We start from the raw sequence: 57304 nt of genomic DNA on the forward strand, positions 1-57304 counted from the left end.
ATAGCGTGAGGGAAACGCCCGGTTACATTCCGAACCCGGAAGCTAAGCCTCACAGCGCCGATGGTACTGCAGGGGGGACCCTGTGGGAGAGTAGGACGCCGCCGAACTATTTTTGAGAAAACCCCCGTGTCATTGACACGGGGGTTTTCTGTTTTCTGGTGTTTTTCTGCCGTCGTAGGGTCGTCGTATGCGCTACGAACTCGTCATCTTCGACAACGACGGTGTGCTCGTCGACAGTGAGCCGATCTCCAACACGCTGCTGGCCGGCTATCTCACCGAGCTGGGGCATCCGACCTCGTACGAGGACTCCCTGCGGGACTACATGGGCGCCGCCATGCACCGCGTACACGATCTCGTTCTGGAGAGGACCGGGGAGAAGCTTCCCGAGGACTTCGACGAGGTCTTTCACCAGCGGGTCTTCGCCGCGTTCGAGCGGGAGCTGCAGCCCGTGGACGGGGTCGCCGAAGTGCTGGAGAAGCTGACTGCCGAGGGGGTGCCGTACTGCGTGGCCTCGTCGGGGAGTCATCAGCGGATTCGGGTCGGGCACCGCACGACCGGCCTCGACCGGTGGTTCGGGGAGGGGCGGGTCTTCAGCTCGCAGGACGTCGGGCGGGGGAAGCCTGCGCCGGACCTGTTTCTGTATGCGGCGGAGCAGATGGGCGTGGCTCCCGGAAAATGTGTGGTGGTCGAGGACAGTCCGCTCGGGGTGCAGGCGGCGGTCGCGGCCGGAATGGACGTGTACGGGTTCACGGCCATGACACCGGCGGAGCGGCTCGCGGGGGCCGACGGTTTCTTCACCGACATGCGGGAGCTGCCCGCCCTGCTCATGGGGTGATGAATTCGTGGCCGTACTGCGCGAATTGGGAGCTTGATCCATCTACCCAGCGGTAAGCAGGGGGCATACGCTGTGCCGCCATGACCGATGGGAACGCAGGCATAACAGGTGCGATGCGGTGGGGGCGGAGAGCGCTGGGGTTCAGCTTCTTCGCCCAGGGGGCGGCCTTCGCGCTGCTGGTGACCCGGATTCCCGCCATTCAGGATCAGTACGGGATATCGGACGGGTTGCTGCCTGTCTTCCTGGCCGCTGTGCCGATCCTGGCCGGTGTCGGCAGCGTGGGCACCGAGCAGCTGGTCAAGCGCGTACGGCCGAGCCGGGTGCTGCGGTGGGCGCAGCCGGTGGTGCTGCTCGCGCTGCTGGGCGTCGGGGCCGGGGACACGATGGCGGAGGTCGGTGTCTGCCTCGGGGTGTTCGGTCTGGCCGTGGGGGCGCTCGACGCGTCGATGAACATGCTCGGGGTCAGCCTGCAGCGGGCGTACGGGCGCAGCATCATGCTCGGGTTCCATGCCGCGTACAGCCTCGGCGGGATCGTCGGGGCGTCGCTCGCGTGGGTGGGGGCGCACTGGCATCTGTCGCTGTTCGTGCTGTACCTGCCGGTCGTCCTGGTGCTGCTGCCCGGCTGTCTGGTGGGCAGCCGGTGGTACGTGGACGGGGGCGCCGCGGACCTGGCCGAGGAGGCCGCCGCCGCGGGGAAGAGCGGGGGCGTCGTCTTCAAGATGCTGCTGCCGCTGTGCCTGGTGATGTCCTTCGCGTACATCGGGGACTCGACCGTCTCCAACTGGAGTGCCAAGTACCTCCAGGACGTGCTGGGGAGTTCCGAGCAGCTGTCGACCGTTCCGTACAACGTCTACATGGTCATGACGCTCGTCGGGCGGGCCGTGGGGGACGTGGGGGTGCGGCGGTTCGGGGCGGTGGCCGTGGTGCGGGTCGGGACCGTGATCGCCGCCGGCGGGTTCGGTGTGGTGGCCGTGGCGCCCGGGGCGTGGGTCGGGATGCTCGGGTTCACGCTGTTGGGCCTCGGGCTGTGTGTGATCGTGCCGCAGACGTTCGCGGCGGCGGGGCGGATGTTCCCGAACGCGTCCGATGCCGCCGTCGCACGGCTGAACATCTTCAACTACGTTGGGTTTCTGGTGGGTTCGCCGCTGGTGGGCGCTTTGGGGGATGCGTGGAGTTATCGCGGGGCGATGCTCGTGCCGATGGCTCTGGTGCTGGTGACACTCGTGTACGCCCCTTCGTTCGGGACCAAGGACGACCGATACGGTGGCGGGCATGAGCGGCCGCGTGCAGTTGATGTGGGACCCAGCGGTAGCGGGGTATGACTTCGGGCCCGGACATCCGATGGATCCGGTCCGGCTCGAACTGACCCGGAGCCTGGTGGCGGCCTTCGGGCTCGACCGGGCGGAGGGCGTGGAGGTCGTGGCCGCGCCGAGAGCGGGGGATTCGACCCTGCGGCTCGTGCACCGCGAGGACTACGTGGAGGCGGTCAAGGCCGCGTCGGCGGACCCGGACGGCGCCGACCAGGCGTACGGGCTCGGGACGGTCGACGATCCGGCCTTCGCCGGGATGCACGACGTGTCCGCGCTGATCGCCGGGCAGTCCGTGGGCGCCGCGGAGGCCGTGTGGCGGGGGGAGGCCCTGCACGGGGTGAACTTCGCCGGCGGGCTGCACCATGCGATGCCGGGGGCCGCATCCGGGTTCTGTGTGTACAACGACGCCGCGCTCGCGATTGCGCGGCTGCTCGAACTGGGCGTGGAGCGGGTCGCGTACGTGGATGTGGACGTGCATCACGGGGACGGGGTGCAGGCCGCGTTCTGGGAGGATCCGCGGGTACTGACCGTCTCGCTGCACGAGCATCCGAGGACGCTGTTCCCGCAGACCGGGTGGCCCGAGGAGACCGGGCCCGACGGGGCCGCGGAGGGGACCGCCGTGAACGTGGCGCTGCCGGCCGGGACGGGGGACGCCGGGTGGTTGCGGGCCTTCCACGCCGTGGTGCCGGAGCTGCTCGCGGAGTTCCGGCCGCAGGTGCTGGTCACCCAGCACGGGGCCGATACGCACTTCGAGGATCCGTTGGCGCATCTCGCGGTGTCGTTGGACGCGCAGCGGGCCGTGCAGGTCGCCTGTCATGAGCTGGCGCACGAGTACGCGGACGGGAAGTGGGTCGCGCTCGGGGGCGGTGGGTACGCCGTCGTGGATGTGGTGCCGCGGTCGTGGACGCATCTGGTCGCTGTCGCTGCCGGGCGGGAGATCGCGCCCGAGACCGTGATTCCGGAGTCGTGGCGACAGGAAGTCTTTGCTCGTACGCGGCAGTTGGCGCCTGCCCGGATGACTGATGGGCGGTGGCCTGTGATGTTCCGGGAGTGGGAGGCCGGGTACGACCCTGCCGATCGGCTGGATCAGGCGATTCTGGCTACGCGGAAGGCGGCGTTTCCCTTGCGGGGGTTGCTGGCTTAGGGGGTTGGGGCTCGGAGGCCGGGGTTCCGGGGTCCCGGGGTTCCAGGGTTCCGGGCGGGGCCGTGGGCGGGGGCCTGCGGAGGCGCCTGCCCGGCGCTGGGGTGCCGCCTTGCCCACCCTGCCGCCCTTGGCGGCAGATTGCCCAAGGCGACGTGGCGGGGCGGCAGATTGCCCGAGGCGGGCTGTGGCGGGGCGGCGGGTTGCCCGAGGCGGGCTGTGGCGGGGCGGCGGGTTGCCGAAGGCGGGCCGTGGCGGGACGGCGGATTGCCCAAGGCGCCGGCGCGGGCGGCGGATTGCCGAAAGCGGCTGTGGCGGGGCGGTAGTTGCTGAAGGTGGTGGTGGCTGGGGTTACTCCGACTGTGGGGTGTTTGGGGGTTTTCGGGGCGGGCGGGTGCGTGATGCATCAGCATCGCAAGCGTGTTGAGCACCGGCGCCCTCCGCGCACATCTGTTGGCGGCTCGGCTTGCCGGGCCCGTGGCGACCTCCCGTGAGGAGAGTCTGCGCAGTTACCGGCTCTTCGAGGCCAGGGACCCGCGCGTGCTGCTCGGGCTGGATCCCGAATGGGTCTGGGGGCGGCGGGACTTGCTCGCGCTCATGGCCGACAAGTGCGGGGTCTCGCCGGACCCGGACCACATCTCGGGGCACGACGTCATCGATCCGGAACGGACGCTGGCCGCCCTCGACGCGTTCGGCGACCGCATCGGAAGGGCCGCCGCCACCCGGGCCCCGGTGCTCTTCGGAACCGGGCATCCGCACCGATTGCTCGGTTTCTACGCTTCGTTGGCGGACGCCCTCTCGGCGGTGGGATGTCCCGTTCTCACTCCGGCGCAGGGTCTCAGTGTCGACATAACGACCCGGTTCGGCCTACGCACGTACAACCTTGACTACGTACGAGGAGTCGCGCTGGTGCGGGAACCCGGCGCGTGGCCGCCCGGAAGTGAGACCGGCGCGCACACCCATTCCCCCCTCCCGGTTCGTACCGCTCTGAGTGCTCTGGCGGAGGCCGGCGGACCGCTTCCCGAGCTGGTCGTCGGGGACCACGGATGGGCCTGCGGTGCAGGTCAGTTGGGGTTCGATGCCATCGGCCTCGCCGATACGGATGATCCCGCCCTGTTCGTCGGTGAGGCCGAGGGGCAGGTGTCCGTCGTCGTTCCGCTTGATGACGCTGTGCGGTCTGATTACTACCGACCGCTTACTCGCTATGTACTCAATCGAGCGTGTCTGTCACAGTAGGCGGCCGATCGCAGCTCCTCTTCCCCACTCGCATCATGCGCCCCTACATTGGGGAGTGAGCACGCAACGACGTTGAGTCACCGGAAGGGGAAGCCGGTGGCCGTCGAGTGCGGAAGGTTCAGGTGTGACATGGCTGCTGGTGAGAGTAGGCCTCTGAACGAGGTGCAGTTCCTGACCGTGGCGGAAGTCGCTTCGGTCATGCGAGTGTCCAAGATGACCGTGTACCGGCTGGTGCACAGCGGTCATCTGCCCGCGATCCGGGTCGGGCGGAGTTTCCGCGTCCCGGAGCAAGCGGTCCACGAGTACCTCCGCGAGTCCTATGTGGGGGTGGATGCGGGCTGATCCGTAGTCCGGGACCGCCCTCGATTTCTGGCTCGGCGCTCGGGCGGGGTAGGCTAGCCCCTCGTAGGTCGTGTGGGCCCCAATGCAGCCCCGCACCGAGTGATTGTCCCCGCGCTGCGGGGGTTGTCCGAGAAGTGAGCGAGGGTAGTCGTGGGCTCTGTTATCAAGAAGCGGCGTAAGCGGATGGCTAAGAAGAAGCACCGCAAGCTGCTGAAGCGCACCCGCGTGCAGCGTCGCAACAAGAAGTAAGCGACCGCTGCGTCAAGCGCGCTCTGTGTGGCCCTTTCACCGTTCGGTGGGAGGGCCACACTGCGTTGAGCAGGCAGAAGTTCAAGCGGCAATCGTCTGTACGTACAGCTGTGGCTGTCGTCACTTCATGCATCGTCCGGTCATCACAGCGCAACATCGAACCGCTAACGTGAGCCGCAAGCAGTGATTGCGGAGCGCGGCGGGGCTGGGACGGAAGGTAGGCGCTGATCTTGGGCAAGGTCGTGCTCGTGACCGGGGTGGCCCGGCAGCTGGGAGGCCGGTTCGTACGACGCATCCAGCGGGACCCGGACGTGGACCGGGTCATCGGGGTGGATGCGGTGCCGCCCGCGCACCATCTGGGCGGGGCGGACTTCCTGCAGGCCGACATCCGGCAGCCGACGATCGCGCGGGTGCTCGCCGAGCACTCCGTGGACACCGTCGTGCACATGGACGTCACCGGGACCCCGCTGGCCAGCGGCAGCCGTGGCTCCCTGAAGGAGACCAACGTCATCGGGACGATGCAGCTGCTCGGCGCCTGCCAGAAGGCGCCCAGCGTGAAGCGGCTCGTCGTGAAGTCCAGTACGAACGTGTACGGGTCCGCGCCGCGTGACCCGGCCGTCTTCACGGAGACGACGCCGCCGAAGTCGCTGCCGAGCGGTGGCTTCGCCAAGGACACCGTCGAGGTCGAGGGGTACGTACGCGGGTTCGCCCGGCGCCGCCCGGACGTCGCCGTGTGCGTGCTGCGGTTCGCCAACATCCTCGGGCCGACCGCCGATTCACCGCTCGCCCAGTACTTCGCGCTGCCCGTGCTTCCGACCGTGCTCGGCTACGATCCGCGGCTGCAGTTCGTGCACGAGGACGATGTGATCGAGGTGCTGCGGCTCGCTTCGCACGAGCCGGACCGCGGGACGCTGAACAGCGGGACGTTCAACATCGCCGGGGACGGCGTGCTGTTGCTGTCGCAGTGCTCGCGCCGGCTGGGGCGGCCGACCGTTCCGGTGCTGCTGCCGGCGGTGACCTGGGTGGGCGGCGCCCTGCGTACGCTGGGTGCCACGGATTTCTCGCCCGAGCAGATTCGGCTGCTCACGCACGGGCGGGTGGTGTCCACGGCCCAGATGCGCGACACACTGGGGTTCCGGCCGAAGTACACGACCGCGGAGGCCTTCGCGGACTTCGTGCAGGGCCGGGGCCCCGGACTGCTGCCGCCCCAGGCCCTGGCGTCAGCCGTGGACAGGGTCGCCGCCCTGCCCTTCCTGGGCGGTGCCCGCACACCCAGCCACCCCCCGACGCAGAGCGCCAACTGAGGAGCGCATCAACGATGGCGGATGCCAAGGTCATTCCGTTCGACGACGACAGGTCGCGGGGGACGACCGGCAAGGGCGCGGCGCGCCGCAGGGGCACGGGCGGCCGGCGCAGGGGCGAGCCCGCGGCCGTGCGCGAGGTGAAACCCATCCCCGTACAGCAGCAGGCGCAGCCCGAGCCGGAGCCCGCACCCGCTCCCGAGCCGGTGGCCGCCGAGGCGGAGAAGCGGGGCGGCTGGGACCGCAAGATCGCGGGCGGGCTCGCCTTCCTGCGGCGGCGGATCACCGGGGACTACGACGTCGACGAGTTCGGCTACGACAAGGAGCTCACCGACCAGGTCCTGATGTCGCTGCTGCGGCCGGTCGCGGAGAAGTACTTCCGGATCGAGGTGAAGGGCGTCGAGAACATCCCGTCGGAGGGCGGGGCGCTGATCGTCTCCAACCATTCGGGGACGCTGCCGCTGGACGGCCTGATGATGCAGGTCGCGGTGCACGACAACCACCCCGAGGGCCGTCATCTGCGGCTCCTGGCGGCCGACTTGGTGTTCATGCTGCCGGTGGTGAACGAGCTGGCCCGCAAGGCCGGGCACACGCTGGCCTGCGCGGAGGACGCGCAGCGGCTCCTGGAGAGCGGCGAACTCGTCGGTGTCATGCCGGAGGGCTTCAAGGGCATCGGCAAGCCGTTCAGCGAGCGGTACAAGCTGCAGCGGTTCGGGCGGGGCGGCTTTGTCTCGACGGCGCTGCGGGCGGGGACGCCGATCGTGCCGTGCTCGATCGTCGGGGCCGAGGAGATCTACCCGATGATCGGCAACGCGAAGACGCTGGCGCGGGTGCTCGGGTTCCCGTACTTCCCGATCACGCCCACGTTCCCGTGGCTGGGGCCGCTGGGTGCGGTGCCGCTGCCGACGAAGTGGACGATCCAGTTCGGGGAGCCGATTCCGACGGACGGGTATCCGCCGGAGGCCGCCGAGGACCCGATGCTGATGTTCAACCTGACCGATCAGGTACGGGAGCAGATCCAGCACACGCTGTACAAGCTGCTGGTGCAGCGGCGGTCGGTGTTCTTCTGACGGGGCAGTGGGCGGGGGCCCCGGGCCGCGGCCCACTGCCCCGGGCACGGCGAAAGGCCGCCGCCCTGGACGGGGCGGCGGCCGATACGACCTAACCTAGCTGGCGTCCTCGCCGTCGATGCCCAGGCCGGGCAGCAGGCCCGGCAGGAGCGGCGGCAGGGTCACCTCCGGCTTGGGCGTACTGGTGCTGCTGTCGCCGGACTTTCCGTCGGACGGGGTCGGTGTCGACGCGTCGTTCGGAGGGTCGAGCAGGCCGCCCGTGGTCTCTCCGAGCAGGCCGCTGTCGTCCTTGCCGCTGTTGGAGCTGGACGGCTTGGGCTTGGCCGAGGACGAGCCGTGACCGCTGCCCGTGGACCCGGACGGGGCCGAGCTGCCGGTCCTCGACGCTCCCGGCGACGTACCGCCGCCGCGGTGGGTGCCGGAGGAACCGCCCTGACCGGGCGGTTGCGGCAGCAATGAGCGCAGCGGGTCGACCTCTTGGTCTATGGCGTCGAAGACCGAGCTCACCTGGTCCCGTACGTCGCCGAGCTGGACCGGGAGCTTGTCGCTGAGCGCCGTCCAGCTCCGGCGGTGCGACTCGGAGAAGGCGGAGAGGGCCTGGATCGGGCCGAGCGAGCCGTCCCGCTTGTAGGCCTCGCTGAGCAGCCGGTGGCCCTCCGACGCGTCGTACTGCATGCCGGACAGAGCCCGCCGGACCTCGCCGACCGACTCGTGGTCGAGGTGGCCGCCGCGGCCGCGGTCCATGAGCCGACGGGCCTCGTTCAGCCGCGTCGACGCCTGGTCCAGGTAGATCTGGCCGCGGTCGGAGTCACTGTCGGCCATGCCGAGCTTGAGGTCCTCCATGCCGCGCTTGAGGCCGTAGAGGGAGTCACCCGGCAGTGCGCTCGAACTCGCGGCCGCTACGCCGCTGAACGCGCCCGCGGCCACGCCGACCGTGAGCCCGCCCGCGGCGATGCCCTTGGTCAGCCGTGACCGGGGCCGCAGCTTGCTCAGTGGACTCGCCCGGTGGGCGCCCTTGGCCCTGCCCGACCGCTGCTCCGGCACGGCCGGTCCCGCGGCGCCCTCCGCGAACATGGCCTCCATGGCGGCCACGAGCTGGGCCCGCTGCACCACCTTGACCTCGGGGTCCAGCTCCGGTTTGGGCAGCTCGCCGAGGCCTTCGGCCAGGGTCAGAAGCCTGCCCTGCTCGGCCTGGTCGGATTGCTCGGCCTTGTCGCTCTGTCGAGCGGCCGGATTCTCCGGCTGCTGCGCCGCCGCGTCCTGGTCGGACTGATCCTCCAGGGCCTGGGCGAAGGCGTTCGCCCGCCGGTGTGCCGAGACATTCGCGATCACTGGCGGCACCTCCTCTCGTCATGACGGTCGACTCCCCAGGGGGTCCTGGGGTTGCACACCCGGACAGCTTGCACTCGATCGAGTGAGTGAAACCGGTCCGGACGTGACCACAGGGAGCCTGCATCCCGCACAACGAGCAACGCGGCACTTGGGTTACGGACGACGGATGATCCGACCGCGATCGCATTTCGCCCTCACAGAAGGTGAGTTGAGCCGTGCGAACGGTGACGGGACCGGTCGGGATGCGACAGTGCGTGCCCGCCGCCGCGTCAGCGGGCGTCGTCCGGTAGCAGCCGGGCGAGGGTGCGGACGGCCCGGTACTGGAGGGTCTTGATCGCGCCCTCGTTCTTGCCCATCACGCGCGCGGTCTCGGCGACGGACAGACCCTGGAGGAAGCGCAGGGTGACGCACTCCTGCTGCTGCGGGTTGAGCCGGCGCACCGCCTCCAGGAGGGCGGCGTTGGAGAGCGACTCCAGGACCGAGTCCTCGGGGCTGCGCTCCACCTCGTTCGCGTCCAGCATTTCGCCCGTGGTCACTTCGAGGCGGAAGCGGCTCGACTTGAAGTGGTCGGCGACCAGGTTGCGCGCGATCGTGACCAGCCAGGCGCCGAAGTCGCGCCCCTGCCAGGTGAAGGTGCCGATGCGGCGCAGGGCGCGCAGGAAGGTCTCGCTGGTGAGGTCCTCCGCCGTCGCCTTCCCGCCCACGCGGTAGTAGATGTACCGGTACACGGTGTCGCTGTACTGGTCGTAGAGGCGGCCGAAGGCGTCGGCCTCTCCGGACTGGGCGCGCTCGACCAGGTCCATCATGCGCGCGCTGTCACTGTCCGCGGCCGGGCGGCGGGCCGTGGACGTGCTGCTGGTGCCGGAGGCTCCGGCGGCGCCGGAGCGCGCTCGTCTGCCCGCCCACCCGTCGCCCGACCGCCGCCCCTCAATGACGACGCTACGCGCCGGCCCCTTTTGTCCCGCGCCGGAGTCGGCCATGGCGAAGCATGGACCGGCGGGCGCAGGGACGGCGAGGGCGGGGACGGCGTACGCGGTGGGGACGAAGCCGCGCAAGCGGTCTACGACCGTTGCGCGCAGCGTAGCCAGGCCCGAGGCGTCAACCCCGACGTGTTGAAACACGGGACTCCCAGAGGCAGAGCTTCCATCACGTGCAGTGCGGGACCGTTCACCCGTCGTGCTGACGCGTGGGTACCGGAATGCGTCTGAGGAGAATAACGCTTCGTGCAGGGAGCGCTACACCCAGTTGCTCAAATCATCGATTACGTCACTTCTGTAGCTGATCGGCGATGGTTCAAGTACCGGAGAGTGACCGCTTGTTGATCGGATTAGGTCATGTTCCGGCAGCGGCCGTGACGCGTTGTGGCCGAGTGCTATCCGCGTGACTGGCGGGGGCCGGTGCCGGGTAAGACGTTCGGAATGCCGTGCGCGACGGGGTCAGCGGCGGCGGCGCTGGAGTGCGATCACGGCCGCCGTGCCGCCCGCCACCGCGCCGACGCCGGCCGCCGCGGGGATGCCGACCCGCGCCGCCTTGCGGCCCGTGCGGTAGTCGCGCAGCCGCCAGTCGCGCTCCTTCGCGTACTTGCGGAGCTTCGCGTCCGGGTTGATCGCGTACGGGTGCCCGACGAGGGAGAGCATCGGGACGTCGTTGTGGGAGTCGCTGTACGCGGCGCAGCGGCCGAGCTCCAGGCCCTCGGCGGAGGCGAGCGCGCGGACCGCCTCGGCCTTCGCGGGGCCGTGCAGCGGCTCACCCACGAGCCGGCCCGTGTAGACGCCGCCGATGGACTCGGCGACCGTGCCGAGCGCGCCGGTCAGGCCGAGGCGGCGGGCGATCACCGTGGCGATCTCCACCGGCGCGGCCGTGACGAGCCAGACCTTCTGGCCCGCGTCGAGGTGCGCCTGGGCGAGGGCGCGGGTGCCGGGCCAGATGCGCTCGGCCATGTACTCGTCGTAGATCTCCTCGCCGATGGACATCAGCTCGGCGACGCGGTGGCCCTTGACGATGGACAGAGCGCTGTTCTGTGCGTCCTGCATGTGCTCGGGGTCCTCGACCCCGGCGATCCGGAACCAGGCCTGCTGCCAGGCGAACCGGGTCAGCTCGCGGCGCTGGAAGAACTTCCGCTTGTACAGGCCACGACCGAAGTGGAAGATCGCGGCGCCCTGCATGACGGTGTTGTCCAGGTCGAAGAAGGCGGCGGCCTTGTCGTCGCCGACGACCGGGAACTCCGGTTCCTCGTCGGTGGGCGGCGGCGCCTGCTCCTCCAGTTCCAGGGAGGACTTGCGGGCGGCCTCCGCCGAGGCCTCGCCTGCCAGCACGCTCCGCGCGGTGGCGGAGCGCCTACGGGGTGTGAGCCATCCAAGAGCGGCCATGTCGCGAGCATAGCCAGTTTGTTCGGTGGTTCCGGAGTCGAGCGGATTTCGGGGAGCTGTCGTTCTGTGAAATCCGGGCGTCGCGAAGGGTGCCGTTCGGGGGCACGGGTGGGGCCAGAATGGCCGGTATGAGTCCCATCTTTCGCCGGAGCGAGAAGAAGAATCCGCAGGAGCGCGTCGTCACGCTCATCGGGAAGCCCGGATGCCACCTGTGCGACGACGCACAGGTGGTGATCGAGAAGGTCTGTGCCGAGGTCGGCGCCTCCTGGGAGAAGAAGGACATCACCGAGGACGAGGAGCTGTACCGCAAGTACTGGGAGCAGATCCCGGTCGTTCTCGTCGACGGCGCGCAGCACGACTTCTGGCGCGTACAGGAGGAACGGCTGCGGCGGGCGCTCACTCAGTAGTCCTCCCGAGCAGCAGTCCTCCCAAGCCCCTGGGCCGCCGCGCAGCCGTCGCACAAGTCACTGACCGAGGAGTCCAAACGGCCCCAAAAGTCGCTTAGGATCGGGGGCGGTTTTGGTCTCGGGGGCTTAGATCGTAAGGAGTGTGTGCGGCTTTGCCCCCCACAGGTGAGCAACGAAGCTGCCTGCGCGCCGGTTCCACGAAAGCGCGCGGGGGGCGCGTGACCCCGGTCACGTTGGCCGGGCAAATCGGACACCATCTTTGTGCACGCGTTCACAAAGACATAGCCTGCATTCGACGGGGCGGTCTTGAAACGAACGGCCGCCCACAGCCCCGCTCTACCCGCAGGAGCACCGTGGCAACTGGCCGAACTCACCGACCGGCGACCCGCAGCCGAGGGATTCCCGAGGCCACCGTCGCCAGGCTTCCGCTGTACCTCCGAGCCCTGACCGCTCTCTCCGAGCGCTCGGTGCCCACGGTCTCCTCCGAGGAGCTCGCGGCCGCGGCGGGGGTCAACTCCGCGAAGCTGCGCAAGGACTTCTCGTACCTCGGGTCCTACGGGACGCGTGGTGTGGGGTACGACGTCGAGTACCTCGTGTACCAGATCTCGCGCGAGCTGGGCCTCACGCAGGACTGGCCGGTCGTGATCGTCGGTATCGGTAACCTCGGTGCGGCGCTGGCCAATTACGGCGGTTTCGCCTCCCGCGGGTTCCGGGTCGCCGCGCTGATAGACGCCGACCCCGCGATGGCCGGAAAGCCGGTCGCGGGAATGCCCGTGCAGCACACGGACGACCTCGAGAAGATCATCGACGACAACGGCGTCTCCATCGGCGTCATCGCGACCCCGGCCGGTGCCGCGCAGCAGGTCTGCGACCGGCTCGTCGCCGCCGGTGTCACCTCCATCCTGAACTTCGCGCCGACCGTCCTGTCCGTGCCGGACGGCGTCGACGTGCGCAAGGTCGATCTCTCCATCGAGCTCCAGATCCTCGCCTTCCACGAGCAGCGCAAGGCCGGCGAGGGCGCCGTGGACGGGGAGAGCCCCGCCGAGGGCGCCGTCGGCGTCGAGGGCCCGGCCGCCAAGGTCACCAGGACTCCTGCCCAGGACCGGGCCGCTGAGAAGACCGGCCGCAAGGGACCCGACGGGGACGTGCCCGCCGTGATGCCGGCATGAGTCTCCTCGTCGTCGGCCTCAGCCACCGCAGCGCTCCGGTGAGTGTCCTGGAGCGTGCCGCGCTGAACGCGGACACCCAGGCCAAGCTCCTCCAGGACACCCTCGCCGCCGAGCCGGCCGCCGAGGCCGCGGTGCTCGCCACCTGCAACCGCATCGAGCTGTACGCGGACGTGGACAAGTTCCACGCCGGTGTCGCGGAGCTGTCGACGCTGCTCGCGCAGCACAGCGGTGTGGGGCTCGACGAGCTCACCCCTTATCTGTACGTGCACTACGAGGACCGGGCGGTGCACCACCTGTTCTCGGTGGCGTGCGGTCTGGACTCGATGGTCGTGGGCGAGGGGCAGATCCTCGGCCAGATCAAGGACACCCTGGCGCGGGCGCAGGAACTGCACTCCGCGGGCAAGCTCCTCAACGATCTCTTCCAGCAGGCCCTGCGGGTCGGCAAGCGCGCCCACTCCGAGACCGGGATCGACCGGGCCGGGCAGTCGCTGGTCACCTTCGGTCTCGAACAACTCGCCGTGGGCCAGGACGTGGACGGCTGGGCGGCCGGCAGGCGCGCCCTCGTCATCGGTGCCGGTTCGATGTCCTCGCTCGCCGCCGCCACGCTCGCCCGGGCCGGAGTGGCCGAGGTCGTCGTCGCCAACCGGACGCTGGAGCGGGCGGAACGACTCGTAGAGATCTTGAACGAGGGCGGGGCCGCGGCCCGCGCCGTCACGATGGACGCCGTGGCGGACGAACTGACACGTGCCGACGTCGCCATCTCCTGCACCGGTGCCACCGGCCTCGTGCTGACCGCCGACGCGGTGCGCGCCGCTGTCGCCGGGCGCACGCCGACCGCCGGCAGTGACGTGCCTGCACCCTCGACTCCCGCACCGGGCAAGGCCGTTGCCGACGCCTGTCCGGTCGAGGTGGTGCGTGGCGGGTTCTCCGTCGAGGGCGAGGCCGCCGTCGCCGGGTTCGACGCGGCGGCCCTGGAACAGCACGGCGCCTGGGTGGACAACGCGCCCGGGCGGCGGGTCCAGCCGTCGGAGGCCGACGCCATCGCGGCGCTGGCCGCCGCGGGCCGGGTCCCGGAGATGCGCCGCGAGCGGGCCCCCGAGCCCGTACGGGAAGTGGCCCTGGCCCTGCTCGACCTGGCGATGCCGCGGGACATCGACGCGGCCGCGCACCGCATCGACGGGGTGCGCCTCGTCGACATCGAGTCCCTCGCCGACGCCTCCGCGGACGCCCCGATGGCCGCCGACGTGGACCAGGTGCGGGCGATCGTGGCCGACGAGGTCGCCGCGTTCGGCGCCGCGCAGCGGGCCGCGACCATCACGCCGACCGTCGTCGCGCTGCGCACGATGGCCGCCGACGTGGTGAGCAGCGAGATCGCGCGGCTCGACGGCCGGCTCCCCGGCCTCGACGACAAACAGCGCGCGGAGATCACCCAGACCGTGCGGCGCGTGGTGGACAAGCTGCTGCACGCGCCGACGGTGCGGGTCAAGCAGCTGGCGGCCGAGCCCGGCGGTGCCGGATACGCGGACGCGCTGCGCACCCTTTTCGACCTGGACCGGGAGACGGTGGAGTCCGTCTCCCGGGCAACCCCTCAAGACCGTGAATCCGCTACCGGCACGGCAGGCAAGAATCGAGGCCCGGCATGAGTGCCGAGAGAGCGCTGAGGCTGGGCACCCGGCGCAGCAAGCTGGCCATGACCCAGTCCGGGCATGTCGCCGAAGCCGTCCGCCAGGTGACCGGCCGCGAGGTCGAGCTCGTGGAGATCACCTCGTACGGTGATGTGAACCGCGCGCACATCTCGCAGATCGGCGGCACCGGCATCTTCGTCACGGCGCTGCGCGACGCGCTGCTGGCCGGTGAGATCGACTTCGCGGTGCACTCCCTCAAGGACCTGCCGACCGCGCAGCCCGAGGATCTGACGCTGGCCGCGATTCCGGTGCGCGAGGACCCGCGGGACGTCCTGATCGCCCGTGACGGCCTGAAGTTCACCGAGCTGCCCGCGGGCGCCAAGGTGGGCACGGGTTCGCTGCGGCGCATGGCGCAGCTGAACGCGTACGCGCGCAGTCACGGTCTCGCCGTCGAGGCCGTACCGATCCGCGGGAACATCGACACCCGTATCGGGTTCGTCGAGAAGGGTGAGCTGGACGCCGTCGTGCTGGCGGCGGCCGGGATCAGCCGCATCGGTCGGAGCGCGGAGGTCACCGACTTCCTCTCCACCGACATCGTCCTGCCCGCCCCCGGCCAGGGGGCCCTGGCAGTCGAGTGCACCACCGCGAACGGTGCGCTCGCCGCCGCGCTCGGAGAACTGGACGACCCGTTCACGCGGGCCGCCGTGACCGCCGAGCGGTCCCTGCTCGCCGCCCTGGAGGCCGGCTGCAGTGCACCCGTGGGTGCCCTCGCCGACCTTCTGGCCGACGGGCAGATTGCTAAGGAAATGCGCCTGCGCGGCGTCGTCGGTACCACCGACGGCTCCGAGCTGGTGCAGCTGACCACCACCGGTCCCGTGCCCTCGTCCCACGACGAGGCGCTGGCTCTCGGGCGCGAACTCGCTGCCGAGATGCTGGCCAAGGGTGCGGCCGGTCTGATGGGGGAGCGAGCACTTTGAGCCCCACCACCGCTGAAACGACCGCCTGTGCACCTGGGCACGTCACCTTCCTGGGTGCGGGTCCCGGAGATCCAGGACTGCTGACCCTACGGGCCGTGGAGGCCCTGACCCGAGCGGATGTGCTGATCGCCGAGCCCGAAGTGCTCGACGTCGTGCGCACCCATGCCAGGGCAGGCGTCACCGTCCTCGACGCCACGGGCGCGCAGGCTGCCGCGGCGGCTGACGAGACGTCAACTGCCGTCGCGGTCCCGGCTCTGAGGGACTGGGCCAATCTTGTCATGGAGGCTGCGCGGGGCGGCAAGCGGGTCGTGCGTGCGGTCACGGGGGACCCCGGGCTCGACACGTTCGCGGCCGAGGAGATGCTCGCCTGCGCCGGTCAGGGGATCGACTTCGAGGTCGTCCCGGGCATCGCCGCGGCCGTGGGTGTGCCCGCGTACGCCGGTGTGCCGCTGCGGGACGCGGAGGGCACGGACGTCCGTTTCGTGGACGCCCGTACCGCCTCCGACCGCTGCTGGACCGAGGTCGGCGCCTCCGACTGCACGGTCGTCGTGTCGACGACGCTGGACTCGGTGGCCGCCGCGGCCGGTGAGCTGGTGGCGGCGGGCCGCAAGCCCGACACCCCGCTGTCGGTGACCGTCGCCGGTACGACGACGCGCCAGAAGACCTGGTCGGCCACGCTCGGCACCATCGCGCAGACCTTCAAGCAGGCCAAGGTGCTGCCGTCGCCGGAGGGCAACCGCCCGGTGATAGTCGTGGTCGGTGAGCGCAGTGCCGCCGCCCAGCGCGACCAGCTGTCCTGGTTCGAGTCGAAGCCGCTGTTCGGCTGGCGCGTGCTCGTCCCCAGGACGAAGGAGCAGGCGGCGTCGCTCTCCGACCAGCTCAGGTCGTACGGCGCCGTGCCGCACGAGGTCCCGACGATCGCCGTCGAGCCGCCGCGCACCCCGCAGCAGATGGAGCGCGCGGTCAAGGGCCTGGTCACCGGCCGCTACGAGTGGATCGCCTTCACCTCGGTGAACGCGGTGAAGGCCGTACGCGAGAAGTTCGAGGAGTACGGGCTCGACGCGCGGGCCTTCGCGGGGATCAAGGTCGCCGCGGTGGGCGAGCAGACGGCGAACGCGCTGATCGCGTTCGGCGTCAAGCCGGACCTGGTGCCCAGCGGAGAGCAGTCCGCCGCGGGTCTCCTGGAGGACTGGCCGCCGTACGACCCGGTCTTCGACCCGATCGACCGTGTCTTCCTGCCGCGCGCCGACATCGCCACGGAGACCCTGGTCGCCGGGCTGATCGAGCTCGGCTGGGAGGTCGACGACGTCACCGCCTACCGGACCGTGCGCGCCTCGCCGCCGCCGGCCGAGACGCGTGAGGCGATCAAGGGCGGCGGCTTCGACGCGGTGCTCTTCACGTCGTCGTCGACCGTGCGGAACCTGGTCGGCATCGCCGGCAAGCCGCACAACGTCACGGTGATCGCCTGCATCGGCCCCGCCACGGCGAAGACCGCCGAGGAGCACGGGCTGCGGGTGGATGTGATGGCTCCCGAGCCGTCCGTCCACAAGCTGGCCGCCGCGCTGGCCGAGTTCGGTGCGAAGCGCCGGGACGCGGCCGTCGAGGCCGGCGACCCGGTGACGCGGCCGAGCGAACGGCGGCCGGGGGCGCGCCGCCGCAGGGCCGCGCCGTAAGGCAGAGTTGAGGGGCGGGTGTGCGGCTTGGGCCCGTCTCCCTGATCCCTCCGTCGCCCGAAGGGCGGGGCAGGAGGGATCAGGGAGACAGGCCCAGGGGCCGCACACCCGCCCCGCTTCGTTTTATTCGGTACGTGTAGGTACGAGGTGACAGTTCAGTGACTCGGTACGGCTCTTTCCCCGGCACCCGGCCCCGGCGGCTGCGGACGACTCCCGTCATGCGGCGCATGGTCGCCGAGACGCGGCTGCACCCGTCCGATCTGATCCTTCCCGCGTTCGTGCGCGAGGGGATCGACGCGCCGGTCGAGATCGGCTCCATGCCGGGCGTCTACCAGCACACCCGTGACTCCCTGAAGAAGGCGGCGGCCGAGGCCGTCGAGGCGGGGGTCTCCGGGATCATGCTGTTCGGCGTGCCCGAGGAGTCGAAGAAGGACAACGCGGGCACGGTCGGGACGGACTCCGACGGGATCCTCCAGGTGGCGCTGCGGGATGTGCGCGCGGAGGTCGGCGACGACCTGCTCGTCATGTCGGACCTGTGCCTGGACGAGTTCACCGACCACGGGCACTGCGGGGTCCTGGACGAGCACGGCCGGGTCGACAACGACGCGACGCTGGAGCGCTACGCCGAGATGGCGCAGGTCCAGGCGGACGCGGGCGCCCATGTGGTGGGCCCGTCGGGGATGATGGACGGTCAGATCGGTGTCATCCGGGACGCGTTGGACCAGATCGGGCGTGAGGACGTCGCGATCCTCGCCTACACGGTGAAGTACTCGTCCGCCTTCTTCGGGCCGTTCCGGGAGGCCGTCGGCTCTTCGCTGCAGGGCGACCGCAAGACGTACCAGCAGGACCCGGCCAACGTCCGCGAGTCCCTGAAGGAGCTGGCGCTCGACCTCGAAGAGGGCGCCGACATGGTCATGGTCAAGCCGGCCGGACCGTACCTCGACATCCTCGCGAAGGTCGCGGAGGCGTCGGACGTGCCGGTCGCCGCGTACCAGATCAGCGGGGAGTACGCGATGATCGAGGCGGCGGCGCAGCGCGGCTGGATCGACCGGGACGCGGCGATCCTGGAGGCGCTGACCGGGATCAAGCGGGCCGGGGCCGACACGATCCTGACGTACTGGGCGACCGAGGTGGCGCGCAAGCTGTAGGCGGCGTCCTGCCTGGGCGAGAATGCCGGGCATGACGATCAGTGCACTCGCTCTCAACCGGGCGACTCTGGCACGGCAGTTGCTGCTGGAGCGCTCGGCGGTCGGGGCGGAAGAAGCGGTACGGCGGGTTGTCGCGCTCCAGGCGCAGCAGCCCGCTTCGCCGTATGTGGCGCTCTGGAACCGGGTGGCGGAGTTCGAGGCGCGCGAGCTGGACGCGGCGTTCGCGGAGTTCCGGGTCGTGAAGTCGACGCTGATGCGGATCACGTTGCACGCGGTGCATGTCGACGACTACCGGGACTTTCGCGCCGCGGTGGAGCCGACGGTACGGGGTGCGCGGCTGCGGGACCGGCGGTTCACGGCGTCGGGGCTGACCGAGTCCGATGCGGCGCGGCTGCTGCCGGAGCTGCTCGCGCGGGCCGAAGTTCCGTGCGGCGCAGGTGAGTTGGGCGACTGGCTCGCCGAGCGCGGTGGCGGCATCGTGCCCGAGCTGGCGCGTCCGGCCTGGCGGATGCTGCGGCAGTGGGCGCCGCTGTGGCATGCGCCGGACGCGGGGCTGCCGTGGCGGTACACCTCGGGCGCGGGGCAGCGCTTCTTCGCGGCGGACGGCGACCGGCGCCCCGAGCTCGGCGATCCGGAGGCCGTGGCGGAGGGGCTGCGGGTGCTGCTGCGCCGCTATCTGGAGGGGTTCGGGCCCGCGTCGGTGGCGGACATGGCGCAGTTCGGGCTGGTGCAGAAGGGGCGGGTGCGGGAGGCGCTGGCGCGCTGTGCGGACCTGGTGCGGCTGGAGGGGCCGGGCGGGGAGGTCCTCTACGACGTGCCGGGCGGGCCGCTGCCGGACGAGGGCGTGCGGGCGCCGGCCCGGCTGATGGCGATGTGGGACAGCACGCTGCTGGCGTACGCGGACCGGGGGCGGGTGCTGCCCGCGGAGTACCGGAAGGTGGTGACCCGGGTGAACGGGGATGTGCTGCCGACGGTGCTGGTGGACGGGTATGTGGCGGGGGTGTGGCGGGTCGGCCCCGCGGGCGCTGGCGGTGAGGGGATCGAGGTGGCCGCGTTCCGGGAGTTGCCGGAGGCGGCTTGGGAGGAACTCGCGGGCGAGGCGCGGGGGCTGCTGAAGTTTCTGGGGGAGCGGGATCTCGGGGCATATCGGCGGTACGACCACTGGTGGGTGAAGGGGTTGCCGGTCGCGGAGCGGCGGGTGCTGCCCGGGTAGCGAACGGCTCGGGGCTCCTGGGCATGGACTGCCACCGTCCGGCCGGTGCCCGGCCCGTCTCACACCAAAGGGCCGGGCTTGGGGCCCGGCCCTTGTGCGAGGTGTGGTGCTGCTCAGGGGGCGTGGTTGTCCTGCGGGGTGACCACGGTGGCGTGGCTGTCCTGCGGGGCGACGGGGGCGTGGTTGTCGGCCATCGCCGGGGCCGCAGCGCCCGCCGCGACGCCGACGACCATGGCGGCGGTGACGAGAATCTTCTTGGTGCGGGTCATTCCAACTCCCTGGCCAGAAGCGGTGTTACTGAGGCAGCCGTGACGCCAGCGGCAGGAGGGCGGTTGTTCGAGTGGGTCGAGCGGATCGCGCCACCAGTTGGCCTGAGCTGTCCTCGGACACGCCTCGGCCGCGGCGGCTCCCCCTCCGCGCCGCCGCGGCCGATCCCCGTCGGGAAGAAAGTCCTGTTCAGGCCTCTTCGCTGGTGGCGTGCTGGTCGAGAGGCTTCAGCTCGTCGCCGGTGGCGTGCTGATCGAGCGTCGTCAGGGGCTCGTCCGTCGCGTGTTGGTCGAGGGTGGTGATTTCCTCGCCCGTCGCGTGCTGGTCCTCCGGCTTGAGGATCGTTTCGTTCTTCTTGTCGCTCATGACGCTCAGCTCCCCTGTGAAGCGCGTGGTGTGCGGATCGGAGAGGTCCGCCCGGCAGCTCCCCCGTGGGCGGCCGGACGGACCCAAGTGGACCGCTCACAGTAGTACGTGAGTTCGGGCCCAACTGCGGTGACCCGTCTGCCCCCCGACGCGACGGATCGACTAAGGACGAGAATGGAGGCAGGCGATAAACGAACGATGAACGTCGGCCTCAGGCGGCCTGAGCAGGGCTCAGCAGACCCCGTACGACCTCGGCCTCCGGGGACTTGAGCTGCTCGTAGATCTCCAGTGCTTCCTGCCAGCAGACGCGAGCACGATCGGTCTGGCCCAGCCCCTGAAGCGCACGCCCGAGAGTGGTGAGTACCAGGCTGCGTCGCCAGTCACCCCCGATGCCGCGCAGCAGGGTCAGGGCCTGTTCCGAGGCGGAGGCCGCGGCGGCATTGCGTGCCGCGTCCAGATCCGTCTCCGCGATTCGGAAGAGGGTCATCCCTTCCCATAGGCGCTGGCGGCTGTCACGAAAGACTTCGAGGGCCTCGATGAGGATGGACCTCGCAGCGGACAGTTGCCCGCTTTGAGTGAGCGCGAGTCCCAGTGCGTACCTGCCATTGGCGCCGCGGAGCGCGTTGCCCGTGGACTCGTAGATGGCTATGCCTTGCTCCGCGAGTTCGATGGCACTGGCTGTTCTGTTGGTCGCCAGGTGTATGCGCGACAGGTTGCAGAGCGCGCTTGCCTCTCCGGCGCGGTTCTGGTCGATCCTGAAGTTCTCGATCGCCAGACGTAGGTGCCGCTCGCCCTCCACATGACGTCCTTGGTAGATGGCCACGATCCCGCGGGTGTTCGGCGCCCAGCAGCGAGCAACCGGGTCGTTGGCCTCCTGCGCGTGGGCCATGGCCGCGGTAGCGGCGGCATCCGCTTGGTCGAAGCGGCCCGCCACCATGTGGACATCGGTCAGGGTCGTCAGTGCCCGGCCGGCCGCCCACGCGTCCTCAACCGCTTGGGCGGCTTCCCAGGCGGCCATGGCGGCGACCTCGTACTCGCGAGAGTTGGCGCCCGACTCGGCCAGATCCTTCGCCGCCCAGAGGAGGTCCACGGCTCGCCGCAGCCGTGAGTCCCCGACCGACTGGCGGACGCAGGCCAGCACGGAGATGGCTTCGGAGTAGAGCCAGTCCTGTGCCGAGTGGCGGTCGTCGAAGACCAACCCTGGATGGGACGTCGGCGCCAGGTGATCCACCAACCGGTCCCCGGGCCGCTCGATCGCATACACCCCCGCCGCCGTGGCCAGGTAGAAGTCCAGCAGCCGTGACATCGCCAACTCCCGCTCCTGCGGCGGGAGTTCGTCGCGCTCCGCGCACGCACGCGCGTAGAGCCGGACCAGGTCGTGGTAGCGGTAGCGGCCCGGTGCCGCGGATTCCAGGAGGGAGGTGTCGACCAGGGACTCCAGGAGGTCCTCGGTTTCCTCCGCGTCCAGGTCCAGGACCGCCGCTGCCGCCGCCAGCGAGATGTCCGGGCCGTCCGCCAGGCCGAGGAGGCGGAAGGCGCGGGCCTGGGCGGGTTCCAGGGCGCCGTAGCCCAGCTCGAACGTGGCCTTCACCGCGAGGTCGCCGGCCTGGAGTTCGTCGAGGCGGCGGCGTTCGTCGGCCAGTTTCGCCGCCAGGACCGAGACCGTCCAGGTGCGGCGGGCCGCCAGGCGCGAGGCGGCGATGCGGATCGCCAGGGGGAGGAAGCCGCAGGCCGCGACCACGTCCAGGGCCGCCTCGCGTTCCGATGCCACGCGCTCCTCGCCCACGATCTTCGTGAACAGCAGGAGTGCCTCCTCCGGCGACATCACGTCCAGGTCCACCAGGTGGGCCCCGGCGAGGCCGACCATGCGGACCCGGCTCGTGATGAGCGCCGCGCAGCCTTCCGTGCCCGGTAGGAGGGGTCTCACCTGCGCCGCGTCGCGTGCGTTGTCCAGGAGGACCAGGACTCTGCGGCCGTCCAGGGAGGACCTGAAGAGGGCCGCCCGCTCTTCCAGGGAGTCCGGGATCGCCGAGTCGGCCGTGCCGAGGGCGCGCAGGAAGGAGCCGAGGACCGTTTCCGGTTCCGCCGCGCGGGAGCCCGCGCCCTGGAGGTCCACGTACAGCTGGCCGTCGGGGAAGGCGGTGCGGGCCGCGTGCGCCACGTGGACCGCGAGCGTCGTCTTGCCCACGCCGCCGATGCCCGCCAGCGCCGAGACCGCCATCACGCTGCCTGCGCCGGATTCGGAGGAGGCCAGGGCGAGGACGTCGCTCAGTTCGCGGACGAAGGACGCGCGGCCGGTGAAGTCCGGGACCGTCGCCGGGAGTTGGGCCGGGCGGACCGGGGCCGCCGCGGGCTCGGCGGCGGGGGCCGAGGGTTCCGCCAGGGCCGGGTCCGCCTGGAGGATGCGCTGCTGGAGTTCGGAGAGCGTGGGGCGCGGGTCGACGCCGAGTTCGTCCGCGAGGAGGCGGCGCGTGTCCGCGTACACCGCGAGGGCCTCCGCCTGGCGGCCGCTGCGGTACAGGGCCAGCATCAGGAGTTCGCGGAGGCGTTCGCGCAGGGGGTGGGCCGCCGTGAGCGCGGTGAGTTCCGAGACCGCTTCCGCGTGGCAGCCCTGTTCCAGGTCCATGTCGAGGCGGGCTTCGAGGAGTTGCAGGCGCCATTCCTCCAGGCGGGCCCGCTGCGTCTCGGCGAACGGGCCGGGCACGCTCGCCAGCGGTTCGCCGTCCCACAGGGCCAGCGCCGAGCGGATCAGCGCCCGCGCCTCGCACAGGTCGCCCGCCTGACGCGCCTTCTCGGCCTGCGACCACAGGTCCTCCGCCTGCGTCAGGTCGAGCGCGGCACGGGACGCGAGACGCAGTGCGTAGCCGCCCGACTCGCTGACCAGGACCCCGGGATCCAGGACCTTGCGCAGGCGGGAGGCGTACGTGCGCAGGGCCGCCAGCGCCTGCGGAGGGGATTCCTCGCCCCACACCGCGTCGATCAGTTCGGCCGCCGTCGCCGTGCGGCCGTCGCGCAGCAGGAGCGCCGCCAGCAGGGCCCGCTGCTGCGGCGAACCGGTTGCCAGCGGCTGGTCGGCGCGCCAGGCGTGGACCGGGCCGAGCACGCTGAAGCGCAGGCCGGACTCCACGGCGCCCTGGAGCGCGCCGGATCGCCGCTGCTCCGGTACCCGCGGTACACCGTCCATCGTCGCGCCCCCCTGCCGCCGCACCCGCACCAGTCGTCCCTTGTCCCTGTCGTCCAACCGGCGCGCCGGGCCTTCACCCGACACACCGTCAAAGACAACTCCGTCAGTTTGCCTTGTTCATGGCAGATACGTCAGCAACGGGAGGCAGCCATCACACACATCTCACGCGTACGAACCTTCACTCCCACTAGCTGACGGGTCGTCAGATCGGCGCTACCGTGAGCCCATGGAGACCACGGAGACCGCAAAGACCGAGAATGCCCCGATACCCGCCGACTTCCCTCGCATCATCTCCGTCGACGACCACACCGTGGAGCCGCCGACCGTCTGGTCCGACCGGCTGCCGAAGAAGTACGCCGATGTCGGCCCCCGCGTCGTGCGCGCGCCCCTGAAGGAAATGACCTTCCTCGGCGGCAAGTTCGCGCCCGTCATGGGCGCCCCCGGCGACGACGGGCCCATCGGGGACTGGTGGGTGTACGAGGAACTGCACCGGCCGCTGACCCGGCTCGACACCGCCGTCGGCTACGACCGCGACGAGATCAGGCTCGAAGTCATCACGTACGAGCAGATGCGGCCCGGTTCGTTCGACGTGCCGGCACGGCTCGACGACATGGACGTCAACCACGTGCAGTCCGCGCTCTGCTTCCCCACCTTCCCGCGCTTCTGCGGCCAGACCTTCACCGAGGCCAAGGACCGGGAGCTCGGACTGCTCGGTGTGCGGGCCTACAACGACTGGATGGTGGAGGAGTGGTGCGGGCCCGACGCCCAAGGGCGGCTCATCCCGCTGACCCTCATCCCGCTGTGGGACGCCGAGCTGGCGGCCGCGGAGGTGCGGCGCAATGCCGCCCGCGGGGTGCGGGCCGTCGCCTTCTCCGAGATCCCGCCGCACCTCGGGCTGCCCAGCATCCACACCGATGAGTGGGACCCGTTCCTCGCTGCCTGCGACGAGACCGGGACCGTCATCGCCATGCACATCGGCTCCAGCAGCAGGATGCCGTCCACGTCGCCGGACGCGCCGCCCGCCGTCGGCTCCACCATCACCTTCGCCAACTGTTGCTTCTCGATGGTGGACTGGCTGATGAGCGGGAAGTTCGAGCGGTTCCCGAACCTCAGGATCATGTACGCCGAGGGGCAGATCGGATGGATCCCGTACATCCTTGAGCGCGCCGACGTGGTGTGGGAGGAGAACCGGGGCTGGGGCGGCGTCGCCGACAAGGTGCGCAAGCCGCCCTCCGAGTACTTCGCCGAGCATGTCTTCGGGTGCTTCTTCGACGACGCCTTCGGGCTGAAGAACCTGGACGCCGTCGGTGCGGCCAATGTGCTCTACGAGACCGACTACCCGCACTCCGACTCGACGTGGCCCAAGTCGAAGGAGGTCGGCGAGGCGCAGATGGGGCATCTGGCGCCGGATCTCGTCGAGCGGATCGTGCGGGGCAACGCCATAGAGCTGCTCGGGCTCACGCCGGACGGGCTCTGGCGGGCCTGATCCACGGCCGCCGTGCCGCATCCCTTGTCTGACGATCCGTCAGGTACGAGTATGTCCCCCGGCTCGTAAATGACGACCCGTCAGATAAGGGGGTTCGGGCATGGCGCCGCTCACCTATGGCATACAGCTCCCGATCCAGTCCCAGAGCACCATGTACGCCGAGTCCTGGGAGGCGGGCGCGGGCGCGGCCGACCTCGTGGCGCTGGCCCGCGCCGCCGACCGCGGCGGCTTCGACTACCTCGCCTGCTGCGACCACGTCGCCATCCCGCGCCGGCTCGCCGACGCCATGTCGACGACCTGGTACGACCCCGTCGCCACCCTCTCCTTCCTGGCAGGTGTCACCGAGCGCGTACGGCTGCTGAGCCATGTGGCCGTCGTCGGGCTGCGGCACCCGCTGCTCTCCGCCAAGCAGTACGCCACCCTCGACCACCTCAGCGGCGGGCGGCTGATCCTCGGGGTCGGGGCCGGGCACGTGCAGGAGGAGTTCGAGGCGCTCGGCGTCGACTTCGCCCGGCGCGGGGCCGTGCTCGACGAGAGCATCGACGCGCTGAAGGCCGCGTTGGGGCCCGATGAATTCCCGACGCACAAGGGCGAGTTGTTCTCCTTCGAGGGGCTCGGGCAGCGGCCCCGGCCCGCGCAGGCGCGGGTGCCCGTGTGGGTGGGCGGTTCGTCCCCGGCGGCCGTGCGGCGGGCCGCGCTCAAGGGCGACGGCTGGCTGCCGCAGGGCGATCCGCGCGACCGGCTGCCCGCGCAGATCGAGAAGGTGCGCCGGCTGCGCGCCGAGGCCGGGATCGAGGCGCCGCTCGTCATCGGCGCCATCACCGAGCCGCTGTACGTGGGCGCGGCCGACTGGAGTGTCGGGCGGCGGACCCTCACCGGAGCGCCCGAGGGCATCGCCGAGTCGCTGCGCGCGTACGCCGCCATGGGGGTCCACCAGATCCAGATCCGGTTCCGCAGCCGGGGCCGCACCGAACTGCTCGACCAGATGGCGGCCTTCGCCGCCGATGTCGCTCCGCACCTCGACTGAGCGGGTCGGGGGGAAGCAGAGGCACATCCCCACGCCGCCCGACATGCACTGCCCCACCCTCGAACCCGCTTCGCGGGCTCGGGCGGGAGGGACCCCCTTCCGCACCGGCCGAAGGCCGAGAAGCTCCGCTGCCAGGACCTTCGTCCGGCACACCGATCGCACGCACCGGCTGCGACACCCGTCGCTGCCGCGACGGGCGCGGGGACGCACGTCTGCTTCCCCCGACCCGCTCAGCCGTATCGAGAGAGGAATTCAGGCATGGGCAAGCTCGATGGGCGCGTCGTCCTCATCACGGGCGCGGCGCGCGGCCAGGGGGAGCGGGAGGCCCGGCTGTTCGCCTCCGAAGGGGCGAAGGTCGTCGTCGCCGACGTCCTCGACGACCAGGGCGAGGCCGTCGCCAAGGACATCGGGGCAGGCGCCGTCTACGTACACCTCGATGTGAGCGACGAGGACGACTGGGCCGCCGCCGTGCGCGCCGCCAAGGACGCCTTCGGGAAGATCGACGGACTCGTCAACAACGCCGGCATCCTGCGGTTCAACGAACTCGTGTCGACGCCACTGGCGGAGTTCCAGCAGATCGTGCAGGTCAACCAGGTCGGGGCGTTCCTCGGGATCAAGACCGTCGCCCCGGAGATCGAGGCCGCGGGGGGCGGGTCCATCGTCAACACGGCCTCCTACACCGGCGTGACGGGCATGGCGTACGTCGGGGCCTACACCGCCACCAAGCACGCCATCGTCGGGCTCACGCGCGTCGCCGCGCTCGAACTCGCCGCCAAGAAGATCCGCGTCAACGCCGTCTGCCCCGGCGCCATCGACACCGCCATGAGCAACCCCGCCCAGCTCGATCCGACGGCCGACACCGAGGAGGCCGCGCAGGCCCTCGGAGAGCTGTACAGCAAGCTCGTGCCGCTGGGGCGGGTCGGGCAGCCCGACGAGGTGGCGCGGCTCGCGCTCTTCCTCACCGCCGAGGAGGACTCCTCCTACATCACCGGGCAGCCGTTCGTGATCGACGGCGGCTGGCTCGCCGGGGTGTCCGTGCTCTGACCCCCACCTGCGGCTGACGATGCGTCAGGTATTGACGGTCGTGGGCCGCGGTGGAACAGTCTTCCCATCCAATCTGACGGATCGTCAGAAACTGACGAGGACGGTGAACCTCCTTGGAATTCGGGCTCTTTGTACAGGGATACGTGGGCAAGCAGGCGCTGACCGACCCCACCGCCGAGCACCGCGCGCTCATGAACGAGACCGAGTACGTCATCCAGGCGGACAAGTCCGGCTTCAAGTACGCCTGGGCGTCCGAGCACCACTTCCTGGAGGAGTACTCGCATCTGTCGGCCAACGACGTGTTCCTCGGGTATCTGGCGCACGCCACCGAGCGGATCCACCTCGGCTCCGGCATCTTCAACCCGCTCGCCCAGGTGAACCACCCGGTCAAGGTCGCCGAGAAGGTCGCGATGCTCGACCACCTCAGCGAGGGGCGGTTCGAGTTCGGCAGCGGGCGCGGGGCGGGCTCGCACGAGATCCTCGGCTTCATCCCTGGTGTGACGGACATGAACTACACCAAGGAGATATGGGAAGAGACCATCGCCGAGTTCCCGAAGATGTGGCTCCAGGACGAGTACGCCGGGTTCCAGGGCAAGCACTGGTCGCTGCCGCCGCGCAAGATCTTCCCCAAGCCGTACGGGACGTCGCACCCCGCCATGTGGTACGCGGCCGGGTCCCCGCCCTCGTACGCGATGGCCGCCCGCAAGGGGCTCGGCGTGCTCGGCTTCAGCGTCCAGAAGGTCTCCGACATGGAGTGGGTCCTGGAGCAGTACAAGAACGCCATCCCCGAGGCCGAGCCGGTCGGTGACTTCGTCAACGACAACGTGATGGTGACGTCCACGGCCATCTGTGCCGAGACGCACGACAAGGCCGTCGACATCGCGATCGGCGGCGGGCTCAACTACCTCCAGTCGCTGGTGTTCCGCTACCACGACACCTTCCCGCGGCCCGAGGGCATCCCCGAGTGGCCCGAGGTGCTGCCCGAGTACAACCGGGAGATCATCGAGCTGCTCATCGCCGAGGAGCTGATGATCTGCGGGGACCCGGACGAGGTGCTCCAGCAGTGCAAGCGCTGGGAGCAGGCCGGGGCCGACCAGCTCTCCTTCGGACTGCCGATCGGGATCTCGCACGAGGACACCCTGAACACGATCAAGCTCATCGGGGAGCATGTCATCCCCAAGATCGACACGGATCCTGTTCACCGGACCACTCGGTTCCGGTCCGCTGTCTGAGCCACCGTGCCGCCCCAGCTCTCCTCCTCCCGGACAAGGAGAGCTGGGGCCCCTTGGCGTCACCGTCGCGGGGCTCTGCCCCGGTCCCCGCTGCCTCTCGTTCAAGGGCGGGGCTTGATTTTGCTGAGCTCGATTCTGAGGAGCAGGCATGTTCGACCACCTCATCAAGGGCGCGACCGTCGTCGACGGGACCGGCGCCCCCGCCCGCGTCGCCGATGTCGGCATCCGCGACGGGCGCATCGCCGTCATCGCCGAGCCGGGCACCGTCACCGAGCAGGCGCGGACCAGCGAGGACGCCTCCGGGCTCGTGCTCGCGCCCGGGTTCGTCGATCCGCACACGCACTACGACGCCCAGCTGTTCTGGGACCCGTACGCGACCCCGTCCCTGAACCACGGGGTGACGACCGTCGCGGGCGGCAACTGCGGCTTCACCCTCGCCCCGCTGCACCCCGACCGCCCGGACGACGCCGACTACACGCGGCGCATGATGTCCAAGGTGGAGGGGATGTCGCTGGTCGCCCTGGAGGAAGGGGCGCCCTGGACCTGGAACTCCTTCGGGGAGTACCTCGACGCCCTCGACGGGCGGATCGCCGTCAACGCCGGGTTCATGGTGGGGCACTGCGCGCTGCGCCGGTACGTCATGGGGGCGGACGCCGTCGGCGGGCAGCCCAGTGAGCAGCAGATGCGGGAGATGCTGGACCTGTTCCACGCGGCCATGGACGCCGGGGCCTGGGGCTTGTCCACCACCCAGTCGTCGACGCACTCGGACGGGGACGGCGAACCGGTCGCCTCGCGGCACGCCCTGCCGGCCGAACTCATCGCCCTGAGCAGGGCGGTCGGGGAGCACGAGGGTACGCAGATCGAGGCGATCGTCGCCGGGTGCCTCGATCAGTTCAGCGACGACGAGATCGATCTGTTCGTGGAGATGAGCGCCGTCGCCGGGCGGCCCCTGAACTGGAACGTGCTCACCATCGACGCCGCCGTTCCGGAGCGCGTGCCGCGGCAGCTCGTGGCGAGCGAGCGGGCCCGTAAGTCCGGCGGCCGTGTCGTCGCCCTGACCATGCCGATCCTGACCCCGATGAACATGTCGCTCGGCACGTTCTGCGCGCTGAACCTCATCCCCGGGTGGGGCGACGTCCTCGGGCTGCCGGTCGACGAGCGGATCGAGAAGCTGCGCGATCCCGAGGTGCGGGCCGGGATGCTGCGGCGGGCCGACAGCAAGGAGGCCGGGGTGTTCCGGCGGCTCGCCGACTTCGGCCGGTACGTCATCGGGGACACCTACTCCGAGGCCAACGAAGGGCTGACCGGGCGCGTGGTGCGCGACATCGCCGCCGAGCGCGGGCAGGAGCCCTTCGAGTGCCTCGTCGAGATCTGCGCCAACGACCGCCTGCGTACGGTCCTGTGGCCGATGCCGACCGACAACGACCCCGACTCCTGGACGCTGCGCGCCGAGACCTGGCAGCACGAGGACGTCATGCTCGGCGGGTCCGACGCGGGCGCCCACCTGGACCGGATGTGCGGTGCGCCCTACACGACCCGGTTCATCGGCGACTGTCTGCGCGGGCGCCGGCTCGTGAGCCTGGAGCAGGCCGTGAAGATGCTGACCGACGACCCGGCGCAGCTGTTCGGGCTGCGCGAGCGGGGGCGGGTGCAGGAGGGCTTCCACGCCGACCTGGTGCTCTTCGACCCGGAGGCCATCGACGCCGGCAAGGCCACCCTCGTCCACGATCTGCCGGGCGACAGCCCGCGCCTCGACTCCAGGGCGATCGGGATCACGGCCGTGTGGGTCAACGGCGTCGAGGCGATCCGGGACGACGTCGTCAGCGGCGCCGTGCCCGGCAAGGTGCTCCGCTCGGGGCAGGACACCAGGACGGTGAGCACCAAGTGACCAGTGAGCAGCGGCTGTTCGTCGGTGGTGAGTGGATCGAGCCCGCGGGCGGCCACTATGAAGTGATCGATCCGGCGAGCGAGGAGGTCGTCGGGCTCGCCCCCGAGGCCTCGCGGCAGCAGGTGTACGACGCCGCGCGCGCCGCCCGCGACGCCTTCGGGCCGTGGTCGCGGACCACGCCGCGGGAGCGGTCCGCGATCCTCGACCGGGCCGCCGACATCATGCAGCGCGACTTCGCCGACCACGCCGAGCTCGCGCAGGCGGAGAGCGGCGCGACCAGCGGCACCGCGCGCGGGATGCAGGTCGCGGTGGGGGTGGCGCGGTTCCGGCGGTACGCGCGGGGCGCCCTGGAACCCGTGGAGGAAGGGCTGCCGCCGCAGATCAACGAGGCCGGGCCGATGGGGAAGGCCGGGGTGGTGGGCGCCCTCGCCGTGCGGCAGCCGGTCGGCGTCGTCACCTGCATCACCTCGTACAACAACCCGTGGGCCAACCCCGCGGGCAAGGTCGCCCCCGCGCTCGCCATGGGCAACACGGTCGTCGTGAAGCCCGCTCCGCAGGACCCGCTGTCCGTGTACCGGATGGCGGCCGCGCTGGAGGAGGCCGGAGTCCCGCGCGGGGTGGTCAACGTCGTCAGCGGCGCCTGCGTCGACGTAGGAGAGGCGGCCGTCGACGCGCCGGACGTCGACATGGTCAGCTTCACCGGGTCCACCGCCGTCGGGCAGCGCATCGGCGAGGTGTGCGGGCGGGCCATGAAGCGGCAGCTGATGGAGCTGGGCGGCAAGGGCGCGGCGGTCGTGTTCGGCGACGCCGACCTGGACTTGGCCGTCGCCGGGATCGGCACGACGTACGCCTTCTACAGCGGTCAGATCTGCACGGCCCCGACGCGGGCGATCGTGCACCGGTCCGTGTACGACGCGTTCGTGGAGAAGCTGACCGGCTACATCGCCTTCATGAAGGTCGGTGACCCCCGCGCCAAGGGGACCGTGGTCGGGCCCGTCATCTCCCGCGGGCACCGCGAGCGCGTCGAGTCGTACGTGGAGCTGGGGCGCAAGGAGGGGGCGACCGTCGTCGCGGGCGGGGAGCGGCCGGACCTCGGCACGGGGTTCTACGTCGCGCCCACCCTGCTCGCCGACTGCACCAACGACATGCGGGTGGTCCGCGAGGAGATCTTCGGCCCGGTCGTCGCCGTCGTCCCCTTCGACGGGGACGAGGACGAGGCGGTGGCCCTCGCCAACGACTCCGAGTACGGGCTCATCGACTACGTGTGGTCCGGGGACGTCGCGCGCGCCTTCCGCGTCGCGCGGCGGCTGCGGGCCGGCGGGGTCGGGGTGAACACGGTCGGGCGGAACATGGAGGCCCCGTTCGGCGGGTTCAAGAAGAGCGGGGTGGGCCGTGACGTCGGCTCGTACGCGCTGCACGCCTACAGCGAGCTGCAGTCGATCGTGTGGCCCGGGTGACGTGACGGAACTGGCACGGGAAACTTTGGAAGAGGGCAAAACGGACCCGGCTGCGATTACCGAATATCGGACACCGGGCCGATTGCCTTGTGTTCTGCGACTAGAATCCGAGTTCCCCCTTCGGAACATGGTGCAGTAGTCCGAATTGCCCGTGGATAGCTAAGTCGACAGATCCTGAAGTATCCCGGTAGATGTGGAAACCGCAGGATTTAACGTCCTGTTCATGACTCAGCTGGACGTGCGGCCCGAGAGTGCGACGGGCAACGGGAAGGGCCAGGGCAAAGGGCTCGGCGGGAACTCCGTCGGGCTGCTCGGCAGCGCGGTCATCGGCGTCTCCACCGTCGCCCCGGTCTACTGCCTGACCTCGACCCTCGGCTCCACGGCCGGTGAGGTCGGGCTCCAGATGCCCGCGGTGTTCCTGGCCGGATTCCTGCCGATGCTGCTCGTCGCGTTCGCGTACCGCGAGCTGAACAAGGTCATGCCGGACTGCGGCACCTCGTTCACCTGGACCGTGAAGGCGTTCGGGCCGCGCGTGGGCTGGATGTGCGGCTGGGGCCTGGTGATCGCCACGATCATCGTCCTGTCCAATCTGGCCGGTGTCGCGACCTCGTACTTCTGGCTGCTCGCCGGGGAGATCACCGGTAGCTCCGCGGTGGCGGACCTGGACGGGAACAAGGCCGTCCACATCGTCACGTGCCTGGCGCTGATCGCCGCCGCGACCGCGATCAGCTACCGCGGCATGACCGCCACGAAGGGCGTCCAGTACACGCTCGTGGGGCTCCAGCTCGTGGTGCTCGCCGTCTTCGTGGCGATGGCCGTGGCCAAGGCGGGCTCGGCGGACTTCGCGGGCCCGTCCGTCGACTTCTCCTGGTCGTGGCTGAACCCGTTCGCGGTGCAGTCCTTCGGCGCGTTCACCGCGGGCCTGTCCCTGTCGATCTTCATGTACTGGGGCTGGGACACCTGCCTCACCGCGAACGAGGAGACGATCGGCTCCGAGAAGACGCCGGGGCGCGCCGCGCTCATCGCGATGGTCGTCCTCGTCGGTTCCTACCTCGCCACCGGGGTCGCCGCGCAGATGGTCGTCGGCTCGGGCGACAAGGGCCTCGGCCTCGCCAACCCCGACACCTCCGACAACGTCTTCGCGGCGCTGGCCGGCCCGGTGATGGGCCCCACCCTCGGCATCCTGCTCTTCGTCGCGGTCCTCGCCTCGGCGGCGGCCAGCCTCCAGACCACGTTCATCCCGGTCGCCCGCACGGTCCTGGCCATGTCGACGTACGAGGCCCTCCCGGCGTCGTACGCCCGCGTCCACCCGCGCTTTCGCACGCCGGGCCGCGCCACGGTGACGGCGGGCGTCGCCACCGCGGTCTTCTACACGGTCATGACGCTGGTCTCCGAGCACGTCCTCGTCGACACGATCTACGCGCTCGGCCTCATGATCTGCTTCTACTACGCGCTCACGGCCTTCGCCTGCGCCTGGTACTTCAAGGCCGAACTGCGCCGCTCCGTACGGGACCTCGCCTTCAAGGGGATCTTCCCCGTGCTCGGCGGTGTGCTGCTCTCGGCCGTCTTCGTGAAGACCCTCGTCGACATGTGGAACCCGGCCTACGGCAGCGGCTCGTCCGTCCTCGGCGTCGGCTCGGTCTTCGTCATAGGGGTCGGACTGCTGCTCGTCGGCGTCGTGATCATGCTGGTGATGGGGCGCCGCAGCCCGGCGTTCTTCCGCGGCGAGGTGCTGAACCGGCAGACCGCGGTGCTGGTGGTCGAGGAGTGAGCGGGGCGGGGCTCAGCGGTCGAGGTCCGTCACGGTGACGCCGAGTCCCGCCGACTGATCCGGTGCGACCGTGGCGATCAGGGCGCCGGTCGGCGGCGTGCGGTTCGGGCGGGCCACATGGACGGCCCGCGCCCACGCCGTCTCCACCGCTGCGCCGGGCGTGTGCCGGACGTGCCCGGACTCCGGGCACGTCCGCACGCTGTACGACCGGCACAGCGGGATCCGGCCGTCCCCGTCGAGCGGGAGGACCCGGACGCAGCGGCGGGCGCAGGGCCCGTCGGCGTCGGTCATCGCGGCAGGTCAGGCCGCGTCATCCCGCCGGCGCCCCCAGGAAGACGGGGTTCGTGAACGCCGTCAGGGCGCCGGGCAGGCCCGGGACCGTCGACGGATGACGCACCTCGGCCCGCACGTAGGCGGCGTACGCCGGGGTGGTGTGCCACGTCGCCTTCCCCGTCCCGGAGTCGGGCAGCGCCGCGGAGGTGAACAGGGTGCCCTGGTCGGTGACGATGTGCAGGGTGCAGCCGGGGGCGCCCTTCACCTCCAGGTCCACGGTCACCGGGGTGTCCGCGGCGACGTCGAGGCGCTCGCCTAGCCCCGCCGACCCGCCCCTGCCGCCGGACGCGGTGAGGGAGACCTCGACGTCCTTGGTCTCGGCGACGTACGAGCGGCCCGCCCTGATGCCCTCCTGGATCGCCTGCCGGGTCAGGTCGTCGGCGAGGACCACCGTCTGGGGGCCGCCGACCCGGTCCGGGTCGCGGTGCGCGTCGCTGTTGCCCATCGCGGGCAGCCACCCGCCCCGGCCGCCCGAACGGGCGTACGCGACAAGGGTGTTGTCCCAGTCGGCCAGGGAGATCTCGTCGTCCGGGGTGTACGGGCCGTTCCACACCTCCACCGCGTCCGCCTCGCCGAAGCCGAACTTCCAGCCGCAGCCGATGCAGGTCGCGTGCGGGTGCGCGGGGACCACCAGGCCGCCCGCCCGGCGGATCTGCTGCGCGTACTTCGCCCAGCGGTTGTCCCGGGCCCGGTAGCGCCAGTCGACGAACGTGCCCGGGTCCATGCCGAGCGCGACGACGTGTCCGTTGCGGGTCGTGATCTCCTCGCCGACCATCACGAGCAGGTCGTCGCCCGCCACGTCCGCCCAGTGCGCCTGCGCGGAGTGCGTGTTGTGGTCGGAGGTGTTGATGAAGTCCAGGCCGGCCGCGCGGGCCAGCGCGCCGATCTCGGCCGGGGTGCGGCGGCCGTCCGAGTACCAGGAGTGCAGATGGCAGTCGCCGCGGTACCAGGCCCGGCCGCGCCCGCGCGCCCGCTCCGGCGGATAGCTCGGTACGGGCGTCCTGCCGCTCTCGCCGAACGTCAGCGTGATCGTCACCTCGTACGGCAGGCCCTCAGGCGCCACCGTGTACGGGCCGAGCGCGATGTTCCAGGTCCCGGCGCGCACCGGGCCCGGGATGTAGCCGGGCGTCGCGTCGTCGGCCCGGAGGAAGAACTCGGTCCTGGCCCCGCCCGACCAGCCGCGGAACCCCTTGCCGCCGAGCGCCGTGCCGCGCTCGTCGAAGATGCCGATGTCGAGCGCGTTGTTCTGGGTGCCGGCCGGGACGGTGGCCTTGGTGTACGTGTAGGAGACCTTGATCTCCCGCACCCCGCGCGGCACTTCGACCGGCAGATACACGAAGTCGGGTGCGCCCGGCGGCAGCGTGCCCTTGAGCGTCTTGGTGGACTGCGAGCCCTCGGCGGCGCTGGCGAAGCTCATGGTGCCGAGCGTAAGCGCGGTGGCCGCACCGGTCACGAGCAACGCCCGTCTGCCGAGCTGGTGGTCCGATACCTGGTCCGATACCTGGTCCGATACCTCGTCCGGTACGTCGTCGGTGCACATGTCGCGGCTCCCCAGGGTCTGATGTGACGTGGGTGACCCTGGCATTGAGCCGTGAACCGCGGCCGAAGGGAAGAGGCAGGGAAGGAGAAGAGGCGGGGAAGGGGGCCGCCGCGCCGGCCGGGCGCGCTCGTATGCTCGGTTCATGAGTGATCAGGACGCCGTGCAGCAGAGCCAGCCCACCGCCAACTCGATGCGCCGCGCGCTCAAACGGGCCCGGGACGGCGTCGCCCTCGACGTCGCCGAGGCCGCCGTCCTGCTCCAGGCGCGCGGCGCCGATCTCGACGACCTGACCGCGTCCGCCGCCCGGGTGCGCGACGCGGGCCTGGAGGCGGCCGGGCGGCCCGGCGTCATCACGTACTCCAAGAGCGTCTTCATCCCGCTGACCCGGCTGTGCCGCGACAAGTGCCACTACTGCACGTTCGTGACGGTGCCCGGCAAGCTGCGCCGGGCCGGGCACGGGATGTTCATGTCGCCGGACGAGGTCCTCGACATCGCGCGCAAGGGCGCCGAACTGGGCTGCAAGGAAGCCCTGATCACCCTCGGCGACAAGCCGGAGGACCGCTGGCCCCAGGCGCGCGAATGGCTGGACGCGCACGGCTACGACGACACGATCGCGTACGTACGGGCCATATCGATCCGCATCCTGGAGGAGACGGGCCTGCTCCCGCACCTCAACCCGGGCGTGCTGTCCTGGACGGACTTCCAGCGGCTCAAGCCGGTCGCGCCGTCGATGGGGATGATGCTGGAGACCACCGCCGAGCGGCTGTGGTCGGAGCCCGGCGGCCCGCACCACGGTTCCCCGGACAAGGAACCGGCCGTGCGGCTGCGGGTCCTGGAGGACGCGGGCCGCTCGTCCGTGCCGTTCACCTCCGGGCTGCTCATCGGGATCGGCGAGACGTACGAGGAGCGCGCCGACTCGCTGTTCGCGCTGCGCCGCGTGGCCCGCTCGTACCACGGCATCCAGGAACTGATCATCCAGAACTTCCGCGCCAAGCCGGACACGGCGATGCGCGGCATGCCGGACGCGGAGCTCGACGACCTCGTGGCGACCGTCGCCGTCGCCCGGCACATCATGGGCCCGGCGGGCAACATCCAGGCGCCGCCGAACCTCGTCGACGGCGAGTACGCGCGGCTGATCGCGGCCGGCATCGACGACTGGGGCGGGGTCTCCCCGGTCACCATCGACCATGTGAACCCCGAGAAGCCGTGGCCGCGCCTCGACGAACTCGCCGCCCAGGCCCGCGAGTCGGGCTTCGAGCTGCGCGAACGCCTGTGTGTGTACCCGGAGTTCGTCACGCGCGGCGAGCCGTGGCTCGACCCGCGGCTGCTGCCGCACGTGCGCGCCCTCGCCGACCCGCAGACGGGCCTCGCGGTGGCGGACGCGCCGGTCGTGGGCCGCCCGTGGCAGGAGCCGGACGAGGGGTTCGTGGCGTCCGCGGGCCGCACGGACCTGCACCGCACGATCGACACGCAGGGGCGTACGTCCGACCGCCGCGACGACTTCGACGAGGTCTACGGCGACTGGGAGGCGCTGCGCGAACAGGCCGCGCCCGGCATGGTGCCGGAGCGGATCGACGGCGATGTGCGCGCGGCGCTCGCGGTGGCCGCCGACGACCCGACGAAGCTGACGGACGACGAGGCGCTCGCGCTCCTGCACGCCGACGGACCGGCCCTCGACGCGCTGTGCGGGATCGCCGACGACATCCGCAGGACGGTGGTCGGCGACGACGTCACGTACATCGTCACGCGGAACATCAACTTCACGAACGTCTGCTACACCGGCTGCCGCTTCTGCGCCTTCGCGCAGCGCCGCACGGACGCCGACGCGTACACGCTCTCCCTCGACCAGGTCGCGGACCGCGCCCAGCAGGCGTGGGACGTCGGCGCGGTCGAGGTCTGCATGCAGGGCGGCATCCACCCGGACCTGCCCGGCACCGCGTACTTCGACATCGCGAAGGCCGTGAAGGCGCGGGTCCCCGGCATGCACGTCCACGCGTTCTCACCGATGGAGGTCGTCAACGGCGCGACCAGGACCGGGATGTCCATCCGCGAGTGGCTGACCGCCGCCAAGGAAGCGGGCTTGGACTCGATCCCCGGCACGGCCGCCGAGATCCTCGACGACGAGGTCCGCTGGGTCCTCACCAAGGGCAAGCTGCCGACGGCGACGTGGATCGAGGTCGTCAGGACCGCCCACGAGCTCGGCATCCGCTCGTCCTCGACGATGATGTACGGGCATGTGGACCAGCCGCGCCACTGGCTCGGCCACTTCCGCACGCTGGCCGCGATCCAGCAGGAGACGGGCGGCTTCACGGAGTTCGTGACGCTGCCGTTCATCCACACCAACGCGCCGGTGTACCTGGCGGGCATCGCGCGCCCCGGCCCGACGACCCGCGACAACCGGGCGGTCACGGCCATGGCCCGGGTCCTCCTGCACCCGCACATCCCCAACATCCAGACCAGCTGGGTGAAGCTGGGCACGGAGGGCGCGGCCGAGATGCTCCGCTCCGGGGCCAACGACCTGGGCGGCACGCTGATGGAGGAGACCATCTCGCGGATGGCGGGCTCCTCGTACGGCTCGTACAAGTCGGTCAAGGACCTGGTGGCCGTCGCGCAGGCGGCCGGGCGCCCCGCCAAACCGCGCACCACCCTGTACGGCGAGGTACCGCGGGAGCGGGTGCGGGCCGCGGCGGCCTCGGACGGCCATCTGCCGGAGCTGCTGCCGGTGCTCGACAGCTGAGCCGCTACTGCAGAGCGGCGCCGAACCCGGTGCCCGGGGTGCCGTCCGTGCCGCCCTTCTCGGGCGCCTGGACGGCCGCCGGGCCGAACGAGGTGACCCGGCGGGGGTGCGCGTCCGCCGGACCGGTGATCACCCAGACCGCGCCGGAGTCCCGTACCGCGCCGTCCTCGCCGGGGGCGCCGACGGCCAGCGCGGGCGGGGCGCTCTCGCCCGTCGGCAGGAACGCCACCGCCGAGCCGAACCGGTCGCCGCGCTCACCGGTGCCGGGGACGACCGCGCTGTCCTGGGTGTAGGTGCGCACCGGCGCGGGGCCGAGTCCGCGCCCCCGTACGCCCTGGAACAGGTACACGGCGCCGGAGTCGGTCCGCCCTGCCGCGCCATTGGTGCCGGGCGCGCCGACGGCGAGGTCGGCGCAGCCGTCGCCGTCCGCGTCGGCGGCGCTCAGGGCGGCCCCGAACCGGTCGCCCTGGTCGTCGTCGAGAGCCGACGAGTGATCGCCGGCCCGGCCGCCGCCGGGAGCCGTCAGCGTGCCCGCCGGGCCGCCGGGCCCGTCGGGGCCGCCGGGCAGCACCCGCACCCGCCCCGCGCCGTCCTGCGCGTCCTCCGAGACCTTGCCGATGTCGTACGCGGCGAGGTCGGCGTAACCGTCGCAGTCGAAGTCGCCGATCGCGCCGCCGAGCCCGTACGTGCCCAGATCCTTGCCGCGCGTGCCGAGTCCGTCCTTGCCGCCCGCGTAGAACCGGTCCGGGTAGCTCATCTCCTCGAAACCCTGCGAGGTGACGAGGTCGTCGCGGCCGTCACCGTTCAGGTCGCCGGCCAGGATCCGGCGCGGCTGGTCGGAGTCGCCCCAACGGCCCGTCAGTTGCGCCGACTTGCGCTCCTCGCCGTCCCGGCCGAACGGCCCGTACAGGACGCGGGCGCCCTTCGACGCCACGAGGTCGGCCTGCCCGTCCCCGTCGAAGTCCCCGGCCGCCGTCCTGCCGAGCGAGGGCAGCATGGTCACCTCTGCGAGGCCGATGCGCGATCCCCACAGGACGAGCGTCACGGGTCCGGCCGCCGGCTCGTACCGGCCGGGATGGCCCTCGCCGTCGGCGGACGCGCGGGCCCGTTCGGCGTCGGTCGGGCCGATCTCCAGGGAGACGGCGAGGTCGGTGTGGCCGTCGCCGTCGAGATCGGCCGCGGTGACGTGGTCCCCGAACCGGTGGCCCTGGTCGAGCAGCGGCGTGAGCCGGGCCGGTACGGACGTGCCGCCGACCGACACGAGCGTCTGCCGCCTGCGTCCCGCCTCGATCCCGTGCTCGCCCCCGTACAGGACGACGACGGCCCCCGCCTCCTTCCGCCCCCGGGCCTCGGTGGCGGGGGCGGCGACGACGAGGTCGCCGAACCCGTCCCCGTTGAAGTCGCTGACCGTGGCGGTGGCGCGGCCGTGCGGGCCCGAGACGGTGCCGCTCGGAGGCGCGAGCGACGGGGTGGGCGTGCGCCCCTCCGCGTCCTTGCCGCCCGTCGCGGAGGAACAGGCGGCGACGGCCGGCAGCAGGAGCAGCACGGCGACGGCGTACCGGGTCCTGCGCGGGCTCCTCGACGGACGCATCGGCGCTGGACGCATCGGCGCTACCTCCTGGCGTGGGACGCACGTCGTCGTGGGAGGAGACGGCCGAGGCACGCGAACCGTTGTACCGGCGGCTGTGGAAGCGGCCCGAGGCCGCAGTCGGGGGGTGGCACCGGCTCGGGCCCGGCGCCACCGACAGATCGGCCGCCGGGCCCGAGGGCACGCAGGCACTCCCGCGGCGCCCGCACCGGACTCTGCTGGATTCGGGATGAAGGGGAGCGGCTGGTGGGCGGCGCCGACACTGCCCAGCGGCCGCACATCCCGTGCGCGGACCGGTACCAGGACGCTATGCCGCGGCCCGGGGCGCGGCTCGCCGCTTCGCGCACGTCCGCTATCCGCTTCGCGCGATACCCAGGGCGGCGGCCAGCGTCTGGGACGGCGTCTCGCCGAAGCGGGTCCGGTAGCGCCGCGCGAACCGGCCCAGATGGGCGAAGCCCCAGCGGTACGCGGTCTCGGTGACCGTGGTCGCGCCGGGTACGGCGCGGCGCAGTTCCATCCGTACGTGCTGGAGCCGCACTTCGTGCACGTACGCCATGGGCGTCATGCGCAGCTGCTTACGGAAGGCTTCCTGGAGCGTGCGCAGGCTGACCCGGGCGACGGCGGCGAGCGCGCCGCCGTCCCAGGGCGCGGCCGGGTTGTCGCGCACCGCGTCCATGACCCGTTTGACGGCCGCGGCGCTCATCCCGGGCGGCGGCGCGTCCAGGGCGTCGCGGTACCGGTGGCCGGTGGACAGCAACAGGCCCTCCAGGAGGGTCTGTTCGAGACGCCCGCGGATCATGGGGCTCTCCAGCAGCCCGCCGGGGTTGTTCACGTCACGCGCGGCCCAGCGGGCCAGCTCCGCCCAACTGCGGCCCGTACCGGCGGAGATGTCGAAGTCCCGCCGGAAGCCGATGCCGCGGCGGACCGGTCTGCCCAGCATGCTCTCCAGCTGCCGGTGCATCGCCGCCCTGTCGACCTTGATGGTCAGGGTGTCGCAGTCCGGCGAGAAGTCGCCGACCCGGAAGTCGGCCGTGGGGTTCAGCATGCCCCCGGTGCGGGCCGACACCTGGGTGTAGGCCCCCGGGCCCTGGCCGATGCCGAACGATCCCGTCGTCGGCGCCACGATGTGGTAGCCCCCCAGTTCGGGGATGAAGGCCGTGATGGAGGCGCCGAACGACATACGCCCCAGGGTCACGCCACCCAGCAGCACGACATCGGCGTCGAGGTCGAAGGTCTCCGCTGCGGAGGTGTCCAGTTTCATGTCGTAGAACTGCTGCGACAGCACGGCGCGCGCCTCGTCCACCGAGCGGGTGGTGAAGCGGTTGGCCGCGGCCGCAGAGCCCTGTCCCCTGTCCGCGTCCATGGGGCAAGGATGCTCCGCGGGACCGGGCGGCAGGACCGTTTCGGGGCAAGTCCTACTTGATCGATTCCAGGAACGCGGCCCAGGCGGGGGCGGCGACGGTGACCGTGGGGCCGGTGTCGGGGTGCTTGGAGTCGCGGAGGTGGATGGAGTGGGGGGTGGGGGCCATTTCGACGCATTCGCCCTCGCTGCCGCTGTAACTGCTCTTGAACCAGGCGAGGTTCATGCTCATTGCTCGTGTGCCACCTTCTCGATCAGTCTTGCCGAGTCCTCGGGATTGAGGGCCTGCGCCCGCAGGGTTCCATACTTGCCGACGAGGTCTCCCAGGTCTGGCTGCTCGCCTACGAAGTATCCGCCGCGGTGGCCCTCGACGTAGGCGAGCTGGCGGCGATCGGCAGTATCCAGAAGGATCATGGGGCCGTTCAGCCCGGCATGAGTCTCCCGATCATGCGGCATGACTTGAATCTCGACGTTGCGCAAGCGGCTGATGTCGAGGATGTGGAGCAACTGCTCGCGAAGCGTCTGGCGGCCGCCCAGCGGACGCGTGAGCGCCGACTCCTCAAGTACGTAGCTCACCGGTGGCGGTGGCTTTCGCGTGAAGAGTTCCTGTCGTGCCAGCCGGTCGACAACCCGGGTCTCGATCTCCTCGTCGTCCAGGGTGGGGCAGCAGTTGCAGGTGAAGACGGCCCGCGCGTAGGCCTCTGTCTGGAGCGATCCAGGGATCAGATGGTTCTGGTACACGTGAAGCGCGTACGCGTTCTTCTCCTCGGCGAGGTAGTCCTCGGTCCACAGCCGTGCCCCACCGCGCTCGAACTCCTTGTCCGCCACGACCTGAAGTGCGCCTTGTGCACCGAGCGTGTGCTCGGCCAGCGCCACGAACTTTCCCCTGGGCGGACGCTCCCCGCGTTCCACCATTGCCACCTGCGACTTGGAAAAGCCGACTCGGTGCCCCAGTGCCTCCTGCGTCATTCCGGTTCGCTCGCGGTAGAACCGCAGAAGAGCCCCGAACGTCTGCGACCCGCGATCACCTGACTGCTGCACAACGGCCTCCCCAAGTGCACAGCCCCGCACCAACGTTGCGTAACCCTGGTCACAGTATGTGACGGCCCGGAACGCTGTGCAGCATGAACGGCTCAATGAACCCCACGGAACCGAAGCGCTTCACGATCCTGCTCTCCGCGACCGCGCGTGGCGCCCGGCTGGCCCGGCTGCTGGCGGAGCGGCAACTGGCCGAATGGAAGAGAGAGTCGCCCGAGGCGGAGCACGTCGTCGCCGAGCTCGCCGCGAACGCGGTGCGGCACGGCCGGGTGCCGGGCCGCGACTTCCGGCTGACGCTCACCCTGGACGCGGCGCGCACGCTGCGCATCGAGGTGGCCGACGCGCGACCGGACCGGGTGCCGCGTTTCCGTGAGGCGGACGACGAGGGCGGCCGGGGCCTGCTGATCGTCGCGGCGTACGCGGACCGCTGGGGCGTGACCGGCGGCGAGACGGCCGCGCCGCACAAGACGGTCTGGGCCGAACTGGACGCACCGGAAGGCGAGTTGCGGACATCCGGTCGCGCGGCGCCCTAACCACCCAAGGGGGAGAAGGGGAAGGTAAAAACCAACCCCCCTCACCACACCCCGGCGGTCACCTGCGGGGCGCGTCACTCGTGCGAGTGAGGATCACCAACTGGACTTGCGCTTGCGCGAGTTGATGGCACAGCCTCTGCGGCATATGCAAAGGCGGCCCCCGCCGGGACTGGCATCCCGAACGAGGGCCTGACAACGAAGGAACCAGAGCTTCCCGATGTCTGAGTCTCAGTTTACCGCGCCCTCGCGCGCCCTTTCCGGCCCTTCGGCCACTCCGTCCCGTCACGGACTGAACCAGTCCTCGGAGCCCCACATGTCCCGGTACACGGTCATCGGGCATCACCTCGCCCAGCACGAGGAGTTGTCCCTCACCGCGATCGGCCTCGCCACGCACATCCAGTCGCTGCCCGAAGGGTCGAAGGTCGGCATCGACGACCTCGCGGCCAAGTTCACCGAGGGCAGGGCCAGAATCGGCGCCGCGCTACGGGAGCTGGAGACGTACGGCTACCTGGAGCGGGTCAAGGTGCGGCTCCCGAACGGGCGGATCGTCACGCGCACGACCTCGTACAACAAGCCCCCACACCTGCGCGGACAAGCCACCGAACAGCCGCCACCGCCGGAGCCGGAGCCGGTCCGGGCCGAGGCTCAACGGACCGAGCCGCAGCCCCGCGCCCCGCGCCCGCAGCACCGGCACCTGCGCGCGGTGCGGCCCGACCCGCAGGACCCCGACCCCGACCCGGCGCCCGTGAGGACGCCCGCCGCCGACCTCCTCGCGGGCCTGCGCAGGCACGACCCCCGTCTCGTCCTGACCGAGCCGGACGTACGCCGCCTCGCCCCCGCCGCGACGGCCTGGCTGCAGCGGGGCATGACCCCCGGCGACGTACAACGGGCACTGACGGCCGGGCTGCCGGCCGACCCGATCGTGCGGCCCGCCTCCCTCGTGGCCTACCGGCTGAAGCACTTCCTGCCCGCCGCGCTGCCGCCCAGGCCGCAGCTCCCGCCCCTGGACCCTCCGCCGCGAACGCTCCCGCTCCAGAACTGCGACGGCTGCGACCGGGCGTTCCGGGCGGCGGAACCGGGGATGTGCCGGGACTGCGGCGCGGCGGGCGCGGCTGCGGCCGCGTGAGGGAAGAGCGGCACAACACGTGACAAGCCATGCCACGGAGCAGCGCCGCCGGTACCGTACGAGGACCGAACCACCCGCCCCGGAGGTCACCGTGAGCGTCAAGGCCGACGGCCCGTACGGCCCGCTGATCCCCATGCCCGAACTCACGCCGGACGCACTGCGGTCCGCCGTCGCCAAGATCGCTCCGAGCCGCGTACCTGCGCTCACTCAGCACCTCTTCGAAGCGACGACGAACGCGCAGCAGACCCAGAGCCTGGCACCTCTCCGCGCGTTCGTGCATTCGTGGGCCGTGTTCGTGGCGATCGAACGGCACCCCGGGCGGGCGGCCAGACTGCGGGAACTGGAGGCGATCGCCGACGCGGGGGACGGAGACCTGGCGACGGTCCTGTCCGAGATCACGGCGATCCGGGACGCCGCTGAGGCAGAGGCCGGGTTGTGACCGACTGGACCTGGGAGTACGGCACGAGCGCCGAGTACGTCACGAGCGGACTACCGCCGGGGGTGGTGGCGGAGGTCGAGCGGCTCGCCACCGAACTGGCCGCGCTCGGTGAGTCGGCGGTACGGGTGGGGCGCCCCATCGGCAAGGAGGGCGGCCTGCGGGAGTTCGACATCCTGAGCGGTCGGGGATTCATCAGCTTTCTCGCGATCCCACGGCATGCGTGTGTCTACGTCTGCAATGTGACCTGGTACGGCTGAGGGCTCCTCGCCCTGTGCCGTAGGTGAAGAGCATGGCCGCCCCGCCCCCCGAACCCCGGCCCGGCGTCAGTGCTGCATCGTTTCCCCGAGGCGCGAGCCGCTCGTGAGGCCGAAGTCGGCCGCGCTGAGGGACTGGGAGCCGGTGCCGGTGAGGCCGGAGGAGGTGCCGGGGAGGGTCCACAGGCCGCCGCTGCGGTCGTTCTCGAAGGACGCGGTCACCGCCAGGTCGCCCTTGCCGTTGTTGTCGTAGTCGGCGATGCGGACCTGCGCGCCGAAGAGGTCTCCGGCCTCGGCGGCTCCGGGGACGTTCGCGGTGTCCTGGGAGATGCGGACGACGCCGGACTGCGAGACACCGGACGCGGTGCCTCGGAAGACGGTGACGTCGCCCGCGTTGTCCAGGTCGCCGAGTTGTTCGCCGTTCGCGCCGACCACCAGCTCCGCCTTGCCGTCGCCGGTGATGTCGCCGATCGCCACCGAGGCGCCCCAGTTGTCGCCGTCCTCGTCGACGCCGGGCACCCCGGTGCTGTCCTGGTGCAGGACCACCGGGTCGCCGAAGCCCGTCGCGCTGCCGTAGCGGACGGTGACGTATCCGGAGCCGTGGCTCGGGTCCGCGACGTCGTAGAAGTCGGGCCAGGTGAGCGAGGTCGCCATGTCGTCGTAGCCGTCGCCGTTGATGTCGCCGAGGGCCACCGCGGTGTTGCCGTCGTCCACCCGCTGGATCCGGTACGGGCGGCCCGTCTGGCCCGTGAAGACGTCGGTGCCGGGACGCCCGGTGCCGGCGTTGCCGGTCACGGCCAGGTCGTCCTTGCCGTCGCCGTTCACGTCGCCCACGGCGGCCTGCGAGTTCAGCAGCGAGGCCCCGGAGACCGACAGGGAGTACGCGGGGACGGGCTTGCTGTCCCGGGTGAGACCGCCCGGGTAGATGACGACCGCGCCCGACTCGATCACGGCGAGGTCCGCTCCGCTGTCCCCGGTGAAATCGCCCACCGCGACGTCCGAGCCGTGCGCCTGCCACGTGCTCGGGTTCTGCACGGTGGTCGTGGTGCTGGTGGTGAACGGCTTGGTGCCGCCCCACAGGACGGTGACGCTGCCCTGGCCCTCGATGCCGTCCACGTCCTCGCCGTCGGCACCGACGACGAGGTCCGCGTAGCCGTCGCCGTCCAGGTCGCCGCCGGCCATCGAGATGCCGAAGTAGTCACCCTCCTCGGGCGTCCCCGGCACCCCCGTGGAGCTCTGCGTGAGGGTCACCTGCTGCGTGGTGAGTCCGCTCGCCGAGCCGAAGGACACCACCACGGCGCCCGCCGCCGTCGCCCCGCCGACCGTCTTGTACGGCGCGCCGATGGCGAGGTCCCGGTGCCCGTCCCCGTTGAAGTCGTCGGCGAGCTTGGCGGGCGCGGCGCCCGCCGTCGCCGCGGGGAGCACGGCCAGCAGACCGCCGGTCAGCGCGGTGACGGCCGTGACGGCGACGACGGTGCGGCGGGGGAGCGGCATGGAGTTCTTCTCCTCGTACAGGTGACGGATGTTGCCGTAGACGACTCCCGGGGTCGAACGGTTGCACGGGACAGGTGGTGAGAGTGGGTGCGGGTAGTACGGATTTGCGCGGCTGCGGCTCAGACGAGCAACTGGCGCTTGAGGGAACGGAGTTCGGGCGCCGTGACCCCGAGCGCCTGCCGCTCGTACGCCTCGAAGGAGCCGAACGCCGCCCGCACCTCGTCGAAGCCGGAGTTCAGGTACTCGGCCCGTACGTCGAGCAGCGGTTTGTAGACCTTCGCCTGCTCCGGGGGCATGGCGGCCAGCGCCGCCGCGTTCGCCGCCGCGCGGTAGTCGTTGGAGGCGAGGTAGTCCTTCATCACGGTCTCGCGCGGCACGCCGAGCGCCGTGAGCAGCGCCGCGTTCGCCCAGCCCGTACGGTCCTTGCCCGCCGTGCAGTGGAACAGGGCGCTGTCGCCGCCGGTCAGGCCCGAGAAGACCTTCGTGTAGGCCGACTTGGCGGTGTCGCCGCTGACCATGAACTTCTCGCCCTGGGTCATCATCGCGACCGCCCCGGCCTCGGTCGTGGGCAGGGTCGTCATCAGGTCGGAGCCCGCGAGCACGTCCGCGACGACGTACCGCGTGCCCGGGGGCACCCGGTCGGGGGCCGCGGCGCGCTCCGACGCCGTGCGCAGGTCGAAGTCCGTGTCGATGCCGAGCCGCTTCAGCTTGGCGAGATCGGCGGAGGTGAGGTTGTTCAGGGCGTCCGAGCGGTAGACCTCGCCCATCTTCACCCAGTGGCCGTCACGGGTCCGGTAGCCGCCCGCGTCCCGGAAGTTGACCGCGCCGTCCAGCTGGATCAGCCGGTCGGCGAGGTGCAGACCGCGGCCGTGGTCGGGGGCCAGGTCGAACCACTGGCGGTCGGCCGTCGCCGGGAGCCCGGAGACGGTGACCTTGCCGGACGAGCCGCCGCTCGCCACCGTGCGGCCGTTGGCCCGGATCGCGACGCGGCGGACGCCGGGCGCCTTCCAGGCGATCTCGTACGTGCCGGGGGCGGCCTGCGCCGTGACCGTGGCCTCGGTGAACGGGATGCGCTCGGTGCGGGTGTGGGCCGACGCGGCGGAGGCGGCCGGGACCGCCGCGCAGAGCAGGAGCGCGGCAGCGGAGAGGGCGCCGGCGGCGGAGGCCGTGGCGCGCGTGGTGTGCGTCATGGGACGGATGCTTGAGGCAACCAGGAAGCGGTGCGCGACGCGTCGGTGAACGGCGGTGGAACCTCGGGCGAGCAGCAGTCGTGCACCTTCGCGAAGTGCGCAAAGTGGGTCCGAAGTGGATCGACAAGGCGTTCAAGGACGTCTCTTCGCATACCAGTTGAGGTCGGGTTCGGCTCGCTGAGATCACTTAAGCGAACGTTCCTGGTCGATTACAGTGCTGCGAGTCGAACGGAGGAGAGCCATGGGCGCACCGCCCGCCGCCGGGGCCGTCTGGGGCCGCGGCGAGCAGCAGGATTTCCGCAGCCGGGTGCGCGGCGCGCTGCTCGGCTCCGCGCTGGGCGACGCGCTCGGCGCCCCGCTCGACCTCACCGTCGAGGAGTCCGCCCCGCCCGCGCAGGGCGCCGAACTCGTCCCCGCCTACGGCCGCACCGGCGCCGTCACCGCGGCGACCCAGCTCGCCCTGTTCACGGTCGACGGGCTGATCCGCGCCCAGGTGCGCCGCGACACCGGGGCCTGGCACCCGCCCACCGACGTGCACCGGGCCTATCTGCGGTGGGCCGCGACCCAGCGCGACTGGGGGCCCGACGAGCGCCGCAAGGAGGACGGCTGGCTGGCCCGTGAGGAGTGGCTGTACTCCCGGCGCGGCGCCTCCTCCGCCTGTCTGCTCGGGCTCGGCAACGACGTCATGGGCACCCTCGACAAACCCAAGAACCCGGAGGAGACCGGCCCGGAGGCGGCGACCCGATCCGCCGGGTTCGGGCTGCTCGTCGGCTGGGAGCCGCAGCTCGTCCTGCAGCTCGCCGTGGAATGCGCCGTGCACACCCACGGCGCGCCCGAGGCGTATCTGTCGGCGGGCGCGTACGCCGTGATCGTGCACGCCCTGGCGCGCGGCGACTCGGTGGACGCGGCGGTGCAGCGGGCGCTCGCCCTGCTGGCCGCGCGCCCCGGGCACCCGCCGGTCGTGGAGGCCCTCCAGCACGCGCTCGGCGCGGTGCGCCAGGGCATGCCGAACGCCGCGCGCGTCGGGGAACTCGTCGATGACGGCGGGGCCGTGGGCGCGCTCGCCGCCGCCGTCTACTGCACGCTCGTCGGCGAGGACATCCGGCACGGGCTCGGGCTGGCCGTCCACCACGACGGGCCCTCGTCGGCCGTCGGGGCGCTGTGCGGGGGGCTGCTCGGGGCGCTGCACGGGGAGACCGCGCTGCCGCCCGCCTGGGTGGTGGAGCTGGAGGGGCGCGGCACGGTCCTGGAGCTGGCCGACGACTTCGCCATGGAGATGACGCAGGGCGCCGCGCTGCACGGGCCCGCCGGGGCGTCGGCGGGGTGGCTGGCCCGGTATCCGCGCGCCTAGGGCGTGTTTCGAAAGTCCCTCCTGCCCCGCCCCGCGCTCCCGGACGCCTTGCGGCCCCAGGAGCGCGGGGGGTGAGGGCTACAGGCGCTGTACGTCGTCCTGCGCGCCCGCGGGCGACGGGACCGCCGCCGCGCCGGCCGTGCCGGGGCCGTCGTCGTCGGTGTTGATCCGCTCGATCAGCGCGTCGCGCTCCGGGGTGTCCTCCGGCTTGATGAAGCCGATGGCGATGTAGAGCACGAGCGAGACGGCGAGCGGGACCGAGACCTGGTACTGGAGCGCTACGCCGCCCTCGATGGCGTCGTCGATCGGGTAGTTGACCAGGTAGAAGGCGAACAGACCCATGGCCCAGCTGGTGAGCGCCGCTGTCGGTCCGGACTTGCGGAAGTAGCGCAGCAGACCCAGCATCATCGGGATCGCGATCGGGCCCATCAGGCCCGCGACCCACTTGATGACGACCGTGATGATGTCCTTGAACGTGGGCGAGTTGACCTGCGTCGCCACCGCCATGGACAGACCGAGGAAGACCACCGTGGTGAGGCGGGCGGCGATCAGGCCGCTGCGCTGGTTCCAGGTCCGCGCCTTCGCGGAGACCACCGGCGCGATGTCCCGGGTGAAGACGGCCGCGATGGCGTTGGCGTCCGAGGAGCACATGGCCATCGTGTGCGAGAAGAAGCCGACGATGACGAGGCCCAACAGGCCGTGCGGCAGCAGCTGTTCGGTCATCAGCCCGTAGGAGTCGGAGCCGTCCGGCTTCTGCGCGTGGACGAGCAGCGGCGACATCCACATGGGGAAGAACAGCACGACCGGCCACACCAGCCACAGGATCGCCGAGAGCCGGGCCGAGCGCGTGGCCTCCTTCGCGGAGCCGGTGGCCATGTAGCGCTGGGCCTGGTTGAGCATGCCGCCGTTGTACTCGAAGAGCTTGATGAACAGGAACGCGAGCAGGAACACCGCGCCGTACTGGCCCACCAGCGGCTTGCCGTGGCCCTGCAGCTCGGGCTGGTTCCAGGCGTCGAAGAAGCCGATGTTCTTGTCGTTCAGCTTGATCACGACGGCGACGAACATCGAGACGCCGGCGAGCAGCTGGATGATGAACTGCCCCAGCTCGGTGAGGGCGTCCGCCCACAGCCCGCCGATGGTGCAGTAGACGGCGGTGATGGCGCCGGTGATCAGGATGCCCTGGTTGAGCGAGATGCCGGTGAACACCGAGAGCAGCGTGGCGATGGCCGCCCACTTCGCGGCCACGTCCACGATCTTCAGCAGCATGCCGGACCAGGCGAGCGCCTGCTGGGTGGGCAGGTTGTAGCGGTTCTTCAGGTATTCGAGCGGTGAGGCCACGTGCAGCCGCGAGCGCAGCCGGTTGATGCGCGGCGCGAACAGGTTGGCGCCGATGGCGATGCCGATCGCGATCGGGAAGGACCAGGTGACGAAGGACGTCACGCCGTACGTGTACGCGATGCCGGCGTAGCCGGTGAACATCACCGCGCTGTAGCCGGACATGTGGTGCGAGATGCCCGAGAGCCACCAGGGCATCTTGCCGCCGGCCGTGAAGAAGTCGGAGACGTTGTCCACACGTTTGTGGGACCAGATTCCGATCGCGACCATGATGCCGAAGTAGCCGATGAGCACGACCCAGTCGAGACTGTTCATGTGCCCCCTCCAGGGGTCCGCCTTGTGAACGTTGCGGCTCTTCGTCAGTACGTCCGTCTCAGCGGGCGCCCCCGTGCGGGTGTGGGGACTTCGGGGATTGAACCGCCTGTTCGGCGGGTCGGTCAAGACTTATCGCGGTCATGGATGTGAACCGAGATCAGGAAGCCGAACGATTTTGCATTTTCGTGACCAGGGAGGGAGTTGTCGTGAACGTGACCGGGGCCACACCATGAACGGGCACTTCGTCAGTAGCCGCACCACGCGAAAGACCGCACGGGATGCGGGTCCCGTGCGGTCGCGTACCAGAGACTCGTGTACCAGGGACTCGTGTACCGGAGAGTTGTGTGCCGGGAGTCGCCTACAAGAGAGGGGCGTACAAGAGAGGGGCCTACAAGAGAGGGGGCGTGACCCCTGGACCGGATGTTCTAGCGCATCAATTCGCCCGCGTTCACCAGGAGTTGCTGCCCCGTGATGGCACGCGCCCGGTCGGACGCCAGGAAGACCGCCGCGTCGGCGACATCGCCGTCCGTGGCCAGCTCCGGCAGAGCCATCCGCTCGGTGAGACGGGCGAGCACCTCCTCCTCCGGAACGCCCTCGGTCTGCGCCGTGAACTGGACGTAGGCCTGCACCGGCGGCCCCCACATCCAGCCCGGCAGCACCGTGTTGACCCGGATGCGGTGCGGGCCCAGCTCCCGCGCCAGGGAGTACATCGCGCTCGTCAGGGCGCCCTTGGACGCCGCGTACGCCGCCTGTCGCACCTGCGAGGGCGCGGCCACCGCCGACTGCGTCCCGATGATGACGACCGAGCCGCCGCGCTCCTTGAGGGCGGGCAGACAGGCCCGGGTCATCCGCAGCGTGCCGAGCAGATTCACGTCGAGCACGCCCTGCCAGGTCGTGAAGTCGGCGTCCTCCAGGCCGCCGAAGTAGCTGTCCCAGGCCGCGACATGGACCACCGCGTCCACCCCGCCGAACCGCTCGTGCGCGAGGGCGGCCAGCGCCGTGCACTGCTCCTCGTCGGTGATGTCCGTGGCCCGGTACGCGGTCCGCGCGCCGTCCGGGTCCAGTTCGCCGGCGCACTTGGCCAGGTTGGCCTCCGTGCGCGCCCCCAGAACGGCGTTGCCGCCGTCGTGCACCACGGCGGCGGCCACCTGCTGGCCGAGCCCGGCGCCGACGCCCGAGACGATCACGGTCTTCCCGGCGAGCAGTCCACCATTCCCCATCGGTCGCCTCCCGGCTCTGGCCATTCATCTGACGGGGCGTCAGAGTATGGGCGTCGGACGGAGGATGGAAGGGAAGGGGAGGACCGGTATGGAAGAAGCGACGGACACCCGCAGCGAGACGTACGCCGAACTGGCGGCCGTCGGCCCCTACGGAGTGCGCCCGGGGCACGCCCTGATCACCATGGTCGAACCGCACCCGGGGCACGAGTACGCGTACAACCGCTGGTACGAGGACGACCACTACTACGCCGGCGCGATGGCCATGCCCTGGATGTACGCGGGGCGCCGCTGGGTGGCTACCCGCGACCTTCAACTGCTGCGCTACCCCGAGAAGTCGGCGGTCACGGAGCCGGTCACCGCGGGCTGCTACATCTCCACGTACTGGGTCACCGAAGGGCGCTACGACGACCACATGAAGTGGACCGTCGGGATCAACAAGCGGCTCAACCGGGACGGCCGGGTCTACCAGGACCGCACCCACGTCTTCACGGCGTTCCAGGACCACGCGGCGACGGTGTACCGGGACGGCGCCGCGGGCCCGCGCGACTTCCACGCGCTCGACCATCCGTACGCGGGGCTCGTGGTCGAGGTCATCGACGTCGAACAGGCCGGGCAGCGGGACGGGTTGCTGGAGTGGCTCAGGTCCCGGCATCTGCCGAAGGCGCTCGCCGGTTCACCGGCCGCGATGGTCACGGTCTTCCGGCCCACTCCGCTGCCGGGCGACCGGATGACGTACGTGAAGCAGGTCGAGGGCGTCGACACCCGGCTGACCCTGCTCTGGTTCCTGGAGACGGATCCGCGCGAGTGCTGGCAGCGGCACTTCGCCGGACTCGGGGAGCTGGTCGCGGGGGCGGGCCTGGGGGCCCGGGTGGAACTGATGGCGCCGTTCGTCCCGACGGTGCCGGGGACCGACCGTTACGTCGACCAACTGCGCTGACACACACGGCGGGAGAGTGCGGGGAGGCACGGCCGAGCCCCCTCGGCCAGGACGGCGGACCAGTCGAGAGGGCTCCCACAGTGGTGCGTGATGGTGCGTATGTGGTTGTTGTGCCGTGGTGCTTCTTCGTCCTGCGATCAGAACGAGCCCGCGCTCACCTCGTGCACGAACGCATTCCACGAGTCGGGGTCGAAGCCGATCGTGGGGCCTTCCACGACCTTCGAGTCGCGGACCGCGATCGCGTGCAGCACGGGGGACTTGACCTCTACACATGCGCCGTTACCCGTGGAATACGAGGACTTGATCCAGGATTCCGTGGCGCCTTGCTGAATTGCCATGTTCGCTCCGGTTTAGCCAGTGGTCGAGATGGTGCACCGCTCAGTGATCCAGAGCGGTTCTCGCCAACGATGTTGTCTTGATGGCGTGATCGACGCTACTCGCCTCATTGGGTGCGTGAAGTGGCCATTCACTCAACCGGATGGCATATTCCATAGGGGTCTTCCGTAGGCCGGAGACGGGGTGTACCGTGCGGCGCTTTTGCCTCTGAGGCATGATCAAAGGCGAATCAGGCGCGGAATCCGGCCTTCCGGAATGCCGTCGGAGCATGCCCGGAAGATCTTTAGCGAGCGTACTCCTTCGCGATCTCCGAGATGAACTGTCGGGATTGCTCCACATTCAGGGCCTGTGCCCGCAGATGCTCGTACATGACGCTGTACTTCTGCACATCGTTGGCTTTCTCCAGGTACAGGTCGCTGGTGACACCCTCGATATAGACCACGCTGGAATCCGCCGCGTCGGGGAACTCCAGAATCGCGTACTGCCCGTTGAGCCCGGGGTGCGCGCCCATCTCGAACGGGATCACCTGCACGGTGACGTGCGGCAGCGCCGACTGCTCGACGAGGTGCTCCAGTTGCTCGCGCATCACGTTCTTGCCGCCGACGGTGCGGCGCAGCGCCGCCTCGTCGAGGACCGTCCACAGGCGCAGCGGGTTGTCGGCCGCCTGGATGCGCTCCTGCCGGCGCATCCGGACCTGGACGCGCTTGTCGATGTCCGACTGCGTCGTCTCCGGCAGCGCGCCGTTGATCAGCGCCTCGGCGTAGCCCCGGGTCTGCAGCAGGCCCGGGACGACCTGGGGGTCGTAGACGCGCAGGCTCGCCGCGTCCGTCTCCAGGCCGATGTAGACGCTGTACGGGATGTCTCCGAAGGAGTGCCACCAGCCCTGCTGGCGCGAGTCCTTGGCCATCTGCATCAGCGAGTCGACGATGCGGTGGTCCTCGACCTCGTACACCCCGCACAGGTCGCGGACGTCGCGCTGGCTGATGCTGCGCCGCCCGTTCTCCAGGCGGCTGATCTTCGACTGCGAGACCAGCAGGCGCTCGGCGACCTCCTCGGCGGTCATGCCCTTGAGCTCGCGGAGCCTCCGCAGCTCCTGGCCCAACCGGCGTCGCCTGACGGTGGGATTGACGTTGGACGCCACGGGACGTGCACCTCCGGCTGCGTGCATTTTTTATACGTTGCGTATCTGCTGCTCAGCAGATTGCCACCAACGGCCTCCCGGCGCTGCCAAACAGCGGATATGCACGGGAAACGCAGCCGGAACGCGACCGCGCGGGACGACGGCCGGGAGCCGCCCCGAGGGACGGACGTCCTGACGCATCGCCCCGCGCGGTACAGCGGCTCCCGAACCGGGTCTTGGGGACTGCGGTGCGGCGCTGTTGCGGGTGGTGCCGGTGGTGCCAGTGGTGGTGCGGGTGGTTACGCGTGGTGCTGTGCCGTCGGCCCAGTGGACCTCAGTGGGCGACGGCGCGTGCCATCGAACCGTGGCGCTGTTGCTGCATCGGAACGCCCCTGGCCGGTTCCGGTGCGCCCCGGCCCGCCGGAGCGGCGGGCGAGCGGCGTGGCTGAGCGGCCACACCGTTCTGGACGTCCATCACGGCGTGCGCCACGAGGCCGCCCATGGGGTCGTGCCTGATCAGATCCCGCAACCGGGAGCGGGACGATCGTCCCTCGTTCCCCGGGTACAGGTGCTTGCCGAGTCCGACCGCGTGGGCCAGGGCGGCGAGCGCCGCGGTCCGTGGGTCCGGCGGGACGCCGGTACGGATCGCACTGTCCAGCCGGGCCCTGATCTCCCGGCTGATCGCCGTGTCCGTCGCCTGGTAGCGAGTCGTCGGCAGTACCCCGCACATCTGGCCGGCCACGGCATGCACCATGCCGCACCGCTCCAGGTGCGAGAGGTAGGTCTGGCGAAGCCCAAGGCGCGGCCCGCCAATCCAGTGGACCGCCCGCACCGGAGCGCCACGCCTTCGCAGCAACTCCAACGCGCAGTCCAGTGTCGGATCTCCAGTCGGCCGTGGCACCACCACGGCGATACGATCCCCGTCTGGGGCTATCCGTCCGGCCAGCGCCAGCTCTACTAGCTGTGCTCCGGCCAGACCGAGGTCGAGCGACTGCGGCTGTGCGGTGGTACCCGTGGTCGGGTCCAGCGCCAGCAGCAGAAGCTCCTCCGGAAGTGTTCTGCGGCTCCTGCCCATCCATGCCTCCCCGCGTGGATGAATGACAGGGTGACCCCTCTCACATTGGTCTGTCGAGAGTGCGTGGGGGCTTTGGGCGGGAACCAGTAGGTATGTCGTTCTCGTCTACCACGTGGGTTAAGCCCCCACACAGGACACTGGTACATGGTTCGGACAGCGTCGGCTGGCGCCGGCACGTAGTGGTTAGCGGTCGAGGAGGCATCGGTGGCGGGGACCCCCGACAGGTCGGGAGAGCAGCAGGCGTCGGGAGGCCCGGGCCCGGAGGAGCGCGATCCGCGTCTCGCCGTGGCGCGGGAGAACCCGCCGTCCGGAGTGGACCGGGCGACGGCCGTCTTCTCGGTCCGTGACGTGCCGGAGGCCGGTTCCGGTTCCGGTTCCGGTGGATCGGGCGCCGTGGAATCCGGCGATGCGCGGCTGCGTGCCGCGGTGGCCGCGTGGGTGGCGGGCGGCTCCTCCGACGACGAGTCCGGGGCTGCTGAAGCAAACCCCGCGACTGCGAATTCTTCGAACGCGGAACCCGGTACCGGCGACTCCGAGAAGGCGAATCCTTCCGGCGCGGACCGCGCCGATGCGGGTTCGGCTGCCGCCGGTTCCGTTGCGGCGTCGTCTGCGGGCGCGAAGGGTGCTGGGTCTGCGGGCGGCGATGACGCGGGCGCCGAGTCCGGCGATGACGGGGCCGCGGGGGCGAACGACGCCGTCGCCGCCGAGTCCTCCGAGTCCGCCGAGTCCTCCGATGACGATGCCGCTGCCGTGAGTTCCGCCGGCGCCGGGTCCGGCGATGGTGCCGCTGGCGCAAAGGCCGCTGACGCCGAGTCCAAGGGCGGTGACTCCGCGACGGCGAAGTCCGCCGCTTCCGGTGCCGGGGCGGCCGAGGGAACGGGCTCGGCTGCTGCCGGGTCCGGCGATGGTGCCGCTGCCGCGAAGCCCGCTGACGCCGAGCCGTCGGACGCGAAGCCCGTAGACGGCGACTCCGCGACCGTGGAGCCCACAGCTTCCGCCGCCGCGGCCGCCGGGGCCGCGGGCTCCGCCGCCGCGAAGCCCGCCGACGCCGAGCTGTCGGGCCCGAAGCCCGTAGACGGCGACTCCGCGACCGCGAAGCCCGTAGACGGCGACACCGCGGGCGCGAAGCCCACGGGTGGCGACTCGGTGACCGAGAAGCCCACGGGCGGCGACGCCGCCGGTGCCAAGTCCGCCGGGGCGGACGCCTCCGGGGCTCAGCCCGCCACCGGGTCCAAGCCCGCGGACCGCACCCCGTCGGACGCCAAGCCCACCGGCTCCAGGCCGTCCTGGGCCGAGCCCGCCGACTCCGAGCCGGCCGCCGCCGACCCCAAGCCGGCCGGCACCGAGCCGGGCGCCGTCAGCCCCACCGACCCCAAGCCAGCCGGTACCGACCCCAAGCCAGCCGGTACCGACTCCAAGTCGGACGGCACCGACCCCAAGTCGGCCGCCGCCGACCCCAAGCCGGACGGTGCCAAGCCCGCCCCCGCCGTCGATCAGCCGACCGCCGTCTTCAAGGCCGTGAAGCCGCCGGTCGATCAGCCGACCACGATGCTGAAGTCGCCGGCCGCCGCGGCCGGGAAGGGCAGGGCGGCCGAGAGCGAGGCCGAGCGGACCAGCAAGTTCGTGCCGCTCAAGCCGCTCGACCAGAGCAAGCCCGCTGCCGCGGCCACGCCGGAGGCAGTCGTCGGGCCGAAGCCGCAGGCGCCCGCCGAGGCCGAGCGGACGCGGCAGCAGCCGTTGCCGCCGAAGCCGCCGCTGGATCTGCTCGCCGAGCTGACCAACACGCCGCCGCCCCCGGAGACCCGGGTGCGCACCACGGTGCGCCGGGTGAAGATCTGGACGCCGCTCGTCCTCCTGCTGATCGTCGTATTTGCGATCGTGCAGGCCGTCCGGCCGCTCCCGACGCCCACCCTGAGCCTCACCGCGCAGGAGACCGTGTCGTTCGACGGCGACAAGCCGTCCGTGCCGTGGCCCGGCCAGGGCCAGGCGGCGATGGACGTCAACGGCATCGGCACGTTCGGCACCTCCGGTGCCCAGAAGCCCGTACCGATCGCCAGCATCGCCAAGGTCATGACGGTCTATGTGATCCTCAAGGACCACCCGCTGAAGACCGGTGACAAGGGCCCGCAGATCACGGTCGACGCCGCGGCGCAGAAGCACTACGAGACCGGCAAGGCCGAGAACGAGTCGGTGGTCAAGGTGACCGCCGGCCAGAAGATCACCGAGTACGAGGCGCTGCAGGCGGTCATGCTGCCGTCCGCCAACAACATCGCCAAGCTGCTCGCGCGCTGGGACACCGGCTCCGCCTCCGAGGACACGTTCGTCGCGAAGATGAACAAGACCGCGGGGGAGCTGGGGATGAAGAACACGACCTACACCGACCCCAGCGGGCTCGACAAGACGACCGTCTCCACCGCCGAGGACCTGGTGAAGCTGGGCCGCGCCGCGATGGAGAACCCGGTGTTCGCGGCGATCGCCCAGCAGCCCAGGTACGTGGACCTCAACGGCGACGCGCAGAAGAACTTCCTCGGCCTCGTCCCGACCGTCGCCGTCGGCATCAAGACCGGCACCACCACCGCGGCCGGCGGCAACATCCTGTTCGCCGCGCAGAAGACGGTGAACGGCAAGAAGCAGATGATCATCGGCGCCGCCCTCGGCCAGTACGGGCAGAACGGCGTGGCCAACATCGACGAGGTCACCGCGGTCGTGAAGCGCCTCATCGAGTCCGGGCAGAACGCCCTGAAGGCCAAGACGATCGTCAAGAAGGGCGACGTCGTCGGCAAGGTCGACGACGGCCTGGGCGGCACGACGCCCGTCGTCGCGACGAAGGACGTCAGCGCCGTCGGCTGGTCGGGCCTGACCGT

Annotated in this window: 49 protein-coding genes and 1 rRNA gene (1 of these 50 cut by a window edge); 31 read left to right on the forward strand and 19 right to left on the reverse strand. The window is 71.0% G+C overall.

Translation table 11 applies throughout. The annotated features are described in order from the left end of the window. The 9 genes from rrf to J3486_RS38475 form a co-directional block, all read left to right on the forward strand. Positions 1–107, forward strand: a 5S ribosomal RNA gene (gene rrf, locus J3486_RS38435); the annotation flags it as partial. A gap of 80 nt (positions 108–187) precedes the next feature. Next, positions 188–835 (forward strand): HAD family phosphatase, encoded by a 648-nt coding sequence (locus J3486_RS38440; protein ID WP_207828560.1) that lies wholly within the window; start codon positions 188–190, stop codon positions 833–835. Between the two features lie 113 nt (positions 836–948). Further along, entirely contained in the window at positions 949–2157 is a 1209-nt protein-coding gene (locus J3486_RS38445; RefSeq protein ID WP_229379291.1) for an MFS transporter, read from the forward strand. Then, the gene (locus tag J3486_RS38450; protein WP_207828562.1) at positions 2108–3289 is read left to right on the forward strand and encodes an acetoin utilization protein AcuC; all 1182 of its coding nucleotides are present in this window, start codon (positions 2108–2110) and stop codon (positions 3287–3289) included. The genes J3486_RS38445 and J3486_RS38450 overlap by 50 nt, the downstream gene beginning before the upstream one ends. Before the next feature lie 417 nt (positions 3290–3706). Then, positions 3707–4522 carry a phosphatase gene (locus J3486_RS38455; protein WP_207828563.1) on the forward strand — a complete coding sequence of 272 codons (816 nt, stop codon included), beginning with the start codon at positions 3707–3709 and terminating at the stop codon, positions 4520–4522. Positions 4523–4651: 129 nt separating this feature from the next. Next, positions 4652–4864, forward strand: a complete 213-nt coding sequence (locus J3486_RS38460; RefSeq protein WP_158689180.1) for a helix-turn-helix domain-containing protein — start codon at positions 4652–4654, stop codon at positions 4862–4864. Between the two features lie 150 nt (positions 4865–5014). Then, positions 5015–5113, forward strand: a complete 99-nt coding sequence (locus J3486_RS38465) for a 30S ribosomal protein bS22 (RefSeq protein ID WP_003948845.1) — start codon at positions 5015–5017, stop codon at positions 5111–5113. Positions 5114–5343: 230 nt separating this feature from the next. Beyond that, entirely contained in the window at positions 5344–6417 is a 1074-nt protein-coding gene (locus J3486_RS38470) for an NAD-dependent epimerase/dehydratase family protein (protein WP_207828565.1), read from the forward strand. A 14-nt stretch (positions 6418–6431) separates the two neighbouring features. Beyond that, positions 6432–7484: a lysophospholipid acyltransferase family protein gene (locus tag J3486_RS38475; protein ID WP_207828566.1), complete on the forward strand. Its 1053-nt coding sequence runs from the start codon at positions 6432–6434 to the stop codon at positions 7482–7484. A 96-nt stretch (positions 7485–7580) separates the two neighbouring features. Here the strand turns inward: J3486_RS38475 and J3486_RS38480 are convergent, their stop codons facing one another. The 3 genes from J3486_RS38480 to J3486_RS38490 form a co-directional block, all read right to left on the reverse strand. Continuing rightward, positions 7581–8816 carry a DUF5667 domain-containing protein gene (locus J3486_RS38480; protein WP_207828568.1) on the reverse strand — a complete coding sequence of 412 codons (1236 nt, stop codon included), beginning with the start codon at positions 8814–8816 and terminating at the stop codon, positions 7581–7583. 269 nt (positions 8817–9085) lie between these two features. Further along, positions 9086–9937, reverse strand: coding sequence for an ECF subfamily RNA polymerase sigma factor, BldN family (locus J3486_RS38485; protein ID WP_207828570.1), 852 nt, complete (start codon positions 9935–9937; stop codon positions 9086–9088). A 315-nt stretch (positions 9938–10252) separates the two neighbouring features. Beyond that, positions 10253–11185 carry an HAD family phosphatase gene (locus tag J3486_RS38490; protein ID WP_207828571.1) on the reverse strand — a complete coding sequence of 311 codons (933 nt, stop codon included), beginning with the start codon at positions 11183–11185 and terminating at the stop codon, positions 10253–10255. 128 nt (positions 11186–11313) lie between these two features. On the opposite strand from J3486_RS38490, the gene J3486_RS38495 reads away from it, so the two are divergent. From J3486_RS38495 to J3486_RS38525, 7 genes are all read left to right on the forward strand, one after another. Continuing rightward, the gene (locus J3486_RS38495; protein WP_207828573.1) at positions 11314–11592 is read left to right on the forward strand and encodes a glutaredoxin family protein; all 279 of its coding nucleotides are present in this window, start codon (positions 11314–11316) and stop codon (positions 11590–11592) included. Positions 11593–11945: 353 nt separating this feature from the next. After that, complete coding sequence (locus J3486_RS38500) at positions 11946–12761, forward strand: redox-sensing transcriptional repressor Rex (RefSeq protein ID WP_207828574.1); 816 nt, start codon at positions 11946–11948, stop codon at positions 12759–12761. Further along, complete coding sequence (locus J3486_RS38505; protein ID WP_207828576.1) at positions 12758–14404, forward strand: glutamyl-tRNA reductase; 1647 nt, start codon at positions 12758–12760, stop codon at positions 14402–14404. Before J3486_RS38500 ends, J3486_RS38505 begins: the two co-directional genes overlap by 4 nt. After that, positions 14401–15363: a hydroxymethylbilane synthase gene (gene hemC / locus J3486_RS38510; protein ID WP_207828578.1), complete on the forward strand. Its 963-nt coding sequence runs from the start codon at positions 14401–14403 to the stop codon at positions 15361–15363. The genes J3486_RS38505 and hemC overlap by 4 nt, the downstream gene beginning before the upstream one ends. Continuing rightward, positions 15360–17036 carry a uroporphyrinogen-III synthase gene (locus J3486_RS38515; RefSeq protein ID WP_207828579.1) on the forward strand — a complete coding sequence of 559 codons (1677 nt, stop codon included), beginning with the start codon at positions 15360–15362 and terminating at the stop codon, positions 17034–17036. Before hemC ends, J3486_RS38515 begins: the two co-directional genes overlap by 4 nt. A gap of 158 nt (positions 17037–17194) precedes the next feature. Beyond that, a complete protein-coding gene (hemB, locus tag J3486_RS38520; RefSeq protein WP_207828581.1) occupies positions 17195–18184 on the forward strand; it encodes a porphobilinogen synthase in 990 nt (329 codons plus the stop codon). Positions 18185–18215: 31 nt separating this feature from the next. Beyond that, positions 18216–19397, forward strand: a complete 1182-nt coding sequence (locus tag J3486_RS38525; protein ID WP_207828582.1) for a winged helix DNA-binding domain-containing protein — start codon at positions 18216–18218, stop codon at positions 19395–19397. Between the two features lie 113 nt (positions 19398–19510). On the opposite strand, the gene J3486_RS38530 is transcribed toward J3486_RS38525, so the two are convergent. The 3 genes from J3486_RS38530 to J3486_RS38540 all read right to left on the reverse strand — a co-directional run bounded on the left by J3486_RS38530 (position 19511) and on the right by J3486_RS38540 (position 23214). Then, positions 19511–19666 carry a hypothetical protein gene (locus tag J3486_RS38530; RefSeq protein ID WP_207828584.1) on the reverse strand — a complete coding sequence of 52 codons (156 nt, stop codon included), beginning with the start codon at positions 19664–19666 and terminating at the stop codon, positions 19511–19513. Positions 19667–19853: 187 nt separating this feature from the next. Next, positions 19854–20030, reverse strand: coding sequence for a hypothetical protein (locus J3486_RS38535; protein WP_207828586.1), 177 nt, complete (start codon positions 20028–20030; stop codon positions 19854–19856). Between the two features lie 211 nt (positions 20031–20241). Next, positions 20242–23214, reverse strand: a complete 2973-nt coding sequence (locus J3486_RS38540; RefSeq protein ID WP_207828588.1) for an AfsR/SARP family transcriptional regulator — start codon at positions 23212–23214, stop codon at positions 20242–20244. A 226-nt stretch (positions 23215–23440) separates the two neighbouring features. Here J3486_RS38540 and J3486_RS38545 point away from each other — a divergent pair, with 226 nt between their 5' ends. The 7 genes from J3486_RS38545 (at position 23441) to J3486_RS38575 (ending at position 33119) form a co-directional block, all read left to right on the forward strand. After that, positions 23441–24700 (forward strand): amidohydrolase family protein, encoded by a 1260-nt coding sequence (locus tag J3486_RS38545; protein WP_207828590.1) that lies wholly within the window; start codon positions 23441–23443, stop codon positions 24698–24700. 100 nt (positions 24701–24800) lie between these two features. Next, complete coding sequence (locus tag J3486_RS38550) at positions 24801–25727, forward strand: LLM class F420-dependent oxidoreductase (RefSeq protein WP_207828592.1); 927 nt, start codon at positions 24801–24803, stop codon at positions 25725–25727. Positions 25728–25985: 258 nt separating this feature from the next. Next, the gene (locus J3486_RS38555; protein ID WP_207828594.1) at positions 25986–26771 is read left to right on the forward strand and encodes an SDR family NAD(P)-dependent oxidoreductase; all 786 of its coding nucleotides are present in this window, start codon (positions 25986–25988) and stop codon (positions 26769–26771) included. A 113-nt stretch (positions 26772–26884) separates the two neighbouring features. After that, positions 26885–28003, forward strand: coding sequence for an LLM class flavin-dependent oxidoreductase (locus J3486_RS38560; RefSeq protein WP_207828596.1), 1119 nt, complete (start codon positions 26885–26887; stop codon positions 28001–28003). Between the two features lie 148 nt (positions 28004–28151). Then, complete coding sequence (locus tag J3486_RS38565) at positions 28152–29891, forward strand: amidohydrolase family protein (protein WP_207828597.1); 1740 nt, start codon at positions 28152–28154, stop codon at positions 29889–29891. Next, positions 29888–31348: an aldehyde dehydrogenase family protein gene (locus J3486_RS38570; RefSeq protein WP_207828598.1), complete on the forward strand. Its 1461-nt coding sequence runs from the start codon at positions 29888–29890 to the stop codon at positions 31346–31348. The genes J3486_RS38565 and J3486_RS38570 overlap by 4 nt, the downstream gene beginning before the upstream one ends. A gap of 223 nt (positions 31349–31571) precedes the next feature. Then, on the forward strand, positions 31572–33119 hold the full coding sequence (locus J3486_RS38575; RefSeq protein ID WP_207828599.1) for an APC family permease: 1548 nt from the start codon (positions 31572–31574) through the stop codon (positions 33117–33119). 12 nt (positions 33120–33131) lie between these two features. Here the strand turns inward: J3486_RS38575 and J3486_RS38580 are convergent, their stop codons facing one another. Beyond that, positions 33132–33410 carry a hypothetical protein gene (locus tag J3486_RS38580; protein WP_207828600.1) on the reverse strand — a complete coding sequence of 93 codons (279 nt, stop codon included), beginning with the start codon at positions 33408–33410 and terminating at the stop codon, positions 33132–33134. Between the two features lie 19 nt (positions 33411–33429). Next, the gene (locus tag J3486_RS38585; RefSeq protein WP_207828601.1) at positions 33430–34992 is read right to left on the reverse strand and encodes a CehA/McbA family metallohydrolase; all 1563 of its coding nucleotides are present in this window, start codon (positions 34990–34992) and stop codon (positions 33430–33432) included. Between the two features lie 142 nt (positions 34993–35134). On the opposite strand from J3486_RS38585, the gene J3486_RS38590 reads away from it, so the two are divergent. Further along, the gene (locus J3486_RS38590) at positions 35135–37729 is read left to right on the forward strand and encodes a bifunctional FO biosynthesis protein CofGH (RefSeq protein WP_207828602.1); all 2595 of its coding nucleotides are present in this window, start codon (positions 35135–35137) and stop codon (positions 37727–37729) included. Positions 37730–37733: 4 nt separating this feature from the next. Here the strand turns inward: J3486_RS38590 and J3486_RS38595 are convergent, their stop codons facing one another. The 4 genes from J3486_RS38595 to J3486_RS38610 form a co-directional block, all read right to left on the reverse strand. Beyond that, complete coding sequence (locus tag J3486_RS38595; protein WP_207828603.1) at positions 37734–39335, reverse strand: FG-GAP-like repeat-containing protein; 1602 nt, start codon at positions 39333–39335, stop codon at positions 37734–37736. 334 nt (positions 39336–39669) lie between these two features. Further along, entirely contained in the window at positions 39670–40680 is a 1011-nt protein-coding gene (locus tag J3486_RS38600; protein ID WP_207828605.1) for an AraC family transcriptional regulator, read from the reverse strand. A gap of 52 nt (positions 40681–40732) precedes the next feature. Continuing rightward, complete coding sequence (locus J3486_RS38605; protein WP_207828607.1) at positions 40733–40909, reverse strand: DUF397 domain-containing protein; 177 nt, start codon at positions 40907–40909, stop codon at positions 40733–40735. Next, complete coding sequence (locus tag J3486_RS38610) at positions 40906–41718, reverse strand: helix-turn-helix transcriptional regulator (RefSeq protein WP_307805117.1); 813 nt, start codon at positions 41716–41718, stop codon at positions 40906–40908. The genes J3486_RS38605 and J3486_RS38610 overlap by 4 nt, the downstream gene beginning before the upstream one ends. Before the next feature lie 83 nt (positions 41719–41801). Between J3486_RS38610 and J3486_RS38615 the strand changes: the two genes are divergently transcribed. The 4 genes from J3486_RS38615 to J3486_RS38630 all read left to right on the forward strand — a co-directional run bounded on the left by J3486_RS38615 (position 41802) and on the right by J3486_RS38630 (position 44070). Beyond that, positions 41802–42248 carry an ATP-binding protein gene (locus J3486_RS38615; protein WP_207828609.1) on the forward strand — a complete coding sequence of 149 codons (447 nt, stop codon included), beginning with the start codon at positions 41802–41804 and terminating at the stop codon, positions 42246–42248. 313 nt (positions 42249–42561) lie between these two features. Further along, positions 42562–43374 (forward strand): helix-turn-helix domain-containing protein, encoded by an 813-nt coding sequence (locus J3486_RS38620; RefSeq protein WP_229379293.1) that lies wholly within the window; start codon positions 42562–42564, stop codon positions 43372–43374. 91 nt (positions 43375–43465) lie between these two features. Continuing rightward, on the forward strand, positions 43466–43813 hold the full coding sequence (locus J3486_RS38625; RefSeq protein WP_307805118.1) for a DUF6247 family protein: 348 nt from the start codon (positions 43466–43468) through the stop codon (positions 43811–43813). Then, a complete protein-coding gene (locus tag J3486_RS38630) occupies positions 43810–44070 on the forward strand; it encodes a hypothetical protein (RefSeq protein WP_207828611.1) in 261 nt (86 codons plus the stop codon). Before J3486_RS38625 ends, J3486_RS38630 begins: the two co-directional genes overlap by 4 nt. A gap of 66 nt (positions 44071–44136) precedes the next feature. Here J3486_RS38630 and J3486_RS38635 read toward each other — a convergent pair whose 3' ends face one another. Beyond that, complete coding sequence (locus J3486_RS38635; RefSeq protein WP_207828612.1) at positions 44137–45561, reverse strand: FG-GAP-like repeat-containing protein; 1425 nt, start codon at positions 45559–45561, stop codon at positions 44137–44139. A gap of 119 nt (positions 45562–45680) precedes the next feature. Beyond that, complete coding sequence (locus J3486_RS38640; RefSeq protein ID WP_207828613.1) at positions 45681–46751, reverse strand: tyrosine-protein phosphatase; 1071 nt, start codon at positions 46749–46751, stop codon at positions 45681–45683. Positions 46752–46992: 241 nt separating this feature from the next. Here J3486_RS38640 and J3486_RS38645 point away from each other — a divergent pair, with 241 nt between their 5' ends. Further along, positions 46993–48102, forward strand: coding sequence for an ADP-ribosylglycohydrolase family protein (locus tag J3486_RS38645; protein ID WP_207828614.1), 1110 nt, complete (start codon positions 46993–46995; stop codon positions 48100–48102). A gap of 78 nt (positions 48103–48180) precedes the next feature. On the opposite strand, the gene J3486_RS38650 is transcribed toward J3486_RS38645, so the two are convergent. Further along, positions 48181–49752 carry a sodium:solute symporter family protein gene (locus J3486_RS38650; protein ID WP_207828615.1) on the reverse strand — a complete coding sequence of 524 codons (1572 nt, stop codon included), beginning with the start codon at positions 49750–49752 and terminating at the stop codon, positions 48181–48183. A gap of 425 nt (positions 49753–50177) precedes the next feature. Then, entirely contained in the window at positions 50178–50972 is a 795-nt protein-coding gene (locus J3486_RS38655) for an SDR family oxidoreductase (RefSeq protein WP_207828617.1), read from the reverse strand. 88 nt (positions 50973–51060) lie between these two features. Between J3486_RS38655 and J3486_RS38660 the strand changes: the two genes are divergently transcribed. Then, complete coding sequence (locus J3486_RS38660) at positions 51061–51909, forward strand: hypothetical protein (RefSeq protein WP_207828618.1); 849 nt, start codon at positions 51061–51063, stop codon at positions 51907–51909. A gap of 137 nt (positions 51910–52046) precedes the next feature. Here J3486_RS38660 and J3486_RS38665 read toward each other — a convergent pair whose 3' ends face one another. From J3486_RS38665 to J3486_RS38675, 3 genes are all read right to left on the reverse strand, one after another. Beyond that, complete coding sequence (locus J3486_RS38665) at positions 52047–52247, reverse strand: DUF397 domain-containing protein (protein WP_207828620.1); 201 nt, start codon at positions 52245–52247, stop codon at positions 52047–52049. A gap of 281 nt (positions 52248–52528) precedes the next feature. Beyond that, a complete protein-coding gene (locus J3486_RS38670) occupies positions 52529–53386 on the reverse strand; it encodes a helix-turn-helix transcriptional regulator (protein ID WP_207828622.1) in 858 nt (285 codons plus the stop codon). Between the two features lie 313 nt (positions 53387–53699). Continuing rightward, positions 53700–54440, reverse strand: a complete 741-nt coding sequence (locus J3486_RS38675) for a GPP34 family phosphoprotein (protein WP_207828624.1) — start codon at positions 54438–54440, stop codon at positions 53700–53702. 978 nt (positions 54441–55418) lie between these two features. Here J3486_RS38675 and J3486_RS38680 point away from each other — a divergent pair. Beyond that, on the forward strand, positions 55419–57304 hold the 5' portion of the coding sequence (locus J3486_RS38680; protein WP_307805119.1) for a D-alanyl-D-alanine carboxypeptidase. Its footprint extends 178 nt past the window's final position; 1886 of the gene's 2064 nt are visible here — the first part of the coding sequence; the start codon lies at positions 55419–55421; its stop codon lies beyond the right edge, outside the window.

This window comes from Streptomyces sp. VRA16 Mangrove soil, from assembly GCF_017377775.1.
Taxonomy (GTDB): Bacteria; Actinomycetota; Actinomycetes; order Streptomycetales; family Streptomycetaceae; genus Streptomyces.

Bases quoted from the DNA above. Each gene is read 5' to 3' on its own strand.
- J3486_RS38440 (WP_207828560.1), top strand. From the start codon at position 188: ATGCGCTACGAACTCGTCATCTTCGACAACGACGGTGTGCTCGTCGAC.
- J3486_RS38445 (WP_229379291.1), top strand. From the start codon at position 949: ATGCGGTGGGGGCGGAGAGCGCTGGGGTTCAGCTTCTTCGCCCAGGGG.
- J3486_RS38450 (WP_207828562.1), top strand. From the start codon at position 2,108: ATGAGCGGCCGCGTGCAGTTGATGTGGGACCCAGCGGTAGCGGGGTAT.
- J3486_RS38460 (WP_158689180.1), top strand. From the start codon at position 4,652: ATGGCTGCTGGTGAGAGTAGGCCTCTGAACGAGGTGCAGTTCCTGACC.
- J3486_RS38475 (WP_207828566.1), top strand. From the start codon at position 6,432: ATGGCGGATGCCAAGGTCATTCCGTTCGACGACGACAGGTCGCGGGGG.
- J3486_RS38490 (WP_207828571.1), bottom strand. From the start codon at position 11,185: ATGGCCGCTCTTGGATGGCTCACACCCCGTAGGCGCTCCGCCACCGCG.
- J3486_RS38495 (WP_207828573.1), top strand. From the start codon at position 11,314: ATGAGTCCCATCTTTCGCCGGAGCGAGAAGAAGAATCCGCAGGAGCGC.
- J3486_RS38505 (WP_207828576.1), top strand. From the start codon at position 12,758: ATGAGTCTCCTCGTCGTCGGCCTCAGCCACCGCAGCGCTCCGGTGAGT.
- hemC (WP_207828578.1), top strand. From the start codon at position 14,401: ATGAGTGCCGAGAGAGCGCTGAGGCTGGGCACCCGGCGCAGCAAGCTG.
- J3486_RS38525 (WP_207828582.1), top strand. From the start codon at position 18,216: ATGACGATCAGTGCACTCGCTCTCAACCGGGCGACTCTGGCACGGCAG.
- J3486_RS38530 (WP_207828584.1), bottom strand. From the start codon at position 19,666: ATGACCCGCACCAAGAAGATTCTCGTCACCGCCGCCATGGTCGTCGGC.
- J3486_RS38535 (WP_207828586.1), bottom strand. From the start codon at position 20,030: ATGAGCGACAAGAAGAACGAAACGATCCTCAAGCCGGAGGACCAGCAC.
- J3486_RS38540 (WP_207828588.1), bottom strand. From the start codon at position 23,214: ATGGACGGTGTACCGCGGGTACCGGAGCAGCGGCGATCCGGCGCGCTC.
- J3486_RS38545 (WP_207828590.1), top strand. From the start codon at position 23,441: ATGGAGACCACGGAGACCGCAAAGACCGAGAATGCCCCGATACCCGCC.
- J3486_RS38550 (WP_207828592.1), top strand. From the start codon at position 24,801: ATGGCGCCGCTCACCTATGGCATACAGCTCCCGATCCAGTCCCAGAGC.
- J3486_RS38555 (WP_207828594.1), top strand. From the start codon at position 25,986: ATGGGCAAGCTCGATGGGCGCGTCGTCCTCATCACGGGCGCGGCGCGC.
- J3486_RS38565 (WP_207828597.1), top strand. From the start codon at position 28,152: ATGTTCGACCACCTCATCAAGGGCGCGACCGTCGTCGACGGGACCGGC.
- J3486_RS38575 (WP_207828599.1), top strand. From the start codon at position 31,572: ATGACTCAGCTGGACGTGCGGCCCGAGAGTGCGACGGGCAACGGGAAG.
- J3486_RS38580 (WP_207828600.1), bottom strand. From the start codon at position 33,410: ATGACCGACGCCGACGGGCCCTGCGCCCGCCGCTGCGTCCGGGTCCTC.
- J3486_RS38585 (WP_207828601.1), bottom strand. From the start codon at position 34,992: ATGTGCACCGACGACGTACCGGACGAGGTATCGGACCAGGTATCGGAC.
- J3486_RS38590 (WP_207828602.1), top strand. From the start codon at position 35,135: ATGAGTGATCAGGACGCCGTGCAGCAGAGCCAGCCCACCGCCAACTCG.
- J3486_RS38595 (WP_207828603.1), bottom strand. From the start codon at position 39,335: ATGCGTCCAGCGCCGATGCGTCCGTCGAGGAGCCCGCGCAGGACCCGG.
- J3486_RS38600 (WP_207828605.1), bottom strand. From the start codon at position 40,680: ATGGACGCGGACAGGGGACAGGGCTCTGCGGCCGCGGCCAACCGCTTC.
- J3486_RS38605 (WP_207828607.1), bottom strand. From the start codon at position 40,909: ATGAGCATGAACCTCGCCTGGTTCAAGAGCAGTTACAGCGGCAGCGAG.
- J3486_RS38615 (WP_207828609.1), top strand. From the start codon at position 41,802: ATGAACGGCTCAATGAACCCCACGGAACCGAAGCGCTTCACGATCCTG.
- J3486_RS38620 (WP_229379293.1), top strand. From the start codon at position 42,562: ATGTCCCGGTACACGGTCATCGGGCATCACCTCGCCCAGCACGAGGAG.
- J3486_RS38635 (WP_207828612.1), bottom strand. From the start codon at position 45,561: ATGCCGCTCCCCCGCCGCACCGTCGTCGCCGTCACGGCCGTCACCGCG.
- J3486_RS38640 (WP_207828613.1), bottom strand. From the start codon at position 46,751: ATGACGCACACCACGCGCGCCACGGCCTCCGCCGCCGGCGCCCTCTCC.
- J3486_RS38645 (WP_207828614.1), top strand. From the start codon at position 46,993: ATGGGCGCACCGCCCGCCGCCGGGGCCGTCTGGGGCCGCGGCGAGCAG.
- J3486_RS38650 (WP_207828615.1), bottom strand. From the start codon at position 49,752: ATGAACAGTCTCGACTGGGTCGTGCTCATCGGCTACTTCGGCATCATG.
- J3486_RS38655 (WP_207828617.1), bottom strand. From the start codon at position 50,972: ATGGGGAATGGTGGACTGCTCGCCGGGAAGACCGTGATCGTCTCGGGC.
- J3486_RS38660 (WP_207828618.1), top strand. From the start codon at position 51,061: ATGGAAGAAGCGACGGACACCCGCAGCGAGACGTACGCCGAACTGGCG.
- J3486_RS38665 (WP_207828620.1), bottom strand. From the start codon at position 52,247: ATGGCAATTCAGCAAGGCGCCACGGAATCCTGGATCAAGTCCTCGTAT.
- J3486_RS38675 (WP_207828624.1), bottom strand. From the start codon at position 54,440: ATGGGCAGGAGCCGCAGAACACTTCCGGAGGAGCTTCTGCTGCTGGCG.